Origin of the sequence: Acinetobacter sp. NS-4 (assembly GCF_037402435.1) — a bacterium.
Classification (GTDB): Bacteria; Pseudomonadota; Gammaproteobacteria; order Pseudomonadales; family Moraxellaceae; genus Acinetobacter.
In genome coordinates this window covers 57672-115342 of record NZ_JBBEUE010000010.1, presented here as the reverse complement: position 1 = coordinate 115342, position 57671 = coordinate 57672, and the positions used below count along the sequence as shown (strand labels likewise).

General features: G+C 42.4%; 48 protein-coding genes (1 of these 48 only partly in view). 21 read left to right on the top strand and 27 right to left on the bottom strand.

Annotated features, from left to right (window positions below; genetic code table 11):
• Together WAE57_RS09830 and WAE57_RS09825 are read left to right on the top strand one after the other, a co-directional pair.
• Nucleotides 1–95, top strand: partial view of an organic hydroperoxide resistance protein gene (locus WAE57_RS09830; protein WP_337710512.1) — the 3' portion only. The gene continues 331 nt to the left of window position 1, outside the view; the window shows 95 of its 426 coding nt (coding positions 332–426); its start codon lies beyond the left edge, outside the window; the stop codon is at nucleotides 93–95.
• 272 nt (nucleotides 96–367) lie between these two features.
• Entirely contained in the window at nucleotides 368–541 is a 174-nt protein-coding gene (locus WAE57_RS09825; protein WP_330848225.1) for a DUF4951 domain-containing protein, read from the top strand.
• Here the strand turns inward: WAE57_RS09825 and gspE are convergent.
• On the bottom strand, nucleotides 522–2009 hold the full coding sequence (gene gspE, locus WAE57_RS09820; protein WP_337710511.1) for a type II secretion system ATPase GspE: 1488 nt from the start codon (nucleotides 2007–2009) through the stop codon (nucleotides 522–524). The two genes, WAE57_RS09825 and gspE, sit on opposite strands and share 20 nt — an antisense overlap.
• 99 nt (nucleotides 2010–2108) lie before the next feature.
• On the opposite strand from gspE, the gene WAE57_RS09815 reads away from it, so the two are divergent.
• Nucleotides 2109–2930, top strand: a complete 822-nt coding sequence (locus WAE57_RS09815; protein ID WP_337710510.1) for a hypothetical protein — start codon at nucleotides 2109–2111, stop codon at nucleotides 2928–2930.
• Nucleotides 2931–2939: 9 nt separating this feature from the next.
• Nucleotides 2940–3866, top strand: a complete 927-nt coding sequence (locus tag WAE57_RS09810; RefSeq protein WP_337710509.1) for a mechanosensitive ion channel family protein — start codon at nucleotides 2940–2942, stop codon at nucleotides 3864–3866.
• 164 nt (nucleotides 3867–4030) lie between these two features.
• Here the strand turns inward: WAE57_RS09810 and WAE57_RS09805 are convergent, their stop codons facing one another.
• On the bottom strand, nucleotides 4031–6763 hold the full coding sequence (locus WAE57_RS09805; RefSeq protein WP_337710508.1) for a DUF2339 domain-containing protein: 2733 nt from the start codon (nucleotides 6761–6763) through the stop codon (nucleotides 4031–4033).
• A gap of 163 nt (nucleotides 6764–6926) precedes the next feature.
• Between WAE57_RS09805 and polA the strand changes: the two genes are divergently transcribed.
• Nucleotides 6927–9692, top strand: a complete 2766-nt coding sequence (polA, locus tag WAE57_RS09800; RefSeq protein WP_337710507.1) for a DNA polymerase I — start codon at nucleotides 6927–6929, stop codon at nucleotides 9690–9692.
• A gap of 229 nt (nucleotides 9693–9921) precedes the next feature.
• On the opposite strand, the gene WAE57_RS09795 is transcribed toward polA, so the two are convergent.
• The 5 genes from WAE57_RS09795 to ppx are packed head-to-tail and all read right to left on the bottom strand — an operon-like array spanning nucleotide 9922 to nucleotide 15059.
• Nucleotides 9922–10491, bottom strand: coding sequence for a YggT family protein (locus tag WAE57_RS09795; RefSeq protein ID WP_086175774.1), 570 nt, complete (start codon nucleotides 10489–10491; stop codon nucleotides 9922–9924).
• A 27-nt stretch (nucleotides 10492–10518) separates the two neighbouring features.
• Nucleotides 10519–11349, bottom strand: a complete 831-nt coding sequence (proC, locus tag WAE57_RS09790; protein ID WP_337710506.1) for a pyrroline-5-carboxylate reductase — start codon at nucleotides 11347–11349, stop codon at nucleotides 10519–10521.
• A gap of 28 nt (nucleotides 11350–11377) precedes the next feature.
• Nucleotides 11378–12727, bottom strand: a complete 1350-nt coding sequence (gene tilS / locus WAE57_RS09785) for a tRNA lysidine(34) synthetase TilS (protein WP_337710505.1) — start codon at nucleotides 12725–12727, stop codon at nucleotides 11378–11380.
• Entirely contained in the window at nucleotides 12664–13488 is an 825-nt protein-coding gene (locus WAE57_RS09780; protein ID WP_237787967.1) for an acetyl-CoA carboxylase carboxyltransferase subunit alpha, read from the bottom strand. The genes tilS and WAE57_RS09780 overlap by 64 nt, the downstream gene beginning before the upstream one ends.
• Before the next feature lie 50 nt (nucleotides 13489–13538).
• Complete coding sequence (gene ppx / locus WAE57_RS09775) at nucleotides 13539–15059, bottom strand: exopolyphosphatase (protein ID WP_237787968.1); 1521 nt, start codon at nucleotides 15057–15059, stop codon at nucleotides 13539–13541.
• Nucleotides 15060–15319: 260 nt separating this feature from the next.
• On the opposite strand from ppx, the gene trxA reads away from it, so the two are divergent.
• From trxA to WAE57_RS09760, 3 genes are all read left to right on the top strand, one after another.
• Entirely contained in the window at nucleotides 15320–15646 is a 327-nt protein-coding gene (gene trxA / locus WAE57_RS09770; protein ID WP_086175779.1) for a thioredoxin, read from the top strand.
• Between the two features lie 328 nt (nucleotides 15647–15974).
• The gene (gene rho, locus WAE57_RS09765; RefSeq protein WP_005007569.1) at nucleotides 15975–17243 is read left to right on the top strand and encodes a transcription termination factor Rho; all 1269 of its coding nucleotides are present in this window, start codon (nucleotides 15975–15977) and stop codon (nucleotides 17241–17243) included.
• 421 nt (nucleotides 17244–17664) lie between these two features.
• A complete protein-coding gene (locus tag WAE57_RS09760) occupies nucleotides 17665–17913 on the top strand; it encodes a hypothetical protein (RefSeq protein ID WP_337710502.1) in 249 nt (82 codons plus the stop codon).
• A gap of 170 nt (nucleotides 17914–18083) precedes the next feature.
• Here the strand turns inward: WAE57_RS09760 and WAE57_RS09755 are convergent, their stop codons facing one another.
• The 3 genes from WAE57_RS09755 to pheS all read right to left on the bottom strand — a co-directional run bounded on the left by WAE57_RS09755 (nucleotide 18084) and on the right by pheS (nucleotide 21883).
• Nucleotides 18084–18380: an integration host factor subunit alpha gene (locus WAE57_RS09755; RefSeq protein ID WP_004649746.1), complete on the bottom strand. Its 297-nt coding sequence runs from the start codon at nucleotides 18378–18380 to the stop codon at nucleotides 18084–18086.
• Nucleotides 18377–20758, bottom strand: coding sequence for a phenylalanine--tRNA ligase subunit beta (pheT, locus tag WAE57_RS09750; protein ID WP_337710474.1), 2382 nt, complete (start codon nucleotides 20756–20758; stop codon nucleotides 18377–18379). Before pheT ends, WAE57_RS09755 begins: the two co-directional genes overlap by 4 nt.
• Nucleotides 20759–20902: 144 nt before the next feature.
• Nucleotides 20903–21883: a phenylalanine--tRNA ligase subunit alpha gene (pheS, locus tag WAE57_RS09745; RefSeq protein WP_131267062.1), complete on the bottom strand. Its 981-nt coding sequence runs from the start codon at nucleotides 21881–21883 to the stop codon at nucleotides 20903–20905.
• 157 nt (nucleotides 21884–22040) lie between these two features.
• Between pheS and WAE57_RS09740 the strand changes: the two genes are divergently transcribed.
• A complete protein-coding gene (locus WAE57_RS09740; RefSeq protein WP_337710468.1) occupies nucleotides 22041–23087 on the top strand; it encodes a hypothetical protein in 1047 nt (348 codons plus the stop codon).
• A 170-nt stretch (nucleotides 23088–23257) separates the two neighbouring features.
• Here WAE57_RS09740 and WAE57_RS09735 read toward each other — a convergent pair whose 3' ends face one another.
• The 3 genes from WAE57_RS09735 to orn form a co-directional block, all read right to left on the bottom strand.
• Nucleotides 23258–23767, bottom strand: a complete 510-nt coding sequence (locus WAE57_RS09735; RefSeq protein WP_237787972.1) for a pyridoxamine 5'-phosphate oxidase family protein — start codon at nucleotides 23765–23767, stop codon at nucleotides 23258–23260.
• A 403-nt stretch (nucleotides 23768–24170) separates the two neighbouring features.
• Nucleotides 24171–24956, bottom strand: coding sequence for a tRNA threonylcarbamoyladenosine dehydratase (locus WAE57_RS09730; protein ID WP_237787973.1), 786 nt, complete (start codon nucleotides 24954–24956; stop codon nucleotides 24171–24173).
• 138 nt (nucleotides 24957–25094) lie between these two features.
• Nucleotides 25095–25652, bottom strand: a complete 558-nt coding sequence (gene orn, locus WAE57_RS09725) for an oligoribonuclease (protein ID WP_301433667.1) — start codon at nucleotides 25650–25652, stop codon at nucleotides 25095–25097.
• 125 nt (nucleotides 25653–25777) lie between these two features.
• Between orn and rsgA the strand changes: the two genes are divergently transcribed.
• The 4 genes from rsgA to secB all read left to right on the top strand — a co-directional run bounded on the left by rsgA (nucleotide 25778) and on the right by secB (nucleotide 28105).
• On the top strand, nucleotides 25778–26836 hold the full coding sequence (rsgA, locus tag WAE57_RS09720; protein WP_337710464.1) for a small ribosomal subunit biogenesis GTPase RsgA: 1059 nt from the start codon (nucleotides 25778–25780) through the stop codon (nucleotides 26834–26836).
• Nucleotides 26837–26930: 94 nt separating this feature from the next.
• Complete coding sequence (locus WAE57_RS09715; RefSeq protein ID WP_086175787.1) at nucleotides 26931–27338, top strand: rhodanese-like domain-containing protein; 408 nt, start codon at nucleotides 26931–26933, stop codon at nucleotides 27336–27338.
• An 18-nt stretch (nucleotides 27339–27356) separates the two neighbouring features.
• A complete protein-coding gene (gene grxC / locus WAE57_RS09710) occupies nucleotides 27357–27611 on the top strand; it encodes a glutaredoxin 3 (protein ID WP_086175788.1) in 255 nt (84 codons plus the stop codon).
• Nucleotides 27612–27649: 38 nt separating this feature from the next.
• A complete protein-coding gene (gene secB, locus WAE57_RS09705) occupies nucleotides 27650–28105 on the top strand; it encodes a protein-export chaperone SecB (RefSeq protein ID WP_086175789.1) in 456 nt (151 codons plus the stop codon).
• Between the two features lie 152 nt (nucleotides 28106–28257).
• Here secB and WAE57_RS09700 read toward each other — a convergent pair whose 3' ends face one another.
• From WAE57_RS09700 to WAE57_RS09665, 8 genes are all read right to left on the bottom strand, one after another.
• Nucleotides 28258–29064, bottom strand: a complete 807-nt coding sequence (locus tag WAE57_RS09700) for an enoyl-ACP reductase (protein ID WP_086198305.1) — start codon at nucleotides 29062–29064, stop codon at nucleotides 28258–28260.
• A 174-nt stretch (nucleotides 29065–29238) separates the two neighbouring features.
• Entirely contained in the window at nucleotides 29239–29973 is a 735-nt protein-coding gene (locus WAE57_RS09695) for a Bax inhibitor-1/YccA family protein (protein WP_337710458.1), read from the bottom strand.
• Between the two features lie 176 nt (nucleotides 29974–30149).
• The gene (locus tag WAE57_RS09690; RefSeq protein WP_337710456.1) at nucleotides 30150–30971 is read right to left on the bottom strand and encodes a TatD family hydrolase; all 822 of its coding nucleotides are present in this window, start codon (nucleotides 30969–30971) and stop codon (nucleotides 30150–30152) included.
• Complete coding sequence (locus WAE57_RS09685) at nucleotides 30971–31960, bottom strand: RsiV family protein (RefSeq protein WP_337710454.1); 990 nt, start codon at nucleotides 31958–31960, stop codon at nucleotides 30971–30973. The genes WAE57_RS09690 and WAE57_RS09685 overlap by 1 nt, the downstream gene beginning before the upstream one ends.
• Before the next feature lie 65 nt (nucleotides 31961–32025).
• Nucleotides 32026–32850 (bottom strand): hypothetical protein, encoded by an 825-nt coding sequence (locus tag WAE57_RS09680; protein WP_337710452.1) that lies wholly within the window; start codon nucleotides 32848–32850, stop codon nucleotides 32026–32028.
• Between the two features lie 392 nt (nucleotides 32851–33242).
• Entirely contained in the window at nucleotides 33243–34835 is a 1593-nt protein-coding gene (locus tag WAE57_RS09675; RefSeq protein WP_337710450.1) for a peptide chain release factor 3, read from the bottom strand.
• A 124-nt stretch (nucleotides 34836–34959) separates the two neighbouring features.
• Nucleotides 34960–37029, bottom strand: coding sequence for an EAL domain-containing protein (locus tag WAE57_RS09670; RefSeq protein WP_337710448.1), 2070 nt, complete (start codon nucleotides 37027–37029; stop codon nucleotides 34960–34962).
• 348 nt (nucleotides 37030–37377) lie between these two features.
• Nucleotides 37378–39576, bottom strand: a complete 2199-nt coding sequence (locus WAE57_RS09665; protein WP_337710446.1) for a carboxy terminal-processing peptidase — start codon at nucleotides 39574–39576, stop codon at nucleotides 37378–37380.
• A gap of 197 nt (nucleotides 39577–39773) precedes the next feature.
• Between WAE57_RS09665 and nagZ the strand changes: the two genes are divergently transcribed.
• Both nagZ and WAE57_RS09655 read left to right on the top strand, forming a co-directional pair.
• Nucleotides 39774–40796, top strand: coding sequence for a beta-N-acetylhexosaminidase (gene nagZ, locus WAE57_RS09660; protein WP_337710444.1), 1023 nt, complete (start codon nucleotides 39774–39776; stop codon nucleotides 40794–40796).
• 187 nt (nucleotides 40797–40983) lie between these two features.
• On the top strand, nucleotides 40984–41844 hold the full coding sequence (locus WAE57_RS09655) for a class I SAM-dependent methyltransferase (RefSeq protein ID WP_337710442.1): 861 nt from the start codon (nucleotides 40984–40986) through the stop codon (nucleotides 41842–41844).
• Between the two features lie 26 nt (nucleotides 41845–41870).
• Here WAE57_RS09655 and WAE57_RS09650 read toward each other — a convergent pair whose 3' ends face one another.
• Entirely contained in the window at nucleotides 41871–43202 is a 1332-nt protein-coding gene (locus WAE57_RS09650) for an alpha/beta hydrolase (protein WP_337710440.1), read from the bottom strand.
• Between the two features lie 304 nt (nucleotides 43203–43506).
• On the opposite strand from WAE57_RS09650, the gene WAE57_RS09645 reads away from it, so the two are divergent.
• The 5 genes from WAE57_RS09645 (at nucleotide 43507) to WAE57_RS09625 (ending at nucleotide 49707) form a co-directional block, all read left to right on the top strand.
• On the top strand, nucleotides 43507–44772 hold the full coding sequence (locus WAE57_RS09645) for a glutamate-5-semialdehyde dehydrogenase (protein WP_337710438.1): 1266 nt from the start codon (nucleotides 43507–43509) through the stop codon (nucleotides 44770–44772).
• 126 nt (nucleotides 44773–44898) lie between these two features.
• Nucleotides 44899–45300, top strand: a complete 402-nt coding sequence (locus WAE57_RS09640) for a hypothetical protein (protein WP_337710436.1) — start codon at nucleotides 44899–44901, stop codon at nucleotides 45298–45300.
• A 303-nt stretch (nucleotides 45301–45603) separates the two neighbouring features.
• A complete protein-coding gene (locus WAE57_RS09635) occupies nucleotides 45604–46827 on the top strand; it encodes an acetate kinase (RefSeq protein WP_086197489.1) in 1224 nt (407 codons plus the stop codon).
• A gap of 55 nt (nucleotides 46828–46882) precedes the next feature.
• A complete protein-coding gene (pta, locus tag WAE57_RS09630; RefSeq protein WP_337710433.1) occupies nucleotides 46883–49024 on the top strand; it encodes a phosphate acetyltransferase in 2142 nt (713 codons plus the stop codon).
• A gap of 158 nt (nucleotides 49025–49182) precedes the next feature.
• Nucleotides 49183–49707 carry a hypothetical protein gene (locus tag WAE57_RS09625; RefSeq protein ID WP_337710431.1) on the top strand — a complete coding sequence of 175 codons (525 nt, stop codon included), beginning with the start codon at nucleotides 49183–49185 and terminating at the stop codon, nucleotides 49705–49707.
• 160 nt (nucleotides 49708–49867) lie between these two features.
• Here WAE57_RS09625 and WAE57_RS09620 read toward each other — a convergent pair whose 3' ends face one another.
• Entirely contained in the window at nucleotides 49868–50479 is a 612-nt protein-coding gene (locus WAE57_RS09620; protein ID WP_337710430.1) for a class I SAM-dependent methyltransferase, read from the bottom strand.
• 645 nt (nucleotides 50480–51124) lie between these two features.
• Here WAE57_RS09620 and WAE57_RS09615 point away from each other — a divergent pair.
• On the top strand, nucleotides 51125–52648 hold the full coding sequence (locus WAE57_RS09615) for a fumarate hydratase (protein WP_337710429.1): 1524 nt from the start codon (nucleotides 51125–51127) through the stop codon (nucleotides 52646–52648).
• A gap of 54 nt (nucleotides 52649–52702) precedes the next feature.
• On the opposite strand, the gene WAE57_RS09610 is transcribed toward WAE57_RS09615, so the two are convergent.
• The 4 genes from WAE57_RS09610 to tig form a co-directional block, all read right to left on the bottom strand.
• Nucleotides 52703–53416 (bottom strand): DUF2846 domain-containing protein, encoded by a 714-nt coding sequence (locus tag WAE57_RS09610; protein WP_237787995.1) that lies wholly within the window; start codon nucleotides 53414–53416, stop codon nucleotides 52703–52705.
• Nucleotides 53417–53618: 202 nt separating this feature from the next.
• Nucleotides 53619–54929, bottom strand: coding sequence for an ATP-dependent protease ATP-binding subunit ClpX (clpX, locus tag WAE57_RS09605; RefSeq protein WP_237787996.1), 1311 nt, complete (start codon nucleotides 54927–54929; stop codon nucleotides 53619–53621).
• A gap of 27 nt (nucleotides 54930–54956) precedes the next feature.
• The gene (clpP, locus tag WAE57_RS09600) at nucleotides 54957–55562 is read right to left on the bottom strand and encodes an ATP-dependent Clp endopeptidase proteolytic subunit ClpP (protein WP_086198326.1); all 606 of its coding nucleotides are present in this window, start codon (nucleotides 55560–55562) and stop codon (nucleotides 54957–54959) included.
• A 326-nt stretch (nucleotides 55563–55888) separates the two neighbouring features.
• Entirely contained in the window at nucleotides 55889–57220 is a 1332-nt protein-coding gene (gene tig, locus WAE57_RS09595) for a trigger factor (protein ID WP_237787997.1), read from the bottom strand.
• Nucleotides 57221–57671: the final 451 nt, after the last annotated feature.

The following is a 57671-nucleotide window of genomic DNA, read 5'->3' as shown; positions in this document are numbered from 1 at the left end:
AAGCACAAAAACTGGTGGATGCTGCGAATATTGTTTGCCCTTATTCTAATGCGACACGCAATAATATTAATGTAACGTTGAATGTGATTACGTGATTCAAATACCAATCTATCCTAAAATAAATCAAGTAATTTTAGGATAGAGTCTATTGTTCACCCTCGATTCTCTCATCTACATAAGCTATATCTACTGATCTGATTCAACCAGAAAAGCAGGGTAAATCTCAGGTGAATCTAGCCATTCAGAGTATACCTCAAACTAACTGAAATTTAAAAAATTTTATTAAGAAATGCTTTGCTGAAAAAGTTTTAACAGCATCATTAACAGATATAAAAAGCTTAAAATCTAAGATATTTTTACTTTAGAGATGATTCGAACTTGGCAGAAGTTTTATGAAAATGAAACCCAAAGTAATCTGGGTAATCTGACTATCCTATTTCGTGCTCAACTGATAAAAAAATTGCTGAGCTTTACTAAGTTCAGCAATTTATCAAATCATAAACAGAAAACAGAGCTTGGTTTTAGTCCGCCGCTTCATTAGTAACACGCAGCACTTCTTCTAAAGTGGTTTTTCCTGCCAGTACTTTGCGTAAACCATCATCGCGAATTGAACCGGACTGTTTACGTGCATAGCTTTCCAGCTCATATTCGGCCGCATTGCCATGAATCAGACGGCGCATTGGTTCATCCACAGGTACAATTTCATAAATGGCGGTACGACCAATAAAACCGGTATGCGAACAATGATCACAGCCTTTAGGTTGCGGCAACTTCAGTTCAGCACCAACTTCTAAATGACGGAAAATTTCAGTTTCAAAAGCATCCGCCTCATGCCAGGTTGCACAGCGCGAGCATAAGGTACGTACCAAACGCTGCGCGATCACCCCAATTAAGGAACTAGCTAGCAAAAATGGTTCAATCCCCATATCTTTTAAACGGGTGACTGCACCAATTGCTGTATTGGTATGCAGAGTCGAAAGCACCAAGTGACCAGTTAAGGATGCTTGCACTGCAATCTCGGCCGTTTCCAGATCGCGAATCTCACCCACCATCACCACATCAGGATCCTGACGCAGCATGGCTTTTAAAGCACGGGCAAAGGTCATATCTACTTTGCTATTAACTTGAGTCTGCCCAATCCCTTCCAGTTGATACTCAATCGGATCTTCCGCAGTCAAAATATTTTGTGAGCCATCATTTAAATCTGACAAGGCAGCATAAAGTGTGGTGGTTTTACCCGAACCGGTAGGCCCGGTCACCAAAATAATGCCGTGTGGACGATGCACCAAATGAGTCAGTCGCTCATAATCAGCTTGCATCAAACCAAGATGAGTCATATTCAAACGTCCGGCTTGCTTGTCCAGCAAACGCATTACCACACGTTCACCATGCGATGATGGCAAGGTTGAAACACGGACATCCACCTCACGTCCTGCCAACCTTAAAGAGATGCGGCCATCTTGCGGAATACGTTTTTCGGCAATGTCCAGCTTGGCCATAACCTTAATCCGCGAGACCAAAAGTGGTGCCAGTTCACGACGTGGCTGCACAATCTCGCGCAGTTGACCATCAACACGTAACCGTACCGACAATTTTTTTTCAAAAGATTCAATATGAATATCCGAAGCACCGACCCGAATGGCTTCAGACAATAAGGCATTGATCAGTCGCACAATCGGTGCATCATCTTCCTGATCCATCAGGTCTTCAGCTTCCGGCACCGAATCTGCCAGACTGAGTAAATCCGGATGATCTTCCAGACCCGCTGCCACTTGTTGCGATTCACCGGTATCACCGGCAAAACTGGAACTGAGCAGCTGATGAAATTCCTGTTCAGAACACAACTGATGCTGTGCCGGATGGCCTAAATATCGGCGTGCTTCCTGAATAGCCAGCAACGGCGTATTTTCACGGCGCACAATAAAAGCCTGATCACCCTCGTATCGAAGCAACACGCCATGACGCTTGGCAAAACCATAAGGTATTTGTAATTGTTTAAGTATTTGCATCAAAGTTTATAATGATGAATAAATTGATTTGAGTGTACTCTAAGCATCTGGCAGCGTGAAGTCTGTTTTTACTGATTAAGCAATAAAGGAAATGTGCCGTTGTCTAAAAACAATGAATTGATTGAATCAGAACACCCCCATTTGAAATGGTGGGGTGAATATCACTTTGAATTAAATCAGCCCAAAGCCTGGCAATTTGGTTCATTGCTGTTTCGCCTGACCCGTGGTCTGCAAGAATGGCGTCTGGAATATCATCGTCCACAGGTGCAGTATGACTATGAACAAAAATGGCATGAAATTGAAGATCCCAATTTTGCCTTTCCGCAACCGGTGAAAATAGAACGTTACATGTTCAAGTCAACGCAGCATAAAATACAGCTGATGCCGCGTCTGGCTGATCGCTCGGTAGTGATTAAACCGGTCGATCCGATTTATATTCCGGCAGGACAGCGCGGTACGCTGTATATCAGCACCCCGTTATGGATTGCAGGCTTTGTCGAAAGCCAAAAAGACCCGCTGTTTGATATTCCGGTGATTCTGCCCAAAGACACCTGGTTCGGGCCCAATCATCGTATCGGTGAAATTTGTTATGCCACCGCGGTTGATGGCCGTACTGAACTACATCAGCTCAAGCCACGTGCTTTTCGTGCGGTTACACCGATTGAGTTTCATAATACCAGTCATCAGCAGTTACGCTTTGACCGCATGAATGTGCCGGTTTCTGCCCTACCGCTATTTTATAGTGAAAGTACCGGTCGTTTATGGACCTCACAGATTAAGGTACTGCATGAAGGTTTGGATAAACCTCCGCGCATTCGCATTGAAAACCGCACCCCTCCTCATGCGGGTGAAGTGATGTATGTCCATCCACCACGTGAACAGGCAAGTGCATTGTTCAACATGTTTGATTCATTTTTCTAGGGCGGCAATATGGCAGATTCGAATATCCCAAAAGAAATTACCAGCAGCCTCAAAAGTATTTTTACCAATATCAACACAGAACGCCTGACTGAAATTATCGTTGCCATCGTACTGTGTCTTATTGGCTTTTTAATTGCACGTTTTGTCTCCAACACCTTTATCCGCACTGTTGGCTCACGCTTTAATGCCCATCAAAGTCTGGTTTGGCGACGCGGGATTTTTTATTTCATCTTCCTGGTTTTTGTGATGGCGAGCTTAAAAGAAGCTGGCTTTAAACTGAGTGTATTTTTAGGTGCGGCCGGTATTTTAACTGTGGCGCTGGGTTTTGCTTCACAAACATCTGCTTCCAACCTCATCAGCGGTTTATTCCTGATTGGCGAAGGTTCTTTTGAAATTGGTGACACGGTACAAATGACCCTGATTCGCGGCCATACCATTGAAGGTGAAGTAATTTCTATTGACCTGCTCTCGGTGAAACTGCTGACACAAGACAATGTCTACGTCCGCGTACCGAATGAACAGCTGATTCGTGCACCGGTCTACAACCTGTCCAAATTCCCGATTCGGCGTATTCCGATTACCCTGGCCATCAACTTTCATGAAGATATCATCAAGGTTCGAGAAGTCTTGCTGGATGTTGCCAATAAGTATCCGCTGGTTTTAGCGGATCCGAAGCCAGCGGTGACGGTTACCGCCTTCCGCGAATCATCCATTGAACTGTTATTTGCCATCTGGTGTGATCGTGAAAACTTTTTAAAAGTTCGGGATGAGATGCAAGAACGCATTCGTAATGGCTTTGTGGCCAATCAAATTGAAATTCCAGTCCCGAAAATGGGCTTTGTTGATCGCCCTGCGAATGCTCAGCCTTTAAATAATGAAGATATTGATCAATATACCAATGCCAAAGAAGTGAAGCGTGAGGAGAGGTTAAAATAATAAAATCCCTCCTAACCTCCCTTTCTTGCACTTCATTTAAAGCGGCGCTTTAAATTTGCTCAGGGAGGAAAGTCCCTCTTTTTCAAAGAGGAATTTAGGGAGATTTTATTTATTTGCATCTAAAGAAAAGAAGTTACCTCTCCTTCTCTTGCGCCATATATGGCTCAGGGAGAAGGTCGAGATGAGGGATTCGTATTTTCCCCCTCAGGAATCGGTGCAATATAAGAAATAATCAGCATCACAAAACCTGCGCCTAAAAATGAAATCACCCGGGTTAAGGTGCCGATATGCGACAGGTCGAACAGTACCAATTTCAAGGTCACCATGACCAGAATACTGCCACCCAGAATCCACACTGAACGCAACTGTTTTCGGCTGGCAATACTCATGGTTATAAAAGCCAAACCGACCCAGAGTAAGGTCAGACTCAGTTGAACGGTCGCATTTCCCCATAAAGCCAGTTCATTAAAAGGCGTACCCAAATATATGTGTAATGCACGCAGCACAATATAACTGCTGAGCCAGAGCAGGCTAAGCACCATCAACACCGCGACAATCCCTTTATCGAGACCGGTTTTAATTTGCAAGGACAACATCCAGATAAAACCCGCCAGCATGGCAATACTGACCAGATCAAAAGGATTAATGATCGGCAAGATATAGCCCTGAAAAGCCTGCTGGGTAAACAGTTGTGAGCAGACGATCCAGGTGGCCATCAGCAGCAAACTGCTACGTGCCTGCCAGAATATTTTCCAGTCAGGATTATTCACTTGCCAATAACACCAGGCACAGAAACCTAAAGGCAAGATCACCACACTGATATAAGGCATGCTCGGCACAAAACTTAAACTGGCCATCGCCAGACTGGTCAGGGTGCCAAAACTGACCCACTCTTTTTCATTTCGCACGCCTAGCAGCGGACGCAGCCACAATACGGTTAATATCAAGCCTGATAAAGCAAAGCCAAAGCGGTCAAAAGCCGAATCCCAAACAATCATCCCGTGCTTGCTCTGATCAATCACAATAATCAGGGCAAAAACAAACACCGGAATCAGCCCCAGCCATTTTGGAAATAGCCAGGTCCAGGTGGCTTTGCAACGCAGTATGACTTCATTCATCAGCAGATATACGCTACTCGCAATCAATAGCGTCATCACCAGTTGATCCGCACTGTCTATTGCATCCAGCAATAAAACCAGCAACATGGTGGTGGCCGAGAGCATTTGCAAACAGTGAAAAGCGATGGTTGAATTACTTAATTGCTGTCTAAAGGATTCCCGACTATTCGCCACCAAGACCACAGCAAAATAACTTAGGCACAATCCCCAGTACATTTCACGTGGAAATTCATTCAGCTCGACCAGGTAATAAAAGCTGGATAAACCGGCCACAATCAGTAAGCCCATGGCAAGATAGCGACTGATCTCCGACTGGCGATACAAGGCATAGAAAAAAATCACCAATCCTTCTACCGCCCAGCCAATCACGCTCCATTGCTCGGTTAAAAGAATAGGCGGAATTAAGGCCAGAAAAATCAGCATTAAACTAAAATAGCTTTGTGAAATCAGCTGTACCGCCTGATTACGTCTAGACAGTTGATACAGGCCTGCATAAACAGCGGCAAAGGCCAAACTGCTACCCGCTTGCCACCACCTTTCTTCAAAATGGATTAAGTAAATAAAAATATAACCAACGATGGGTGCGGCAAAAATCAGGGCAATATCCAATACCGGTTTGAGTTTAAATTGAGCCAGATCTTCTTTGGCCATGAGCTGGCTAAAACGAAAACTCAGCCAGACAAAGATTGCCGTATGCACCCAGACCAATAAGGTTAAAGCATTCTTTTCCTGTTCTTCAGCCTGATAAAATGCATATCCCCCTCCGACAATGACCGTCATTAAAAAGGCGATTTGATTCAGGATTTTCCAAGGACGCAGGGTACTTAACACCACCACAGCTAGATTAATCACCACATAATAAGTCATCAATTCAGTGGCGGTTGCATTACGGACCGGCAAGGTAAAAGGCGCAATATAGGCGATGATCATTGCCATGAGTGCCAGTTCTACCGACTGCTGTTTTAGGCTTAAGATCAAAGTTAGACCCATGATGAGGGCAAAACACAATCCGGCGATGGCTAGCGTCGGGATCACCGCATTGTAATAGGCAAAGAATAGGGTCAAGAACAAGGCCGCTAAACCCAGACCTTCCAAAGCCAGGGCAAAACTGCGATTTTTAGTCTGTAGCCTATAACCCAGTACAGTTACAGCCCCACTCACCCCTGCAACGATGGCCAGTTTCGCAGCAAGACTGAGTTGCCAATGTTCGGTGGCAAAACGTAGCAATAACACCACCCCAATCACCAGCACCAGGATGGCCACTTTTAAAACCGGATTACCTTGAAAAATCCATTGCTGTAGCTGATCCATCAGTCCAGATGCAGGAGATGGCATTTGCGTCGTAGGTTGTTGTACAACTGGATTTTCAGCAGGCTGATAAACAATGGTTTCGGTGGGCTCGGTTTGTACTGAATGAAAGCGTGCCTGCACCTGATTTAATAAACCTTCTAAATGGCGTAGCCATCTGAGAAAGAAAAAAATCCAGATGGTAATGCCCAGACCAATCACAAAACCCCAATCCATGACACCGCCCACAATAGCGGTAATGGAAGCGAGATAGAGCGGTACTTTAGAGGTTTCCTGAACAGTCAGATCGGCATTTTCTGCAAGTTGCATTGCCGGTGTCTGGATGGCATCGACATATTGCATCAGGCTCATGGCAAAGGCCAAGCCACAGAGATAGGTCAATAGCTGTGCTTCCAGAAACCAGGCTCCAACACCCACAATAATCAATACCATCAGCCAAATCATCCGGATTTCGCTCTGCTCTTTCCGCATCTTATCTCGATCTCAGTCCCTGTTGATTTGATGATACAACAGCTCTGCCCTTGATTTTTAAGCATTCATCAGATATTCGGTAACATGCAACTTTGATCAGGTGTCTATGTTCAGGTGAAAAATCACGTACAATAAGGCCGATATTTGAATTAGGAATCTTTCAATGCCACCATTTGTTTTGGTCGATGGCTCATATTTTTTATTTCGTGCGTACCATGCACTGCCACCACTAACCACTTCTACGGGTTTACAGACCAACGCAATTCGTGGTGCCATTTCTGCTATTCAAAAATTGATGCGCCGTATCCAGCCTACACATATGGCAGTGATTTTCGATACGCCTGAACCGACGTTCCGTCATGCACTTTCACCAATTTATAAAGGTGACCGTCCGAGCATGCCGGATGAACTGTCGCAACAGATTCCCTATCTTCATAACCTGATTCGTGCTTTGGGCATTCCTTTACACACCCTTCCAGGCGCCGAAGCAGATGACGTCATCGGCACCCTGGCTAAACGTGCAGAAGCTAAAGGTTATCAAGTGCTGATTTCTACCGGCGATAAAGACATGGCTCAATTGGTCACCGACAAAGTGACTTTAGAAGACAGCTTTAAAGACAAGCCGATGGATGTCGATGGCGTGTTTGAGAAATTTGGCGTATGGCCAAACCAGATTATCGACTATTTGACCTTGATGGGCGATGCTTCGGACGGTATCCGTGGCGTACCGGGTGTGGGTGCGAAAACCGCTGCCAAACTGTTAACTGAATACGGTTCCATTGGTGGCATTTTAGAAAATGTCGATAAAATTAAAGGTAAAGTCGGTCAGAGCATTAAAGACAATGTTGAAGGCATTACCCTGGATCATCAGCTGGCCAGTATTGTCTGCGACCTGGAAATGGGTCTTTGTTATGAAGATCTGAAAATTTGCGATCCGAATGTGGAAGAACTGCGCCGACTCTATACCGAGCTTGAATTCCGTAACCAGTTACAGTCACTCGACCACCCCAACAATCCAAACAGTTCAGTTTATAAACAAACCTCTAAAGTGATTGAAAAATCTGCGCACTCAGAAGTCGTAATTGAAACTGAAGATGAGGCAGAGCTGACCAGTGTAGATGATCAACTCGGCAAAGCCACTTATCATACCGTTTTAACTCAGGCTGACTGGGATCAGCTTTTCCAGCGTTTAAGCAGCAGCAAACGTTTTGCCTTTGATACCGAAACAACAAGTCTGGATTATCGTGTGGCGGAAATGGTCGGCTTTTCACTGGCTTTTGATGCCAACGATGCCTATTACATTCCGCTGACCCACGACTATGAAAGTGCACCTGAGCAGCTGAATCGTGAAATCATCCTGGCGCAAATCAAACCAATTTTAGAAAATCCTGCGGTTGAAAAAATTGGCCATCATCTAAAATACGATGCCCATATCCTGCAAAATCATGGTATTGAACTGCAAGGCTGGTATTTCGATACCATGCTGGCATCTTACGTTTTAAATTCTGTGGCGACCCGTCACGGTATGGATGATGTTGCTCGTGTGTATCTGAGCCATTTGACCACCACCTTTGAACAGATTGCAGGCAAAGGTGTTAAACAGAAGACCTTTAACCAGATCGAGATTGAAACTGCGGCACATTATGCTGCGGAAGATGCACATGTGACTTATCGTCTATACGAGGTATTGTCGAAAAAGTTACAGGCCATCCCTGAGCTAAACAATATTTTGCATAATATTGAAATGCCGGTAGCCCGTGTGCTGACCATTATGGAAGAAAATGGCATTGAACTGGATCTGAAGTTTTTAGATCAATTGAGTGTGGATTTTTCCAATACCATTCAGAATCTGGAAAACCAGATTACCGAATTGGCAGGTCAGCCGTTTAATGTCAGTTCACCGAAACAGGTCGGTGAAATCCTGTTTGATAAACTGGGGCTCAAAGGCGGCAAGAAAACTTCGACCGGCCAATACAGCACCAGCGAAAGTATTCTGGAAAAAATCGACCACCCGATTACCGATTTAATTCTGCAATACCGTGGTCTGTCCAAACTGAAAAGCACCTATACCGATGGTCTGCAAAAACAGGCCAATAATGACAGTGGTCGTGTGCATACCAGCTATCATCAGGCTCTAACTGCAACCGGACGTTTGTCTTCAACCGATCCTAACCTGCAAAACATTCCTGTGCGTGAAGAAATTGGCCGTCAGATTCGTAAAGCCTTTATAGCGCCTGAAGGCCGGGTTTTACTGGCTGCCGATTATTCACAAATTGAATTGCGTTTAATGGCACATCTTTCCCAGGATGAAGCCTTGGTTGATGCCTTTAAGCATGGTCAGGATGTACATCGCCGTACCGCTGCCGAGGTTCTGGGTATTGCACTGGAAGATGTGACCAATGACCAGCGTCGTCAAGCTAAAGCTGTAAACTTCGGTTTACTCTATGGCATGTCTGAATTTGGTCTGATTCGTCAATTGGGCTTTACCCGGGAAGAATCACAAAACTATATCAAGCAATATTTCCATCGTTATCCGGGTATTTATGAGTATATGCAACGTACTCGTCAGGTAGCGCTGGAACAAGGTTTTGTGGAAACTATTTTAGGCCGTCGTCTGTATACGCCTGATATTGATGCGCGTAACATGATGGTACGTAAGGGCGCCGAACGTGCTGCCATCAATGCGCCATTGCAAGGAAGTGCAGCCGACATCATTAAACTGGCCATGGTTGAAGTGGATAAAATGTTGCCTAAAGACCAAGCCAAAATGTTACTGCAAGTACACGATGAATTGGTGTTTGAGGTAGATGCCGATATTGCCGATGAACTGGCACCGAAACTGGCTGAAGTGATGCAATCGGTGGTGAAACTTTCAGTACCATTAATTGTAGAAGTCGGTAAAGGCAATAACTGGGATGAGGCGCATTAAAGAAATAGAGATTTCCCTCTCCTTTTAGGAGATGAAGACTCTCGGAAATATATTTCGAGTCTGCAAGGGAGAGGTTAAATTTTATAATAGCCCTCTCTCTTGCGTAGCCGTGCTACTCATCTCCCAGAGGGAGAGGAACTGTCAATATTTTCCATAGCGCGTTTTAACAGACAATAAAAAAGGACTCGATGGAGTCCTTTTTTATTGTTTAGATTTTACTGTCTAAACTTTAAAGCCCAGTCAAAAGCACAATCGCGACTTCATTCATAATAATTTCAGCAATATACAATGCCAGAAATGCAATGATTGGCGACAGGTCAATCATGCCCATATTCGGTAAAATACGGCGGAACGGTGCCAATAATGGTTCTGCCAGTTCCTGAATTACTTCAATATAGGGTGAGCGAGATTGGGTAAACATCACCACCCAGCTTAAAATAATCGTTGCAAAAATTAAGTAACGACAGAAACGGATCAGGTCCTGAATCATGGTGACAAAGGTTAAAATCACCAGATGCACCGGACTGTTCGGCATGGCACCTGAAAGATACATCACCCCAAAAATTTTGAGTAAATATAAAATCACCACCAAGGCCAAGGCTGCCAAATTGACACGACCTTTTGCCACCGTGGGGAAAATACGCCCAAAAACATCGACAATTTTCGTTGCTTTCACCGTAGACATCACTACCGGATTATAAGCGTTCACTGCTGCAAGTTGCATGAGAAAACGGAAGAATACGAGCAAAATCGCTACGTTAATGATAATGCCAAAAATCAGCGCCGAGTTTGCACCCATACTGGAACTTTCCTAAATAAAAACGAGTTATTTGCTACTTTCACTTAGCTCTTGAGCAAGTTCTTGACTGCGCTTTTGGGCTGCAGCCAAAGCGGCCTGAATATTTTGAGAGATTTGCGCACGATCGAATACTTCAAGTGCAGCTTGAGTTGTGCCGTTTGGAGAAGTCACATTTTTACGCAATTCAGCTGGTGAATTTGCACTGGTAATCGCCATTTGTGCAGCACCCAAAGCTGTTTGCAGCGTCAAAGCAGTGGCCACTTTTTCATCCAATCCCAGGTTTTTACCTGCGCGAATCATGCTTTCCATCATATAGAAGAAATATGCCGGACCCGAACCAGACACCGCAGTGACTGCATCAATCTGTTCTTCAGAATTGACCCAAATGGTTAAACCTGTTGCCGCTAAAACCTGGCTGGCAAGTTCACGGTCTTGGGTATTCACAGCATCAGTCGCATATAAACCATGGGCTCCGGTTTGAACCAAAGCCGGTGTATTCGGCATCACCCGGACAATTCGATTTGTATCTAATAAATTGGCAATCGTGGCAATTTCAGCCCCCGCCACAATCGACATCACCAGTTTGCCTTCAAACAAACCTTTAAGCGGTTTTAATACACTCGCCAATACTTGCGGCTTCACTGCGAAAAGTACGATATCGGCATCACGAATGGCTGCAGCATTGTCATCGGTTACGTGTAGATCTTTTTCTGCTAATAAAGCACGTACTTTTTCTACCGGATCTGAAACTGTAATACGAGTTGGAGGCAAACCGCGCGAAATAAGTCCGCCAATCAAGGCTTGCGCCATATTGCCGCCGCCAATAAAACTAATATTACAATTTAAAGCTGCACTCATGAATCATACTCGACTTAGAATTTTTTAACTAAGAGATCAAATTTGGTTGCCAACCACCGACTTCACAATATTCAGAGTGAGCTAACCAAAACCCTTTCGGTGTAAAAACACCAAGCATAACATTATCTATGCTTAATATTTGAATTCTATGACGCTGCCAAGGAAAAATTTGTGCTTCCTGAATGGCTTTTTTTAACGGCCAGGCTCCCACCCGCCCATATAAATGGATTTTTTCTCCACCTTGACGCATCACCAGATCCAGTTTTTTACCGAGCAATAATGCTGACAAGCCTATTGCTGCAGTTTCAGGAAAATATTGACCTGAGAGGACGTCAACCTTTTGCCCCAATTCCAGCTGGATTGTTTGTTCTGAAATATGGCTTGCATTTTTTTCAGCCAGATATTCTTCAGCACTTAAACGGAAAAGTTTTTGCTGGTAACGCACATAATAAAACTGGTTCCAGTGCAATGCTGCTCGTGCATCCGACTTAGAATTAACCACTTCTTGCAACAAGCGTTCCACCATCTCGAAGCTGGGGCGATAGGTATCCTGCCCTTTCATCCATGCCGATAAAAGCTGTCTTTGCCGTGCTGTGGATAGTTGGGATAATTCTGTTAAATCCAGTTCAGTGGCCGATCCACAAGCAATTAAATCCTGCTGTAGCACATCCAGCAAAATGTCTTCTGCATCCTGCATTAAATAGCTAGTTCGGCTGAGTGCCTGCTGCATTTTCGGATAGCGATTTTGCAACATAGGCCACAGCTCATGACGACACCAGGCCCGATCATAATGGGTATCTAAATTGGTGGGATCTTCAATACTTTGCACATTGAGCTGTGCTGACCATTGGCCAATCTGCTCACGCGAAATATCCAGCAGCGGTCGCCAAATGGTGAATTGCTCACGGACATCAAGCTGTTTCATGGCAGCCAAGCCATGCACCCCCGCACCTGAGAGCAAGCGCAAGATTAAGGTTTCCGCCTGATCTTGCTGGTGATGGGCCAGTACCAAAATTTCATGGGGCTTTAAATGCTTGGAATAAGCCTGATAACGTGCGTTGCGTGCCTGATGTTCTAGGTTCCCCTCTTGCACTTCAACTGCTTCAACAATACAGGGTACATTCAGCACTGCACATTGATCAGACACAAACTGACCCCAATCTGCACTGATACTTTGCAATTGGTGATCAATATAAATGGCACGGATTTTTTTGGGAAATAAATCAGACATTAAATGCAGCAGCAGCATGGAATCCATGCCACCACTACATCCAATCAAGAAAGTGCTCTCTGGAGGAAAGCACTGAATTTGCTTTAAGACGCTAGACCGGAATTGTCGCTGCCAAACTTCATTAAACGCTGGTAACGTGCTTCGCATCTTTCATTCACATCCATCGATTGCAATTCTTCTAAAGCTTGTTGTAACACATCTTTAAGATTTTGCATCACTTGTTCAGGCTGTAAATGTGCACCTTCACCTTCATCCACTACATATTCAACAATACCCATTTTTTTTAGTTTTTCAGCAGTCAATGCCAAGGCTTCACTGGCTTGTTCAGCTTTTTCAGCTGTTTTCCACAAAATGGATGCACAACCTTCAGGAGAAATCACTGAATAAATACTGTGAGATAGCATGATTACACGGTCTGCTACACCAATACCGAGTGCACCGCCTGAACCACCTTCACCAAGTACGGTTGCAATTACCGGAACTTTCAGGCTTGAAAGTTGTGCAAGGCTAGTGGCAATGGCTTCTGCCTGACCGCGTTCTTCCGCACCTACACCTGGATATGCACCCATGGTATCAATGAAAGTAAATACCGGCAGGTTGAAACGTTCAGCCATGTCCAGCAAACGCTGCGATTTACGGTAGCCTTCAGGATTACTCATGCCGAAGTTGTGTTGCAATTTTTCACGAGTGCTGCGACCACGATGTTGCCCAACAATCATCACCGGCTGACCATTAAAACGTGCCAAGCCACCGATCATTGCACCATCGTCACCAAATACCCGATCTCCATGTAAAGCATCGAATTCAGTGAAGATTTCACCAACATAATCCAAGAATTGCGGACGTTCTGGGTGACGTGCAATTTGAACCGTTGTCCATGCTTTAGATTGAGCAGCTTTATTTTTCATAGGTCGACCATTATCCCTAAATTAACAATAACTTGTTAACCAATCACTTGTTAATAGATAAATTGTTCCGACTGAATATTCAATTCAATATCCCAATGCTTAAACTGCACCTGTTCATCATGCAAGTCTGCTACAAGCAAAGGCCATTGTTTGGCATCGCCAGAAACGCTGAGTTGCCATTGTTGCTCATTGATGACACTTAATTCAATGGCAGGAAGCATCTCATCACTACGACTATGATTCAGCAAAACGGCTAATCGTAGCAATAGACATAAGTACACAAGTTTGCTACCACCGACTTTTGAGACATCCACACGGGCATCGCCACGAAGTTTACGACGATGATGAGCGACCAAATGTGACAAATGATTTTGGTCAATTTGCGAGAAACCCGGAATATCGGAATGCTGCAATAAATAGGCCCCATGGCGATGGTAACCACTGTGGCTAATCGCCAGACCAATTTCATGCAGACATGCAGCTCGACGCAGTAAGTCACTGTCATCATTGGTTAAATTTAGAGATTTCGCGACACCATTAAACAATTGCTGCGCCGTATTGACTACACGTTCGGCCTGTTTGGCATCGGCGTTATAGCGTCCTACTAAGGCATGCACAGAACGGTCACGAACGTCTTCATGCTGGAAACGCCCCAGCAAGTCATACATGACCCCTTCACGTAGCGCGCCATCTGAATACACCAGTTTATTCAAACCCAGCACTTCAAATACAGCATATAAAATGGCAACGCCTGCTGGCAAAACTGCTCGACGGTCTTCTTTTAAACCATCAAATTCCATTTCAGTAACATGCTTATATTTAAGCAGCTTATCTTTTAGTTTTTCCAGGCCTTCACGGGTGAGCTCTTCTTTTTCATTGCTCCAGCCCATATTGACGGTAATTTGACGACAAGCCTTAATGGTTCCGCTGGAACCGACCACGGTATCCCAGCCTGCTGCTTTATAAGTATTGGCAATACCGGATATTTCCTTGCGTGCTGCAGTCACGGCTTTGTCAAAACTTTTCTGGTTGATCTCACCATCCATAAAATAGGCTTTGGTAAAGGCCACACAGCCCATTTGGACAGATTCAGTGTGAATCGGCTCGAAGGCTTCACCAATAATCAGTTCAGTTGATCCACCACCAATATCAATCACCAGGCGACGGCCACTATTGGCCATGGTATGTGATACGCCCAAATAAATCAGACGGGCCTCTTCACGACCGGCAATAATTTCTATCGGTTTGGGTAATATTTCTGCTGCTTTTTGAATGAACTCATGGCCGTTTTTGGCCTGACGCAGAGCATTGGTGGCTACAATACGCAACCGGTTGGGCTGTACAGAACTTAAACGCCCGACAAAGCGTGCCAGACAGGCTAGACCCCGTTGCTGCGCCGCCTCAGTCAAATTTTTATTTTCATCTAAACCAGCGGCCAATTGTACTTTTTCTGACATTGAAGCCACTTTTTTTACTTCGCCATGATCTACACGTGCTATGGCAAGATGGAAACTGTTCGACCCCATATCGATGGCAGCAAGTAACTCTTCATCAATCAAAAAATCAGACATTATTCAAACAAACCTATAAGAATTGTGCTTAGAGTAATTCACATGCATGCAATTTAAAAGCCATTTATCAATTCAACTGAAGCAGTTTTTATTTTTTACCGATGCAATAATTGCTGGATACGATGCTCAATATCGTGAGCATCAATTAGACAAACTTAAGATAATCACGGAAAATTTACATATCCCCCTACATAGTTAAACCAGGCTATGTAATACTTATAGATATAAAACTATCTTAAAATTTTATCTGGAGCATATCCATGTCTGGCAATATCGTAAACACAACTGATGCGAACTTCGAAGCTGACGTTTTACAATCTGACGTACCTGTACTTGTCGATTTCTGGGCAGGCTGGTGTGCGCCATGTAAAGCGATTGCACCTGTATTAGAAGTATTGTCTACAGAATTTGAAGGCAAAGTAAAAGTTGTTAAAGTTGACGTAACTGCTTGTGAAGCGACTGCAGTAAACTACAATATCCGTAACATTCCTGCACTATTGATGTTTAAGAATGGTGAAGTTGTAGCACAACAAGTCGGCGCTGCACCAAAATCTAAATTGACTGCTTTTATTGAAGAAAACATCTAATTTAAAGCAGAATGATTGAATCTAATACGCTATCTCCAAATAGCGTATTTTTTTCGTCTATAAATTGACAAAAGCTTGATTAGCTCTTATATTGCATGTTCAAGGAATAAAGGATTTTTAATCCGCCATTTTCTTACAAGACACAACACATAAGATCGCCGCTCGGCAACAGAAATTGTTTTTACACTTTTCTCTTCGAAACAATGTATCAGACCTCTGAATTGTTATTGTGCAAATACAATTGCGTTACTTTTATTGCGTGTAAGCGGCTAAATGTTGCTCCCTTTTCTCATCTATATCCCAGAATTTTGATTCTATCTGACCCCCTATGAATTTAACTGAACTCAAGAAAAAACCGATTGGCGAACTCATCAAGATTGCCGAGTTTATGGGCCTAGAAGGAATGGCTCGTAACCGCAAGCAAGACATCATTTTTGCCATCTTAAAACGCCATGCAATGAATGGCGAAGAGATTTTTGGTGATGGTGTTCTGGAAATTCTGTCTGATGGTTTTGGTTTCCTACGCTCTGCAGCAGGTTCTTATCTTGCAGGCCCAGATGACATTTATGTCAGCCCATCGCAAATTCGCCGTTTCAACTTACGCACTGGTGATACCATTACCGGCACAATTCGCCCACCTAAAGAAGGCGAACGCTATTTTGCACTTTTAAAAGTTAATCAAATTAACTACGACACGCCTGAAAACTCACGCAACAAAATCTTGTTTGAAAACTTAACCCCATTGTTCCCGACTGAACAATTGGTGATGGAACTTGGTAACGGTACCACTGAAGATTTGACTGCACGTGTAGTTGACCTAGTGGCTCCGATTGGTAAAGGTCAACGTTCGATAATTGTTGCTCCGCCCAAAGCCGGCAAAACAATGTTGTTACAAAACATCGCGCAATCGATTGTACGTAACAATCCTGAATGTTTCCTCATTGTGCTTCTGATTGATGAACGTCCAGAAGAAGTGACTGAAATGGAACGTACCGTTCGTGGTGAAGTGATTGCCTCAACCTTCGATGAATCCCCTGCTCGTCACGTACAAGTGGCTGAAATGGTGATTGAAAAAGCCAAACGCCTGGTTGAACACAAAAAAGACGTGGTCATTCTGCTTGACTCGATTACCCGTCTGGCACGTGCCTACAACACGGTGATTCCTTCTTCAGGTAAGGTATTAACCGGTGGTGTGGATGCTCATGCGTTAGAGCGTCCAAAACGTTTCTTTGGTGCTGCCCGTAATATTGAAGAAGGTGGTTCACTCACCATTATCTCTACTGCATTGATTGAGACAGGCAGTAAGATGGATGAAGTGATCTATGAAGAATTCAAGGGTACCGGTAACCAGGAAATTACGCTTGATCGTCGTATTGCAGAAAAACGTGTGTTCCCTGCAATGAACATCAAGAAATCCGGTACACGTCGTGAAGAACGTCTCATGAGTGAAGATAACTTACGTAAAGTTTGGATTCTACGTAAGCTGCTGCATACCCAAGATGAATTGGCAGCAATGGAATTCTTGCTAGACCGTATGAAAGAAACCAAAACCAATGATGATTTCTTTGATCAAATGAAGCGTAAAGCGACTAACTAAACTGGTTATTATTCTTTTTTTCTCTAAAAGGCTATCGTTAACGATAGCCTTTTTATTTGGTTGACTTTATTTACATAAAGCTACAATCAACCATTTTCTTTGTAAACTTTATATGCAAGTTAAAAACTCTTAAAAATATTAACTTTAAAAAACCATAATTTTTAGCGAGTTATTTAGTATTTATCCAATATAAACCCTCCTATTGATTGTTATTTTCTGTTAAAAAAATGCTCATTTTTTATCTTTTTTTGCATTTTTTAACGGTGCCCTAGTAGTAATTCAAAATGCGCAGTGATAGCATATTCGCAGACCAGTTAGACTGCCTCTGCATTGTTACTGCCTAACAGATTTTAGGAAGAATAAAAGCACTCAACAGGCTAACATAGGTTTTTTTTAATCTCATATTTTAGAGAGTGATGCCATGTTATTCAAAAAAATCGCTATTGCTGCTGCAGTTGCTACTACTTTAGCTTTCGTTGGTTGTGCTAAAAAAACTGAAGAAGCTCCTGCTGCTGATGCTGCTGCATCTGAAGCTACTGTAGCTGCATCTGAAGCTGATGCTGCTGCTTCTGCTGCTACTGTTGAAGCTGCTTCTGCTACTGAAGCTGCTGCTTCTGCTGTTGATGCAGCTCCTGCTGCTTCTGAAGCTGCCGCTTCTACTGCTCAATAATCTTTACGATTATTCAGTAAAAAAAGAGAGCCTTTGGCTCTCTTTTTTTATGACCAAAATAAAGGTCAATCAAAATACTGAATGAAAATATCTAATCTTCAAACAACACTCTTCCTTATCTGTTCAAAATAAAGAAACCTCTTAAAAACTTAAAACAAAAAAAAAGCAGATCAATCGATCTGCTCATTTCCTACGCGCTGACGGAATTTCTGTCCTGCGCGGAATGTGACTACACGGCGTGCTGAAATTGGAATTTCCTCGCCGGTTTTCGGATTTCGACCTGGACGCTGACGTTTATCACGCAACTCAAAGTTACCGAAACCCGAAAGTTTAACTTGTTCACCTGAGATTAGCGCTTGGCTAATCTCATCAAAGAACAACTCGACCATTTGTTTAGCTTCACGACGGTTTAAACTCGTGAGCTCACTTAAATGATCAGCCATTTCTGCTTTTGTTAGTGCTGTCATGAAGCCCTCAATGTCGCTTGGTAAGTGTTTTCCAACACTTGAAGGATATTATCCATACCTGATTTAATTTCAGCATCTTCCAATGTACGGCTTGGATGCTGCCAGAGAAGGGCAAATGCCAGTGAGCGTTTCCCTTCTTCTACCCCTTGTCCAGTATACACATCGAATAACCAAGTCGAGTCTAACAACTCTCCACCCGTTTGTCCGATAAGTTGCTGAATTTCACTAACATTAATCTTATCACTAATTAAAAGCGCAATATCACGTCGAACCGATGGAAAACGTGATAATTCTGTAAAATTAGATACATAAGTTTGCAAAACAGCCTTTTGATCAAGTTCAGCAACCCAAGTGATGCCCAAATCGAGCTCATCTTCCAAAGATGGATGTAAGCGACCGAGATAACCGACAGACTTACCATCAACTAAAATTTCAGCAGATTGTCCAGGATGTAACCAGCTACGCTCTGAACGCACATATTCAACTTTGACACGTCCTGCCGCTAAAATTTCTTCAACCTCACCTTTCAGGTCAAAGAAATCGATTGGCTGTGCTTTGCCATGCCAAGATTCAGCTGTTTTGGCACCGACTGCAATTAATGCCAAAGTCGGAATCTGTTTAAGATCATGAATGCTTTGTGCATCTTGATAATCAAAACGTAAACCGAGTTCAAAGAAACGCACACGGCTTTGCTGACGGTTGATATTGTATTGCACACATGGAATCAAGCTGGATAACAAAGTTGAACGCATTGCAGCCAATTCGCTTGAGATTGGATTGGCCAACATCAATGGATTTACCGCAGGATTCAATTGCTTTTCAAGTTTGGCATCGGCAAAGCTAAAGCTAATTGCTTCCTGATAACCTAAAGTCACCAAGGTTTGACGAAGTTGCGGCAATTCAAACTGATCTTGATATTTGGCAAGTTTCACATCAATTACAGGCAAACTGATCTGGATGTTGTCATAACCGTGAATACGGGCAACTTCTTCAATCAAGTCCTGATAAATGGCCATATCATAGCGATGTGATGGAGGAACGACAGTCCACTCACCTTGTGCTTTCACAGTCACCACACAACCTAGGCGTTGTAGTGCATCACTGATAAAGTCACTTTCAACTTTGTAACCGAGCAATTGATCGACTTGAGCCTGATTCAGCTCAATCGCTTCACGTTTTGGTAAAAGCTCAGTTTTTTCTGCAACCGTGATTGGACCAAATTCACCACCTGCAAGATCAGCAATCAGCTGTGATGCACGGTGCATGGCCATCATTGGCAATTCAAAGTCTACGCCACGTTCATAACGCTGTGAGGCATCGGTATGCAAACCAAAGCTACGTGCACGACCGGCAATGTTTAGCGGTGCAAAGAATGCTGATTCCAGGAAGATTTCAGTGGTTTCATCAGTAACAGAAGAAGACAAGCCACCCATGATGCCGGCAATCGCCAATGCCCTTTCATCATCAGCAATGACCATCACATTGTCTTGAAGTTCAACTTCTTGTTCATTCAGCAGCACCAGTTTTTCAGCAGCAGTCGCTTGACGGACATGAACTGAACCCTTAACTTTAGCACCATCAAAAGCATGTAGCGGCTGACCAAGCTCAATGAGCACATAGTTGGTAATATCCACCAAAATGCTGTGCTGACGGATACCTGAACGCGCTAAAGCACGTTCCATCCATTCCGGAGTCGCTGCTTTGGTATTGACGTTCTTGATCACACGACCTAAATAACGTGGGCAACCCTCAGTATCCACAACCACTTTTTTCTCATCAGCAATGGTCGCAGCCACTTCCTTGATTTCGGGTGCAGTTACTTGAAGTTGATTGATTACCCCAATTTCCCGGGCAATACCGCGGATACTGAAACAGTCACCACGGTTTGGCGTGATACTGATATCAATAACGTTGTCATCTAGATCTAAATATTCACGGATGTTGACGCCCACAGGTGCATCTGTAGGAAGTTCTAACAGGCCATCAATCTTGTCTTCTAGATCGATTTCAGACGCGCCGCACAGCATGCCTTGTGATTCTATACCACGAAGCTTGCCTTTCTTGATTTTGAAATCGCCCGGCAATACTGCACCAATGGTGGCTACAGGCGCTTTCATGCCTGCACGTACATTTGGTGCGCCGCAGACAATCTGTAAAGGCTCACCTGAACCAATATTGACTGTGGTCACACGTAAACGGTCTGCATCTGGATGCTGCTCTACAGTGAGCACTTCACCTACCACCACACCTGTAAATGGTTTTGCCGCTGGCGCCAGTTCATCAACCTCTAAACCAAGCATAGTAAGTTGATCTGATAAAGTTTCGCTATCAACCGCAGGGTTTACCCATGCGCGTAACCAATTTTCGCTAATTTTCATTTCTATAAAAACCTGTAAATCTAATTTCTTGAATTCCTCTCCCTCTCTTTTCTAAGGAGGAAGAACCCCGAGTCATACATGCAACCCCTCTCCTTTTTTAGGAGATGAGAAGCACTGCTTCGCAAGAGAGGTTAATAAATTCGTTTAAGCAAATTGGCGTAAGAAACGCACATCATTCTGGAAGAACATACGCAAATCATTCACACCGTAGCGAAGCATTGCAAAACGTTCTACACCTAGACCAAAAGCAAAACCTTTATATTTTTCAGGATCAATGCCGGCAGCTTGAAGTACATTTGGATGCACCATACCGCAACCCAAAACTTCTAACCAGCGACCGCGTTCATCCATAATATCCACTTCCGCACTTGGTTCAGTGAACGGGAAGTAAGATGGACGAAAACGAACGGTTAAGTCCTTTTCGAAGAATTCGTTCAGCAAGTTCACCAACAAACCTTTCAGTTCTGCAAAGCTGGTATTTTCCGCAATGTATAAGCCTTCAATTTGATGGAACATTGGCGAATGGGTTTGATCCGAATCACAGCGATAGACACGGCCCGGGCAGACAATGCGAATCGGCGGTTGTTGTGTTTCCATAGTACGAATCTGCACGCCCGAAGTATGGGTACGCAATAAATGATTCACATCAAAATAGAAGGTGTCATGCATGGCACGCGCAGGGTGATGACCTGGAATATTCAAGGCTTCAAAGTTGTGATAGTCATCTTCAACTTCAGGGCCGGTAGCCACAGTAAAACCGGCTTTGGTAAAGAATTGACAAATGCGTTCTTGCACTTGGGTTACAGGGTGAATGCTACCCACACTTTGACCACGACCTGGCAAGGTAATGTCGATCATTTCGCTAGCAAGTTTTTGTTCTAGTGCAGCTTTTTGTAATTCTGCCTGGCGTGTCGTTAATGCGCCAGTGATCGCTTCACGAACCGCATGAATTTTTGCCCCGAAAACTTTACGTTCTTCAGGATCCATTTTACCAAGCGCCTTCGATTGTTCCGCGAGCTGGCTTTTTTTCCCTGTAAATTGCACCCGTACTTGATCGAGTGTAGCAAGGTCTTGAGCTGCTGCAATCGCAGCGAGCGCTTCAGTGGTCAGGGCTTCCAGTGACATAGTAACTCTCAAAGCAACAATTTAAAAATATAATAAAACCCCATATTCTAACAGTTTTTGAACGTGTTGATGAAGTTCCCTGTAGAGGAAAAATTAGATTGGCATCCAGATTTAGAAAAAGTATAAGATAAAGCCAATATTTATGAGATAAATAACAATGGCGCTTGATCAAATTTGGAAACAGCAACTTACTTTGGTGACCTATGGCAATGAATATCTCAGCCAGAATTTGAGCTTTAATCATTGGGTACAACATGCCATTTTTAACCAGCATAATTTACGTTTCCGAGATCTGCTGTCACAACATTTACTCGCACAACATTTCCAGGTTTGGCTTGAAGGTCTAAAAAAACAGGGAACGCTTCGTATTAGCCTGCATAGTTCCAGTCTGTTAAGTGATGAACAGAATCCAAATGCCAATGTTGAACTGCTGGCCATTCCGCATTTTATTGTCAGCCATGAACACAATAAAAAGACTGCTTGGATTTTCGGCAAGGAATTGGCTGAATGGTATAACGCCGATAATGATTACGAAGTGCCCAAGCCACAGCAGGAACAATGTCGCCAGGAAACCTTCTGGCGTTTTGAGCTGAATTCAAAACTGGCCAAACGTATCGATGCCGATTTACAGCAGCCGAATTGGGATGACATTCAGATTTATACCAATAACGAATTATTTGACAGCAAGTTTGCCGATGGATTTATTGAACCTGCCAATCGTGATTTTCCATATTATGGAATGCCACAAACTGCAACGGAAAATGCCGATGGTTCCCCATTGTTCGAGAGTAAATATCTGCCTTTACTGCCAAGCGATTATCAGGCGGATTATGCGCATACCACACTGCATCGCCTGGAAGCTTTATCCGCTTATATTCAGCAAAAACAGCAACATCCCTATCATGTGGATGGCAGTGAACTGACACCAGAAGAGCAACTGAATCTACGCCATTTTTCGCAAAAACTGGATGATTTAACAGCAAAATTTATCGTCAAGGTAGCGAACCATTATCAGTCAGCAAAACTGAAAAAAGTTGAAGTGGCCAATCCACTGGATGGTGCAGCAGCAAGCACTCCACATACTACCTCACATGTAAAAAGCCATCCTGCACATGCTTCGCACAAGATCGGTACATCGAGCGTTATCAAACTGATTCTACTGACCATTGTGATTTGTCTTTTGGCTTATTATTTCGGACTTTAATTCTTATAAAGATGCTAAAAAATTCAGCTCAATAGATATAAAAAGAAGAACAGGTATTTTTATCTATACGTGTTCTTCTTAATCTCTTGTTCTTCATCACCCTAAAAATAAAATGAATGAAAATCCTAAACACTTAGCCTATCTTTTAAACAGCCTTAAATATAAGCAGATTATAAGTCGAGTTTTTTGTGATCCGCTTCGACTCCACCAGCATGGCCAGTAAGACTGCCTTTAAGCAGTTTAAATAGCTGAGTCACTTTATTGTCAGTCACGTTCCAATATTCTGCACTGACTGCTGCAGCCACCAAGATGCGTACACTCGGATCTTCCTTTCCTTCAAACCAGTTTTCAGCCCACGGGTTCCAGAGCTGATCAATCAAGGTTGGATCTGTGCTGATACGGGCATGTGCGCTAATCGAGACATAAATGCTGTCAGAGGGCTTGGCAAAAGATAATCCAATTTTATTACGACCGGAATTGACTGCATTCACCAGATCATTGCTATCACTCAAGATAAAATACAGATTGTGACTTTCACTCATCTGCTCAGTCTTCTCAGAATTCAGCATGGTCATGGGTTGTGAATGTAATTCCTGTGTTTCAGTCGTATGACTGATCATGGCATATCGTACTTCCTTGATCAGTTGCCATAATTTTTCGCGATTATGATTATCCGTCATTGCTCTTCTCCTGAAGCTAAACTTTAGAAATAAGAAATTATTTAATTTGTGCATTCACTTCTTTTTTAGAGTAGTGATATTTTTCGCTTTAGATATCTCACCTTACTCAACTTATACATTTGAATAATAAAAGATTGGCTTAAAGATCATAAGAAACAACGAAAAAGAATTTGCTTATAAAGAGAGTTAAGAAGTCGAATTTATCTTTAGATTTATTAAATGCTCATTAACGATAAATTTTACAGTTGCTCAAATACCTGAACTATTTTTAACTTGGTTAAATGTCTCTGCTTCAATTGTTTTAATTTTTATGAATAATAGCAGTAATAGTCTGCTGAAATTTAACAGGAGCATCCAAATGTATTTAATACTCAGCTTAAAGATCAACAGACTCGGGTTTACATCATGATTTTAATGCTTCCGTTTTTGCTTTTTTAACCGTCAGCTTTTTCAATACCTCTGACACCGCCACCATAGCAAAACTTGAAGTCACCACTACTGCTGAACCATAACCACCACAGCGCAGGCCGGCGCTGGCACAGACCTCTGCACCTGAAAATGGGTTATCGATAGAATAGACACAGCTAATACCAAATTTTTCTTTCGGCTTTTTGCAAATGCCTTTGGCACGTAACTGACTACGCAATTTGGCCAGCATCGGATCCTGTTCAGTTTTAGACAAGTCTGCGACACGAATTTTTAAGGGATCGAGCTTGCCGCCTGCCCCGCCCGATACAATCAAAGGAATTTTATTAAAACGACAATGCAGCATTAAGGCCAGTTTAGCTTTAACATCATCAATGCAATCTAGAACCACATCAGGTTTATTTGCTAACAGCTCTTTGACATTATCAGGCGTTAAATAGTCATCCACCAGATTGATCTTGATACGTGGATTAATCGAATAACAGCGCTCGGCCATCACTTCAATTTTTTCCCGTCCCAAGGTCGAAGTCATGGCCGGTAATTGACGGTTAATATTCGATGCGGCAACCACATCCATATCAATCAAGGTCAATTCAGCAATACCGGTACGTGCCAAGGCTTCAACCGCCCAGGAACCGACCCCACCAATGCCGATTACCATCACATGACTGTGTTCATACTGACGAAAGGCTTCATCTCCATAAATTTTCTCTACACCCGCAAAGCGGCGGTCATATTCATCATCTTCAAGGAGATCAGTCATTCGTCATCTGGCATCTAAAAAACACCGAGGCATTTTATCAAATTCCAGCTCAATCCGATAATCTATATCTTTCGCATCCTTCAGCAGTTGTGACAAAGATAAAAAAAGAGGCTTTCGCCTCTTTCTATCTACTTAAAATTAGTCTTTATTCATGATAAAGAAGTACTCACGATAATATTTGAGTTCAACAATCGAATCACGAATATCATCCATGGCTAAATGTGAGGCATTCTTTTTCAGGCCGCTCATAATTTCTGGACGCCAGCGTTTCGCCAGCTCTTTGACTGAAGATACGTCAAGATTACGGTAATGGAAGTATTGTTCCATTTCCGGCATTAAACGGTGCAAGAAACGGCGGTCTTGGCAAATCGAGTTACCGCACATCGGTGATGATTTTGGATTGACCCATTTTTTCAAAAATTCCAGCGTCTGCTGTTCTGCATCCTGAGCGGTCAATTTACTGCGACGTACCCGTTCAATCAGACCTGATTGTCCATGTTGACGCGTATTCCATTCATCCATCGCATTGAGCACGCGATCTGATTGATGAACAGCCAGCACCGGCCCTTCCGCCAGAATATTCAGGTTATCGTCAGTCACAATCGTTGCAACTTCAATAATTTGATCGTTATCCGTATCCAGACCTGTCATTTCCAGGTCAATCCAAATCAGGCGGGTATCAGGGGTGCTGCTCATAAATGTGCAATCTTATTAGGCTTAAAAACAGCTATAGTAGCAAATTTATTGCAACTTGGCTGTAACTCCTACCCTGCTTCATGCTATTTTTGCCTTACTTAATTCATGGTTTTTCTAGGATATGAATGGCTTTAATTCGTAAACGTCGTTTAACTGAACAGCAGCAACGCCGCATTCAGAAACAACATCAAACACGTCAAGAAGAACTCGACACTTCAAATGATCTGGAAGGCTTAGTGGTTCAACATTATGGCCGTCAACTTGAAGTGCAAGCCCTCTCAGCGCCCGAAACCCATCCCACCAAACCTATCGTTGCAGCAGGTGAACCCGAACCGTTCTGGAAACCGATTGAAATCGGCAGTGTATGGCGATGTCATACCCGAACCAATCTGGAAGCACTGGTCACAGGTGACCGGGTAAAATGGCAGGCCGATCCAAATACCGGACTCGGCATTATTACTGCCATTCATCCTCGCCAGTCGCTGCTGACCCGCCCTGACCGTTATCACAAGGTTAAACCGGTGGCTGCCAATGTCAGCCTGATCGTGATTGTGTTTGCTTCCTTTCCGGAAGTCGCTCCCAGCTTAATCGACCGTTACCTTGTGGCCTGTGCCGATGCCGACATTCCTGCTCTATTGGTACTAAATAAAGCAGATTTAATTCAGGAAAATGATCCGATTTTGGCCCTGATGCAAGAATATCAAGCTTTAGGCTATGAAGTGATTCAAACTCAATCTGATGGTGATTTAACTGAACTAGCGAAACGTTTAGCTGGTGAAACTGTTGCCTTTGTGGGCCAGTCCGGGGTCGGAAAAAGCTCGCTGATTAATGCCATGGTTCCCGATGCAGCGCAAAAAACCAATGTGATTTCAGAAAACTCGGCGCTGGGTCAGCACACCACCACCTCTACACGCTTGATTGCCTTTGGTGAAGGAGCTGCACTGATTGACTCACCGGGAATTCGTGAATTTGGCTTATGGCATTTAGACCTGGACAAGGTTCAACACGGTTTTCCTGACATTGAAAACCTGTTGGGACATTGCCAGTTCCGTAACTGTACCCATAAGCATGAAAAACAGTGTGCTTTACGCCAAGCCGCCGCAAGCGGTGAAATTTTGCAACGCCGTTTGGACAGTTATTTGCGTTTAATTGATGAAATTACAGAAGCACAGCAAAAAAATTAATTTTTCTTAACCCTTAGCACTTGAAGCGGTGATTTTGATCGCCATATTTATAGGCTATACTCTACGCAATTTTGAAATTGTAATTAGGTGACTTGTGGAACGTTGGTTCGAATTTATGGGGAATCACCCCTTCTTGTTTGGAACACTCGGGGTATTGATTGTTTTGTTCTTTATTTTAGAAGGACAACGCAATGGTCGTAAAATTTCACCACAATCTTTAGGTATTTTAGTGAAAGCTAAAAATGCCATGCTGATTGATTTACGTGATGCAAAAGATTTCCGTGAAGGTCATATCAGCGGCAGCCGTAATATTCCATATAGCCAGATTACAAGCCATGTTGAAGAGTTAAAATCTGCGGATCGACCATTGGTGTTCATTTGTAACCTGGGTCAAATTGCAGGTACCGCTTTACAGCAAGTGGGTCATGCCGACAGCTACCGTCTGGACGGTGGAATTAACAACTGGAAAGTACAAGGCTTACCGCTGATTAAAAGCAAATAATACGCTTGGAGATTTTGAATGGCTGAAGTAACAATTTACTCAACTACTGTATGCCCTTACTGCGTTCGCGCGAAACAACTTCTTGAGCGTAAAGGCGTTGCATATAAAGAAATTAATTTATCTAATGAAGCGCCTGAAGTACGTGTTGAACTGATGCAACGCACCAATCACCGTACTGTTCCACAAATTTTTATTAACGACCAATTCATCGGTGGTTTTGATCAACTTTATGCTTTAGAGCGTGAAGGAAAACTCAACGAATTATTGGCTTAACATTTTATTAAGTCACCCCTCATATTAAGGATTAAAAAATGAGTGAACAACAAGCTCAACCGCAATTAGCACTTGAACGTATTTATACTAAAGATATTTCTTTTGAAGTACCTGGGGCTCAAGTATTTACCAAAGAATGGCAGCCTGAATTAAACATCAACCTGTCTTCTTCTGCAGAAAAAATTGATGCGACCCATTATGAAGTTGCATTACAAGTGGTTGTTCAAGCGAATAACGCAGGTGAAACAGCATTCATCGTTGATGTAACCCAATCAGGAATTTTCTTGGTTGATAGCGTTGAAGAAGAACGTCTTCCTTATATTCTTGGTGCATACTGCCCAAATATCCTGTTCCCATTCTTACGTGAAGCTGTAAATGATATGGTAACGAAAGGAAGCTTCCCGCAATTGCTTCTTACACCAATTAACTTCGATGCCGAATTCGAAGCCAATATGCAACGTGCTCAAGCAGCTGCTGCTGAAGGTCAAGCTTAAGCAAGCTTTAGACTGCAATAAAAAAGACCGCAAAAGCGGTCTTTTTTATTGCCATATTTCCCCCTTCTCCCTTTGGGAGAAGGTCGGGATGAGGGAGAAAAAGCAATCCCTCACCCTAGCCCTCTCCCATGGGGAGAGGGAACTGAAAATGATTATTCCGCATCCGCCATCAAATCAGCGCTCATACCTACAGTATTGAAGCCAGCATCAACATACATGATTTCACCGGTAATACCATTTGCCCAAGGCGAGCATAAGAATAATGCAGCATTACCGACATCTTCAATGGTCACGTTACGTTTCAGTGGTGCAACTTTTTCATTCAGGTCTAACATTTTACGGAAAGACTTGATGCCTGAAGCTGCAAGAGTACGGATTGGACCTGCTGAAATAGCATTTACACGAATGCCTTCACTACCCAAGCTAGATGCCAAATAACGTACACCCGCTTCCAACGATGCCTTCGCCATACCCATGACATTGTAATTTGGCATCACACGTTCAGAACCTTGATAAGTCAAAGTCAGCAAGCAACCTTGGCGAACTTTTAACAAAGGTTTTGCAGCACGGGCCATCGCAACAAAGCTATAAGCACTGATGTCATGCGCAATATTAAAGCCTTCACGGTCAGTAATATCAGTAAAATCACCATCTAAAGTATGCGCTGGTGCAAAACCAATTGAATGAACTACGCCATCCAAACCGTCCCAATGTTTTGCCAATTCTGCAAAAGCCTGGTCAATTTCAGCATCTACAGCCACGTCACAAGGGAAAACCAGAGTTGAACCGAATTGTTCAGCAAAGTCATCAACACGTTTTTTTAATTTTTCATTCGGATAGGTAAATGCCAGTTCCGCACCTTCACGGTGTAGGGCTTGAGCAATACCAAATGCAATGGATAACTTACTTGCAATACCCGCGATGAGAAAACGCTTACCCGCCAATAGTCCTTGTGCCATGTGAATCTCACTCAAAATAATTTACAAGCATAATGCCAAGTCTGAAGCATTTGCGAAATTGCATAATGCGCCTTTTTTTAACATGTTGTGTAAAAATCATAAAAAATGCTCCGCCATTAGGAGAGCATTTTTGAATTGATCACGCTATTTAATTAGCTGTGATTGTTAAGCGGATTAATCATCCCCTTGTAACAACCCCAGCAAGCGCAGGAATGAATAATACATCCACACCAAAGTCGCCAATAAGGCAATACCACACAGCCATTCCATCGCTTTCGGTGCATACTGTGCAGCGGCAGATTCAATCAGGTCAAAATCGAGAATCAGGTTTAGGGAAGCAATGACCGCAACAAAAGCGGCAAAGCCAATTCCGAGCCAGTTGCTTTCAAAAATATAAGGAATACTGGAACCAAAAGCCAAACTCATCACCATTTGCACCACAAATACCATGGCAATAGCAATAGAAGCTGACATCACCACAGCTTTAAATTTTTCTGTGGCACGAATAATTTGAAAACGGTATAACCCAAACATCACCAAGGTAGTGATAAAGGTCGCAAGCAAGGCCTGCAAAGGTACTCCAGGAAATTTCAGCTGAAACAATACCGAAATCCCGCCTAAAAATGCACCTTCAAACAGCGCATAAGGAATGGCCAATACCGGTGCAGTATTCGGTTTAAAGGTGGTGATGATTGCTAGGATAAATCCGCCAATTGCCCCCACGATTGCAGCGGAATAGGCAATGGAGATATTCAGGGTCAAGAAGCTATATAAAAATAACGATAAACCGACCACAGCAGCAATCACGGTTAATAACACCGACTTTTGGATAGCGCCTTGCACCGTCATGGTCTGGTTAAAATCACTCTGGGTTTCTACCCGGGTTAAAATAGGATTATTACTTTGCATAATTCACTCATTATTGTCATGTAGATTTTTAAGTAGTATAGACAGCATTTAAGAACAGAAAATGAATCTGTGCAACATTGCATAAAATATCGGTCACATAGCACGACTGACTCTAGGCAAATTATGCAGTTAAAAAACCAATATTGAGCGATAAAATCTGGTTTTACAATATTTTTTTAAGATCTCAGCCTTAAGGCATCTAAGGAGTTCTGCCAGAGTTGGGCCGCAAGCATGGCCTGATCCAGATTTAGCGATTGTGCCAACCCATCCAGCACATAAGGTAAATTGACTGGCGTATTGCGGGTGCGAAGTTCAGTAGAATTTTGGCAACATAAGGGCGTCATATCCGGACAATCGGTTTCCAGAACCAGATGCTCAGCACCAATGGCCTGAACCACGGCATGTAATTTTTTGGCATTGGGATTGGTAATTTGTCCGGTCACCCCAATTTTAAAACCCAGTTTAATAAAGGCCTTGGCTTCCTCTATTCCGCCACTAAAAGCATGCGCAATCCCGCCCCCTTTAAATTGATGCTGTTTTAATATAGCCAATGTTTCGGCATGCGATTTTCGGATATGCAATAACACCGGTTTATCAAACTGTTGCGCCAATTCCAGTTGTGCTGCAAAAAAATCTTTTTGCTTCTGAAACATGTCTGGCTGCTTGTGCTGTTTTAAAAAGGTATCTAAACCAATTTCTCCAATCGCGACACAATCTTCAGTTTTTAAAAGTTGTTCCAGATCGGCCAGATGTGATGTTTGATGCTGTTCAATATAAAAGGGATGCAATCCCGGAGCTAAGTAACTTTGCGGAGCATCAGCCAATTGATTTAAGAACTGGTGACTTTGCAATAAATCCTGAAACCGCGACTGGATAAAACCAATCAAAATCAGGCGTTCGATCCCCACCGCTTTGGCCGCATGCGCCAGTTGTTCCCGATCTGCATCGAAATCAGGAACATCAAAATGGGTGTGAGTATCAAACAGTGAACAAGACATTAAGATTGGGCTTTAGTGTCACTGGCTGCACTTACAGCTGCTTGATTTTTTACTTCAGCTTGAGGCAGATAGGCTTTCTTCAGTACCGTTTGCAGCTGGTCATAAGGAATAGTTAAACGTGGCAATCCCACCACATAAGGTCCAATTTCATATTCCCCATATTGCAAAATCAAGCCTTGAGTCGATAAATAGAAATTATCCGACAAGCTAAATTTCCATGCCTGTTCGTATTCATCGACACTGTTTGCCAGCTTGGACTCAATCACCCAGTTTTTAAACACTTCATGGGCTTTCTGTTCCAGTACAGCTTTCTGGTTTGGCGCCAAAATATCATCCAATTTAACGAGTTTTTTCTTCTTCAGGTCAAAATTATAATAATACTGTGAGGATGAACCATGTGCCCCGCCCAGATAGCTGTTCGAATTTAGCACTACGGTTGCCAAAGGCTGTCCAGCATTTAGAATCTTCGGTTTAATCATCAGACTAATCTGATGATTGGCACTTAAGGCCTTCAGCTCTTTATCCAGCGATAAAAATGTATACAGATAAGGGGCAACCTGTTTTTCCAGTTTTTGTTTCGGTGTTTCAATAGCTGCCGATGCCGCTGGTTCATCTGCCTGAGCTGGATTTGAATCTTTCGAATTTCCGCTCGCAGTGGTCGCATGCTGGTTTGCATTCAACGATTTCGGCGAAATATCTACAGTATGATCCAGCTGTTTTAAAATCTGCTGATCGATAAATTCATCAATAAAAGTCTGGTTAGTGGAAAGACGCTCGATGCTTATTTCAGGACAGCTATTCCCATCACATTCAGGCAAATCTAAACTTAACTTTTCAGTATCTCCGGCCAATTTTAAAACTTCCGGTTGAGCGGTTTGGGCAGGTTTTGTGTGTTCTTCTTTAGGCTCAGCTTGTTTAGGTTGGCATGCACTCAATGCAATTGCTGTAGCAACAAGGCTTAGGGTAAATATTGTTTTATTTTTTAGCATCATCTGACCTATAACTTAAATCTGGTAAATGGACGTTCACTCGATGTCGTATGGATTACGGCTTACTAAAACATATGCTGATAAGCATCAGCTTTCAATATCTGTTGGGTTTGTGCTTTGGTTAAATAAATATCCAACTGAGCGCCATCTTTAACAATTTCATGGGTACGATAATGTAAACCAACGCCTTCTTGATCAAAGAACCAGTCTGCCTGTCCCCAATACAGCTTTTTCGGGGCTTTTTGTTTTACTTCAGCCTTTTGCTGTTTTAACCATTTTTGATAAGCCTGTTGCACAATGTCATTCATGGCCGTTTGCTGCTTAGGTTCCAGAATATCCAGTAAAGTCACTGCTTTCTGTGTTTTACGATCAGCCACAAAGAAATAATAGCGTTCTTTCACTTTTACTTCTTCTTGTTTTGTATCGACTCCTAGCTGCATCAATACGTACTGATTACGCTGATAGGCAATACGGGTATACATTGCCAGTTCATAGGGCTTATTTTTGGAAAATTCGGCTTGCCAAGCATCAGACTTTTTCACATAGGCATTAATGGCCTGTTGCAAGCTCATATCCTGCTTTAGACCAATTTGATCTTGAATGACCTTGGCCTGGCTCTTGGCAATCCAGTCATTTAACCAGGCATCTTCGGTATGAACCGTTTGAATATTCAGGTCAATACAATTCTTGGTTTCACAAAAAGGCAAGGCAATTTTTGCCTCTTGCTCCTGAATATTTAAATATGGCAACACCTCGGCCTGCTCGGTTTTAAATATCGATGCAGACGACTGTTCCTGCTCTTGTTGTTTCGATTCTTGTTTTGAAGCACCACAGGCACTGAGCATCAGAGCAATGGCGATTATGGATGCAGCCCTTATTTTCCCGTTCATGCTGACCACTCTTTTTTCTCAAGTCATTCATCTATGTTAATGATTCTAATGGGGTCTGTTAACATTTCATCTATGTTTGCGACGACACATATTTTTTACTGATATGAGGCACGAAGCAGGAAATTTAGTCATTCTAAATAACTGCTTCGTAACGACATAGCAGCAAAAAATATGCTAGTCCCTTGCGCTAAAAACAAAGCAGTGCTTCGCTTTTGCTCATGTGGCTAAAATTTTCTCAGATTTCGTTACGAAACTTAAAAATAGTCTCGCTATTCTTTGCGTTTCATGCCTTATCTGCTTAATTTTAGCCCACAGCGCAAACTATTTATGAAGGGTTAATAGCCCCCTAATTAAAACAGCTTCATAAAGAAGCTGTTTTATTTTTGCTTATTTTAGTGTTCGCGTGTGGCACGGAACTGGATATCCGGATAACGCTCTTGCATCAATTGCAAATTCACACGACTTGGTGCCAGATAAGTCAAATGACCACCGCCATCTAGCGATAATTGATCATGTGCCTTTTTCTTAAATTCATTGAATTTCTTTTCATCATCACATGAAACCCAACGCACAGTATTAATGTTCACAGGCTCGTAAACACAATCAACTTTGTATTCTTCTTTCAAACGATACGCCACCACATCAAACTGTAGCACACCGACTGCACCTACAATCAGATCATTGTTGATTTGCGGCATAAACACCTGAGTTGCACCTTCTTCTGAAAGTTCTTTTAAACCCTTTTGCAGCTGTTTAGATTTCAAAGGATCTTTCAAACGCACACGACGGAACATTTCCGGCGCGAAGTGTGGAATACCGGTGAAGTGCAGATTTTCACCGGAAGTAAAGGTATCGCCAATCTGGATGGTGCCATGGTTATGTAAACCAATGATATCCCCCGGCCAAGCTTCTTCTAGCTGTTCACGCTCACCCGCCAAGAAAGTCAAGGCATCACTAATCCGTACATCTTTACCCAGACGGACATGATTCATTTTTAAGCCTTTTTCATACTTACCCGAACAGATACGCATGAATGCAATACGGTCACGGTGTTTTGGATCCATATTGGCCTGAATTTTGAAAACAAAACCGGTAAAGCCTTCTTCATTCGCCTCTACAGCACGTTCATGAGTAGGATGCGCTTTAGGTTTTGGTGCCCATTGAATAAAGGCATTTAACACATGATCGACTGCGAAGTTACCCAATGCGGTACCGAATAGTACCGGTGTTTGACGGCCTGCCAGGAATTCTTCAGGGTCTAATGGATCATTGGCCATTTGCACCAATTCCAAAGATTCTTCAAAGGCAGCAAAAGCCAGCTCACCCACTTTTTCACGCAAGTCTGGATAGTCATAGCCATCACGAATTTCAATATCGGTAATGGTTGAGCCAAAACCGGCTTTGTAAACGTAGAATTTTTCTTCGAGGATGTTATATACGCCAGCAAAATCACGACCTGTCCCCAGTGGCCAGGTAATGGGTACACAGCGGATTTTCAGGACATTTTCAATTTCATCAAGCAATTCTAATGGTTCACGGATTTCACGGTCCATTTTGTTGACGAAAGAAATAATCGGAGTGTCGCGCATACGACACACCTCCATTAATTTAATGGTTCGTTCTTCGACCCCTTTTGCACCGTCAATCACCATCAATGCAGAGTCAACCGCAGTTAAAGTACGGTAAGTATCTTCAGAGAAATCTTCATGCCCCGGGGTGTCGAGCAAGTTGATCACATGATTTTTATAAGGAAACTGCATAACTGAAGTGGTAATGGAAATACCGCGTTCTTTTTCCATTTCCATCCAGTCAGACGTTGCAGCACGATCTGACTTTCGGCTTTTGACCATCCCTGCAACCTGAATTGCCTTACCCCATAACAACAGTTTTTCTGTCATGGTGGTTTTACCAGCATCGGGGTGGGAAATAATCGCGAACGTCCGTCGCTGTGCGACCTGCGCCGCTAATTCGTCTTTAAAACTCATGAAAGATACCTACTGCAGAATGGCAGTGAAAAAGATCAGAACTGATCAATATAAAAAATTGGCCATATTGTAGCAGATCATAAAACTTTTGAAATGAACTAAACTTGTTCGGTTCGCACCAATCTTAAGTAAATAATGCCTTGTCCATCTTTTCCAAACGGTTCACATCCATCGGCATTCCCAACAGAAAGCCCTGCAATTGCTGACAGCCTAAACGGGTCAATATGTCTGCCTGTAAAGGTGTTTCAACCCCTTCTGCAGTAACCACCAGACCCAGTTTTATAGCCAGCTGAATAATACTTTCTAAAATCATTTCATCTTTTGAACCAACTGCCAGATCACGGATAAATTCCCGATCTATTTTCAATTCATCTACAGGTAAGTTCTTCAAATATAAAAAGCTGGAATGACCTGTTCCAAAGTCATCAATCGCCAGTTTAATGCCCATCTGACGCAGCTGTTCAAAACACCGAATTGTAGAATCCACATGATGCATGGCGGTCGATTCGGTAATTTCGATGGCTAAATGATTGGGATTAATCTGATATTGAGCAAATAATTTTTCTAGTGTTGTAAACAGATGTTTATGTTCAAATTGTACGGCGGATAAATTCACTGCGACTGGAAAATAGTTTGAATTGGTCTGTTCCCAGATTTGAATTTGCTTACAGGCTTGTTCAAGCGCCCAATAGCCCATTTGAATAATCAGTCCGGTTTTTTCAGCTCCCCCGATAAACATGTTTGGCGTCAACATTCCCAAACTTGGATGATTCCAGCGGATCAGGGCTTCTACGCCGCAAATTGCATAATCCCGGGTGGTAAATTTGGGCTGGTAAAATAGAACAAATTGTTGTTCTTCAACGGCTTTATATAGATCATTGATCAATTTGGTCTGACTTTTGGTCTCCTGCTGATCAGCACTGTAACTAAACAGGGAATAGGTGTTTCTCCCTTGATATTTCGACGTCAACATGGCTGCATCGGCATTAATCAGCAGATCTTGCAAATTATTGCCATGATCTGGGTACAGGGCGATACCAATACTGCTAGAAATGTTGATCTCTTTACCGGCGATCAAAAAGCTGTCCTGAATTTGCCCCAACAGCTGTTCTGCTTTTGCAATGGCATGTTCAAGGGTGGCCTGTTCCAGCACCATCAAAAACTCATCTCCACCTAAACGAAGCAGTTTTTCATTTGGTTTCAGCTTGTGCTGAATACGGCTGGCCAGTTGCACCAGCAACTGATCACCGATATGATGCCCAAATACATCATTAACCGCTTTAAAACGATCTAAGTCGATATAGAGAAAGGCAATTTTATCATTCCTGTAACGATGGTCGGTAAATAAAAAATGTGAATATTCCGCCAGGAATAAACGATTGGGTAATTGGGTTAAATTGTCCTGCACGGCCTGATTGGCCAATTCACGATTGGCTTTAGAGAGCTGTATATTCCGGACTTCGAGTCTTTGTTCCAATATAGCGACACAAAATGCTGCGAGAAAAATTAAACTGGTGACTAAAATAACACTTAATAAAATTAATCCTTGCCCGGTTTGATAATGTGTAACCATCCGATCTGCAGCAATGGCATGAAAAACAATTGCCCCCATACCAACATAGTGTATCGCGACAATGGTCAGCGCCATCATACCTACCAAAGAAATCTTGATCAGCAGCTTTTTCTGTACTGCATTTTTATATTTAAAAATGAGCCAGAACGTTAAACCTGAACCAGCGATTGCAAGTAAAACGGAAAAAATCGTCAGCAGAGGATCATAATAAATTTGGTGCTGATTGAGGACCAGTGCCATCAGGCCGGTATAGTGCATTCCGGCAATACCCATTCCCATCAGTACCGCCCCTAAGACAAGCCGGCCAAAGGGTAAGGTTTCCCGCGTGGTCAGCCAAATCGCAAAGGTCGATGCAATAAACGCAATAAGATACGAAACAAAAGTAAGACCATAATCTAAAGAGTAATCTACCGGCAAATGACAAGCGAGCATACCGGTGAAGTGCATACACCAAATTGCAGCTCCGAGCGTGAGACCACTAATGATGAGAAGCATTTTTTCATATTTCTGACCCAAGCCACGGAATAATAATTGTTCGAATGAAACTGTAAAATAACAGGCCAAAATAGTAATAATTATTGAAACAATTACCAGGCTAAAATCATAATGCATATGAACCATATGAAGTTCCGTATAGGTTATCTTTCTTGTTTTAATCCACGTGATTAGTACTCTTTATACTGTCTAAAAATTTTCATCTTCAAAAGAGTGGTTATAAAAACAATCAATTAAAACAAGAATCTAATACTATTCTATTTTGGTCAAGTGTTAATTGCTCTATTCATTTTTATTTCTAATTTATTCATTTTGCAAAATAAACATCGTTCAACATTTTATCATTATTCCTACACCGTTCATATTTTTAAAAGTAGCGCTAAACATGAATTCCCCCATTCGCTCATGCATAAATAAAAAACCAGTCAGATCAACTGACTGGTTTTTTAAATAGATAAAAGCTAAATAATCATTCTATCTGGCAGAAGCCTTAGCTGACTGTAATTTCGCATAATCCAATAAAATATTGGCAGACTCTGTCACAAATGTTTCTTCTTCAGCTAATGCAGGTCGTTGAGTTGCCTTCATTTTTGCACGAGATTCAATCAGGGCATCTACAGAAGCCTGATAACTTTCCCAATTGGTATAAGGCTTTTGACCCGTCATGCTACGGCGTTGATTTTCCGCCTCTAAAGTTTTCTGCTCAAGTGTATTCAACTCGGCTTTACGCTGATCAATATCCAGTACCACACGCTTTTGCTCATCGGTTTTTTTCGCAATGGCTTTACGCTGCTCCAGATATTTAAATTGCGGATCAGCAACGACGCGTTGCTGCGACATTTGTGCCAGATTTTGCACATATGGCTGTACCGAACCTTCACGCTTAAATGGTGCTGTTGGAATGGTATCCCATTTCAAGGCATTCTTGGCTTTACGCTCACCAAACTCTTCGTTGTAGATATCGACCAGTTTGATGTCAGGTACTACCCCTTTATTTTGTGTACTTCCCCCAGTCACGCGGTAGAACTTACGCTGGGTCAAGGTTGCCTGACCATAGGCCAAGGTATCAAGCTGAACCTGAGCAGTTCCCTTACCGGTGGTGGTACTGCCAATCACAATCCCGCGCTCATAATCCTGAATAGCGGCAGAATAAATCTCACTGGCGGATGCCGAAGCCAGATTAATCATGACGGCCAATGGACCGGCATAGGTTTGTGCACCACCGTCATCGTCTTCAAACACACTGACATTGCCGTTACCATCGCGAATTTGCACCACTGGACCCGACTTGATGACTTGTCCTAACATACGCGCAACTTCTTCAAGCGAACCACCCGGGTTATTACGCAAATCGATAATAATCCCTTCTACTTTCTTGGCTGCCAGACTTTTTAGGGCATTGTTGGTATCTTCAGAAACAGAACGATAATCCGTACCGGCACGACGCGCACGATAGTTCAAATAAAATGACGGAATTTCAATCACACCAAAAGTATGATTTTTACCATCGCGCTTGATCTCTACGGTACGTGAACGAACTCCGGCATCTTCTTCTTGAATCACATCACGCACCAGACTAACTGTACGTGCCTGCCCCATAGATGCGCCTGCACCCAATAAACGTAAGCTTACCTTGGTTCCGCGCTTGCCACGTATCAGACCCACTACTTCATTGCTAGCCCAACCGATCACATCCACCATTTTATCGCCATCTTGGGCTACGCCAATAATGCGGTCTCCAGGTTTGATCTGACCTGATTTACTGGCTGGCCCACCTTCCACAATAGTTTCAATTTTGGTGTAATCTTCATTGCCGCGTTCAGGACGAATCGACACCCCAATCCCTTCTAATTGCAGGGTGGTTTGACGGTTCAGTTCCATGGCATCGACTGGCGGGAAATAGTTGCTATGCGGATCATAGGTCAACATCATCGCATTTAACGTCTTGTCGAGCACATCATCACTTTTTACACGGCTGACACGCTCAAGCTGACGGGTATAACGCTTGGTCAGGGTTTGAACTGGAGTTAAATCTTCCGGACTTGCCAGATCCTGACCATTGGCCAGAGTTGGATCATCTTTTAAGGCTTTTTGCTTCGCAGACTCTTCTTCTTTACTAATATTCAAGTTAATCAGCTGCGATACCAACATTTTCTGCCAATGGGCACGTTGTTCTGCTGCAGACTTGAAATAAGGTGATTTTTCACGATCAGTATCAATATAAACATTGCTTTGTTTCAAGTTTTGCGGTTTTTTCAACTCAGCCAGCATGAACTCATAAAACTGTTTTAAGCGTTCACGGTATTGGGCATGAATTAAATATGGACCCGATAAATCCCCGGCTTTTAATGCGGCACCGAAATTTGCACCATAATTTTTCTTATATTGTTCCACTTCAGGTGCTAAAAATAATGTGTGGTCTGCATCCAGGCTATCTAGATAAAAATCAAGGATACGATTGGAAGTCGCCGTATCTAAACGCTGATTTAAATAATGCTGACGGTCAACCAGAGTTGCCAATTGGCGTGAAACCAACGCCTGTTCCTGCGTGGGTTGAATCGATTGAGAAACTGCCTCTGTATTATTAGCTGCAATTGCCTCGTTCATTACATGAGAAAAGAAAAATCCTCCAGTCGCGATTGCAACTGCACAAGCTAATGTCTGAAGTTTCATAAATAATTCGTACTTCCTTGGTCTTGGACCAATATTGCATCGTCGTTTTTTAACATGAATTGAGTATATTCAAAATCTTAAACAACTTAATATGTATGTCGTGTAGTTTTATCATATTCTGTACTGTCAAAATGTAGCAAATCATTGCAGAATTCGGGTATTGTTTTTCTTTATAAAATTCCAACACGGACACCGATATGATTGGCGCATTGATGCTAGACATCGCTGGCACAGAACTTACTCAAGAAGATATTGAACTATTACGGGCACCGCAAGTAGGCGGCATGATTTTATTTTCACGAAATATACAATCACCTGAGCAGGTTCGTGCCTTAACCGATCATATGCGTCGCATCAGACCTGACATTTTAATCGCTGTGGATCAGGAAGGCGGCCGGGTACAGCGCTTGAAACAGGGCTTTACCTTACTGCCTGCGATGGGCCGTTTGGGTGAGCTTTATTCAACTGACCCGGAAAAAGCCGTTGATTTGGCCGAGCAATGCGGCTGGCTGATGGCTACTGAAGTACTTGCCGTTGGAATTGACTTCAGTTTCGCACCGGTACTAGACTTGAATGATGTCAGTGATGTGATTGGCGATCGCGGTTTTGCCAAAAACATTGATGATATTGTCCCTATTGCCAGTGCTTTCATCAAAGGGATGAAACGTGCAGGCATGGCCAATACCGGTAAACATTTTCCGGGTCACGGTTCGGTCAAGGCAGACTCCCATGTTGCAGCACCCGTAGATTCACGTACTTATGATGAAATTTATAATAAGGATATGCAAACGTTTATCCAGCTCATGCCACAGTTGGATGCCTTGATGCCTGCACATGTGATTTATGATCAGGTCGATCCGAACCCTGCTGGTTTCTCACCTTATTGGATTCAAAAAGTTCTGCGTCAAGAACTGAACTTTGACGGCGTGCTATTCTCTGATGACTTAACCATGCAGGCAGCATGTGTTGCCGGTGGTGCCGATGCACGCATTCAGGCTGCACTCAAAGCCGGATGTGATATGGGCCTGGTTTGTAATGACCGCTCAGCAGCATGTACCGCACTCGAAGGGATTAGCGATTTACCTTTACCCAATCAACAGCGTCTGCAGCGTATGCGCGGTAAAATTCCAGAAATCACGGTTGGGCAAACGCTGAACTTGGGGGCAGAATGGCAAAAAGTTCGCGATAGCATCGAAAACTTTAAAAAATCATTTAATTAATGCGACAAAAGGAACACGACAAGGTGTTCCTTTTTCTTTATGATAAATAAAAATAAAATGCACTTACTTCATTCAGCTCATTGTGCTTTGCGTCAAAACTAAAAATAAGCTGAGCTGGCAATGTAAGAAACTCAACCAATAAACAACCAACGTTAAAAACTAAAAAAACAGATAAGGTCAGGATGACATGACACAACAGCTTTCAGAACATCGACATATTTCATTTACTGCCCATTACACCGGATACATCTGGTACACCATGGGAATTTCTCACCCCGTTTTTGCGACCTCTAAAGGGAAAATGTTAGCCAAACTGGTGCATCCCTTAGAAAGCTGGGCTGAAAAATTTGTCGGCGGCAGTATGCGTACGACCTTAAAACAACGCCACCGCATGATTGATCAGCATCTCACGCAACTGATTGAACAGCACCCGGATTTGCAGGTACTTGAAATTGCCAGCGGGCTTTCCCCACGCGGCTGGAATTTCCGGCAGAAGTTTCCCCATATTGATTATCGTGAACTTGATTTACCCGATATGGCGAAAGTAAAAACCAAAGCCCTGAAACAGATTGATGCCAATAGCCCGGAAGTTTTATCAGTCGATTTATTCACTGCTGATTTTGCACAGGCTTTTCAGGTCTTTGACCCGAATCGGCCCTTGGTAGTCATTAGCGAAGGCCTGATTAATTACTTTAACAAAGACATGTTATTGCAATTACTCAAAGCAATTCATCATTATGGGCAGAACTTTAAAGAACTGCATTACCTTACCGATATCTATCCAGAACCGGTGAAAAATAAACTGGCCAATTTTATTTGGGCATGCAGTAAATTATTGAAATGGATGTCTAAGAGCGCATTTAGTTTCCATTTTATTGATCCGCAGCAAGCACAGGAATTTTTCCAGCAAGCAGGTTTTGAACAGGTCAGTATTGTACAACCGCAACAGTATTTTCAAAATCCAGCCGTGCCTTTCACCTCGAACGAGGAACATCTGGGTGATCTGGTCTGGATGATTCATGCAAGCAAAAAAAACAGCGTTATATAACGCTGTTTTTTTGATCTTGCCCCACATTAACTGACCGATTCCAATACTGTCATCACTTCTTTTTGTCGTTGTACATAACGCAATAAACGCTCTGCCACATCAAAACTGCCATGCTTGAATAAGGCACGAACTCGTGTTGAATTGACTTCAAAAATTAAGCATTCAATTTTAAATTGACCTTCTTCATCTTCCAGGTGTAGAGCCAAATCACGTGGATATTGTGCAGCTTTTTCTGTTAAGCCTTCGGTAAACTCAAGCAAAACGCCAAAGAAATTTAGATCCACTATATGAGTAGGCAGTTTTAACGGTGAATGACGATGAGTTAATACGGTCATCGGTTTTTGTACAGCAATACGTTCTTCGCCACGGCGCTCTAGAGTCAGTAACTGAGCACGTGTCATCGGGATAATCCCTTCTACATTTTGAATAGGCTGACCCTGCAAGAAGGTGGCAAACAGACTCATGGTTTCTTTACGACGCTGTAATTGCGGCACATGATCAGCATTGGCAATCATGGCGAATTCCATATCTGGACATTGCAAGGCAAAATTGGCATTTTCATGTGGCAAGGTAAAACTGTCATATTGCCCACATGCAACCAGTACTTTACATTGCGGAATAGGTACATCAGTTAAACGCAATAATCGGCTACAGTTGATTTCATAACGATCTTGCTCAGTTGCCGTAAATTCAGCCATCTGTCTGAAGAACAGACGCTTTGCAGTCGGTGACATGCGGGTTTGATCAATTTTGGCGTGATTGACCAGATACAGAATCACCGCCTGACCAAACTCATCCATGCGCTGTTCATTCATTAAATGTAAAGATTCTTCCAGCAGCATGCGCCAGCTTTTACGGGTTTTTTGCATCACGCCCATCAAAATCATTCGGTCAATCAGTTCAGGGCGTTGATGTGCCAAACCTGAAGCCACTACCGAGCCTAGAGACATCCCCATGACCGAAACTTTGGGAAGTTTTTCTACATCCAGCCATTCACCGAGCATACGTGCCAAGTCCGGCAATTCTAGAGTTCCCGCAGAAACACCGCTATCACGATTGGCAATTTGCTGATTGGCCCCCATGGAAGGCAAATCAATCAAGATAATTGGTCCTGCACTCAGCAGCTGTTCAACGCAATATTTATAAGAATTAAAATTTTGAAATGCCCCACCCACAATGACAACTGGCGTGTTGTGGATAGTTTCAGGTTGAGCAATTGCCATATACTCAATTTTCCAACCATTAATCCATGTCGTTCGTGCCGGTTCTTTAAAACTGTTCCTATGGTAAAGATCAAAAAAACCAAAATCTGCGTTTGATTCTTCTACTTCCGAGTCCATTTGGATCATGGAATTCATATCCCTTCCTCCATTCTTGCCTTATTGTTATTTTGCAAGAAAATAAATTTAGAATTTCTGCGTCATCCTGCTTCCATTCTTCGCTGTAATTATCGGACGTCACTGTCCTTATATCCTTTCATAATATACAGAGGATGAATACTCAAGCAACTGATTCTATGACCACTTATCTAAATTTATCCAGAAAAGGATTTCAAAATATTAACAGCCTGAAAGTTTCAGGGACTTTTTTCGGGTCAGATGCTTCATTGTCGGGTTCCAGACTGTTACTATCAAAGTGTAATTTCTAAGTGATCAAACCGCTATGCAAGATTCAATTGAACAATATATGCAAACGGTAGGACAACAGGCACGCCAGGCTTCTCGCGTGTTGGCAAGCGCTTCTACCCAAACCAAAAACAATGCCTTATCTGCAATTTACACTGCATTACAAGACAGTGAAGCTGCAATTCTGGCTGCCAACCAAATAGATATGACCAAAGGTCGTAACAACAATTTGGACAGTGCATTGCTTGATCGTTTAGAACTTACCCCCAGCCGCTTTAAAGGCATGCTGCATGGCTTAAAAGATGTGATGAATCTGGTCGACCCGATTGGAGAAATTACCGACCTTGCTTACCGACCTTCAGGCATTCAGCTAGGGAAAATGCGGGTTCCTTTAGGTGTGGTCGGCATGATTTACGAATCACGTCCCAATGTCACACTGGAAGCGGCTTCTCTGGCACTCAAGTCTGGCAATGCCATTATTTTGCGTGGTGGTTCTGAAGCACTGGAGTCCAACAAAGCCATTGCCGAAGCGATTCAGCATGGTTTAAAGGCTTCAGGTTTACCAGAAACTTCGGTGCAAGTGATTAACACGACAGACCGTGCCGCAGTCGGACACCTGATTACCATGTCTGAATATGTGGATGTGATTGTTCCACGTGGAGGCAAAGGCCTGATTGAACGTGTGAGCAACGAAGCCCGTATTCCGGTCATTAAGCATTTAGATGGCAATTGTCATGTCTTTGTTGAGGCACAAGCCGACTTGCAAAAAGCCCTGCCGATTGCACTGAATGCCAAAACCCATCGTTATGGCGTATGTAATGCCATGGAAACCTTGCTGGTGGATGAGAAAATTGCAGAAGATTTCTTGCCAAGCATTGCTGAACTGTATGCGGAAAAGCAGGTAGAACTGCGTGGCTGCCGTGAAACCCAGCGCATTCTCGGTTCAAACGTCAAACCGGCCAGCGAAGAAGATTGGTACACTGAATATTTAGGTCCAATTTTGGCAGTTAAAGTGGTGAGCGGAATTGATGAAGCCATTGATCATATTAACAAATATGGCTCACACCATACCGATGCCATCATTACCGAGAACTTTAGTCTTGCGCGTCAGTTCTTGGCCCGTGTCGACTCAAGCTCAGTGATGATCAATGCCTCTACCCGTTTTGCCGACGGTTTTGAATATGGTCTGGGTGCTGAAATCGGCATTTCCACCGACAAGATTCATGCGCGTGGCCCAGTCGGCCTGGAAGGTCTGACTTCGCAAAAATGGGTGGTATTTGGGGATGGTCAAATTCGCCAATAATTCCTCTATTTAAAGTATCTTTAAGTGTTCAGTTTCAACCCTGAAGCTGGACACAGCGACTACACTATCCCTGCCCTAAATTTTGTAACATGATAAAAAAACTGAAAAAGATAAAAGGGAAATCACATGTTTTATTATTTGATCATTTGTACCTTTTTACTGGCATTACTGGTTTCTTTTACAGTGATGAAAATTTTTTCCAATTCGATTAATCAAATTCTTGCCCGAATTATTAACGATCCCATTCATAGTGCCTGGGCCAAATACACCAAATTTGCCGGCATGGTGGTCGGAACATCTTCAGGCATTCGTATTTACGATATGGAAAAATATATCACGCCGCTGACGTATACCGAGAATGACAAGAAAATTGTGATTGAACTGACTCAAGAGCGCTGGGTACTGGAAATTTACCGGACAATTATTGAAACCTTGCAAGGTCTGGCCTGGATGATGCTGGTGTTTTTTATGGTGGCATTACTGGCTTATGTGATTGTACGCTGGTCAGAAATAAAGTATCAAAAGTAAATATTAAAACAACGCTTATGCCCTGCTCAAAATTGATTTCTCATGTTAGGGTTAAAGGCGTACAGGAAGGAGCGTTTATGCTTGAGTACTATTTCATTAATAAATGAAAACCATCAACCAATAAATTCTATTTATTATTATTTCACTGGTCGATAGTGCTTAAGTCTAATCTCCTAAAGTCTATCTAGGACAGAAAATCAACACATGATACAACATGCAGACTGATCTGAATTGCATTGAAATGTACTGCATAAAGATCACTTTAGGGACGACTTATTTCAATTAAAATTCGGGTATTAAAACGTGTCTACATCAGTATTAGTTATTAACTGCGGCTCATCTTCTATTAAATATGCACTCGTTTCAGAACGTCGTGAAGATCGTATTTTTGGTTTAGCAGAAAATTTAGGTTCTGCTGAAGCACGCATTAAGGGTGTCACTGTTGGTGGCGCGCCACTCGAACTGTCTATTCCACATGCCGATCATGAAAAGGCTTTGGAAACCATTTTAGAACGTCTTTCTCATTATAATCCTCAAGCGATTGGGCACCGTGTCGTACATGGTGGCACATTGACCAAAGCTGAGTTATTAACACCAGAAATCATTGATCGTATTCGTGAAGCGACGCCACTTGCCCCGCTTCACAACCCTGCTCACCTTGTAGGAATTGACGCGACCATGCGTTTGTTCCCGGACCTTCCACAAGTGGCAGTATTCGATACAGCATTCCACCAAACCATGCCAGCGCATGCTTACCGTTATGCTGTACCAAAATTCTTATATACAGAGCACAACGTGCGTCGTTATGGCTTCCACGGTACCAGCCATGCTTACGTGTCTGAACGCGGTTCAGAATTGGCAGGCAGCTTAAAACAAGGTGGCTGGTTAACTGCACATTTAGGCAATGGTAGCTCGACCTGTGCCATCTGGAATGGTCAAAGTGTAGATACGTCAATGGGCCTGACCCCGCTTGAAGGCATTGTGATGGGTACCCGTAGCGGTGATGTCGATCCAAGTTTGCACAGCTTCCTGGCTGCCAACTTGGGCTGGGATGTGTATAAAATTGACAGAATGCTGAACAAAGAAAGTGGTTTGCTCGGTCTATCAGACAATCTTTCAAATGACATGCGTACCTTGATTGAAGCATCAGAACAAGGCAATGAAGATGCAACGCTGGCCATTGAAGTATTCTGCTACCGTTTGGCTAAATCTCTGGCTGCTTTAAGCTGTGGCCTGCCACGTCTTGATGGTCTGTTCTTTACCGGCGGTATTGGCGAAAACTCGGCTTATATCCGTGAAAAGACCATGGCTTACTTACCTCACTTCGGTTTCAACTTAAGCAAAGAACAAAACAATAATTTAAAACGCGGTACAGAAGGTCGTATTGATGCTGGCACAGGTCCTCAAATCTGGGTCATTCCAACCGATGAAGAAGGCCGTATTGCCAAAGAAACAGCACACGTTGTAGAAGGCGAGGTAAATCAGTCAGCTGCAAAAAAGCCTGAATGTGAGACTACGATTGCTTAAGCAATCGTAGCCTACTTATGCTTTCAATAAATCCCTTTATGATTTAGAAAAAATTATGAAAACAATACTTTTGGTTCCTACAGAAATTGGTGTTGGCTTAACGTCTGCATGTCTTGGTTTAATTTATGCATTGGAATGCCAAGGTGTAAAAGCAGGTTTTCTAAAGCCTTTCTCTCAAGAATTACAGCCTGAAGCAGATCGCACCACTGCACTGTATCGTCACCTGTTCAAGCATGAAACCGTTGAACCGATTTCCTATGCGGCCCTGACTGAACGTTTAAAAAATGATGAAAATGACGAGCTGCTTGAAGATGCAGTACGTTTACACCGTGAAATTTCCAAACATCACGATGTCATTATTGTAGAAGGCGTGCTACCAAACGGACGTGATCCTTTTGCGACAGAACTCAATGCCACTCTGGCGAAAGCGCTTGATGCCAAAGTGATTATTGTCAGCAATGCCGACATTAACAATGCGGCAAAAACCGCGGCAAAAGTTGACAATCAATTACGCTTCTTTGGTGGTGCGACTTGCGAGCGTACTGCAGGCGTATTGTTCATGCGTACCAAAGGCTTGCCGGAAGATTCTGCACAGATTCCTGTGACGCTTGATCCAAACCTGCGTTTAATTAGCGATACCAACCGATTTGTGAGTGCAATTCAAAGCACGCACCCAATGATTGGTAAAGACTGTATGCCAGTCATTGGCTTAGTTCCATTTAGCAACACTTTAAGTGTGCCACGCATGTCTGACTTGGCTGTGCATATTTCTGCAGAATGGATTAACCAAGGTGAAGCAGCACAACGCCGTGTATTACACAGCAGCTTAATTGCATCAAATATTGAACACGAAATGCATAAATTCGTGGCAGGTGAACTCATCATCAGCGGTTCTGATCGTGTTGATGTCTTGCTTGCAAGTAGCTTGGCAAGCAGTAATGGCATTCCACTGGCAGGTTTGGTTTTAACTGAACATCAGGCACCAAGCACTCAAGCTTTAGAATTCTGTCAAACAGCAATCAAAAATGGCTTGCCAATTTTACACACCAAATTGAGCACTTTTGACACAGCACAACAATTGCTGAATTTAAGCAATGAAATTCCGGTAGATGATACCGAGCGTGCTGAGCAGGTGACCCGTTTCGTGGCCAGCCACATCAATGCAGACTGGTTAACGCAGTTAATCAGCGATACACATAAACCACGTTTATCTCCTTCTGCATTCCGTCATGAACTGGTGCAAAAATCAATTGCAGCGAAAAAGCGCATTGTTCTTCCTGAAGGGGATGAACCACGTACCATTCAGGCCGCAGCAATTTGTCAATCTCGTGGAATTGCCCACTGTATTCTGCTGGCAAAACCTGAAGCTGTGGTTGAAGTAGCAAAAGCACGTGGAATTGAATTACCGCATGATCTGGAAATTCTTGACCCAGACCTGATTCGCGAGAATTATGTCGGAAAAATGGTTGATTTACGTAAAGGCAAACTCAACGAGTTACAAGCGCGTGAACAGCTACAAGATACGGTAGTTTTAGGCACCATGATGCTGGCTCTTGATCAGGTGGATGGCTTGGTGTCAGGTGCAGTGCACACGACAGCCAATACGGTTCGTCCTGCATTCCAGTTAATCAAGACCGCACCGGATTACTCACTGGTATCTTCTGTGTTCTTCATGCTGCTACCAGATGAAGTCTATGTTTACGGTGACTGTGCAATTAACCCGGATCCGGATGCTGAGCAACTGGCTGAAATTGCAATTCAGTCTGCCGACTCTGCCAAAGCATTTGGCATTGACCCGCGCATTGCCATGATTTCTTATTCAACCGGTACTTCTGGTGCAGGTGCCGATGTAGAAAAAGTGGCGAAAGCGACTAAAATTGCCAAGCAACGCCGTCCTGACCTGCTCATTGATGGTCCATTACAATATGACGCAGCATCAGTTGAAAGCGTAGGTCAGTCTAAAGCACCAGGCTCACCAGTTGCAGGTCGTGCGAATGTATTTATTTTCCCTGACTTAAACACAGGTAACACTACCTATAAAGCAGTTCAACGTTCAGCGAATGTAGTGAGTGTGGGACCAATGCTGCAAGGTTTAAATAAGCCGGTGAATGACTTGTCACGTGGTGCATTGGTCGATGACATCGTGTTCACGATTGCATTGACTGCCATTCAGGCAGAGCAACAAGCGGCTCAATAATTCGTAAATTTAAGTTTTCCAAACCATCTGATTGAAAAATTGGGTGGTTTTTTTATGTTGATTTCGTATAACAGCCATTATGTTAAATAGCGGGATGTAGATAACTTTTTCATGAGATATATTCTAAGATTGACCAATCGAAAATATAGAAAAATATTATGACCGAAAAGCTTTTAGAATTTTTGGGTACAAGTAATCATGACAAGGAATTGATCGATTTTTTGTTAAGTAATCAATTAATTACAGAACATAATCTTTATATTCCTTTATTAGATGAGGACAATGAACCTTTAGATGAAGACACCTTATATATCGCTAATGAAGAAAAAGGTATTTGTTTACTATTTCGAGATGAAGCAAGTTGCTTAGATCATCTTAGTGATACACCAATGTTAGGTAAAAACTTATTTTTTTATACAATCTTTTTCTATAATCAAAATGTTGAAGGATTTAATAGATATAGAAAACCACTTCCCCAAGGACTTGACTTTGATATGTCTAAGGCTGAAATTCATGATCTTCTGGGAAATCCAGATGATGTAAGAGAAAGCCTATACTCTGAAAAATGGTACAATTTAGACTGTGGATATTCAATCTACGTAAAATATAGTGTCCACCATGATGGCATTCGCTATATATCAACAACGACATCTAATTATAAAGTTCCACTAAAATTAACATAATACACGTTATACGAAATGCTCTTTTTTATTTTATAAAAATCATTCACTTAACCAAAATTAGAAAGCCCAACTCATGCTAATTGGGCTTTCTAAGATAAATAATCATGTTCCACGCTCAATATTCAATCATTGTTCCACATTTTTATTGAGCATGACTTAATCAAAACTTTTGCGCCAACCACACCGTATGTCCGGCACAGTCCTGATCTTCCGCGACCATCTTTACCACTTCAAAACCATGATCTTTCAATAATTGGCGATATTCATCTTGCGACAAACTGGCATGATACAGTACATCACCAAACAGATCTCCAAGAGCCTCTCCATGACTTGGCCCACTGGTGAACATCAAAGCTGCTCCTGTTTCAGCTAACTTTGAAAACTGAGCAAACATCTTGCGCTGATCATCTTGAGTCAAATGAAAAAAACTGTCCCACGCTAAAATACCGTGAAACTTTTGCCCTAAATCCAGTTGACGCATGTCTGCCTGAATCCAGTGCTGTTCAGGAAAGTTGTACTTTGCCATTTCAATCATGCCCTCGGAACTATCCACCCCTACTACGGCATGACCTTGTTCAATCAGATATGCCGCAACCGGTTTTCCCGAGCCACAGCCTAAATCCAGTATTTGAGCATATTCAGGCATCAGCGAAAGAAAATGATTGAGCCAGGCTTTTTCATACAGAAACTGACCGCGTAATTCCGTCCATGCACGTGCATGTTTCTTATAAATTTTAATAATATTTTTCGCAAACTCAGATTGATCTTTCATAAGCGGTTTTTTCTAAATGTGCCTTTCAATAGTATAAGCAGATTTAGATCGGGATTTAAAGATTTGAAGATTTGAAGATTTGAAGATTTGAAGATTTGAAGATTTGAAGATTTGAAGATTTGAAGATTTGAAGATTTGAAGATTTGAAGATTTAGAAGGTTTTTATTTTGAGAAAATTTAAAATACAAAAAGAAGATAAAGCCTATGCCTAATCTTCTTGCTGACCAAACCCCTATCATTGCACCATATAAAGAAAAATCAATGACGGGAACAATTGCAAGAAGTCTGTATTTATCAGATGAGATTTGATGCACTTATGATGTAAAAATTTTAGGACAAATTTATGACAATTTGGCCTCACTTACCCCTACTAAGAAAACAGAAAAATTAAATTTTATTTTTCAAAAACTTAAATCAATAAGAAAATTAAAACCATGTCAATCAATATTTTAAATGTCATTTTACCCGGAACAAGGATTACCCTTATCATCTCTATGACAAAAATCACTCAAAAAACGACCATTCATTTGTGCTGAAATTTACCATTAAACTTTCGGCCAAAAAGCATTCAAAATGCCCACAAAACCTGCTTTTTATCTTATAATTTAGCCCGCTAGCTAACAGCCCGCTCAAGAGATATTTGATATGACAACTATTATCAAGCAAGATGACTTGATCACATCGGTAAAAGATGCGCTTCAGTTCATTTCTTACTATCATCCACAAGACTTCATCCAAGCGATGAGCCGTGCCTATGATCGTGAAGAAAACAAAGCCGCAAAAGACGCCATCGCACAAATTTTAATTAACTCTCGTATGTGTGCAGAAGGCCACCGTCCTATCTGTCAAGATACGGGTATTGTGAACGTATTTCTTGAAGTGGGCTTAGACGTTAAATTTGATTTAACCATGAGCCTGGATGATGCAATCAATGAAGGTGTGCGTCAAGGTTACCTGGAAAGCTCTAACGTACTTCGCGCATCAGTTTTAGCTGATCCTGCTTTTGGCCGTAAAAATACCAAAGACAATACTCCTGCGGTAATCCACTACAAACTCGTACCGGGTAACAAAGTTGACATTACTGTTGCTGCTAAGGGTGGCGGTTCAGAAAACAAATCTAAACTTGCGATGTTGAACCCATCTGATTCAATCGTGGATTGGGTACTGAAAACTGTTCCAACCATGGGTGCAGGCTGGTGTCCTCCTGGTATGCTCGGTATCGGTATTGGCGGTACTGCTGAAAAAGCCATGATGCTTGCGAAAGAAGCATTGATGGAAGAAATCAACATGGACGAATTGCTTCGTCGTGGCCCTCAAAGCCAGATGGAAGAACTTCGTATTGAAATCTTCGAAAAAGTAAATGCTTTGGGTATTGGTGCGCAAGGTCTTGGCGGCTTAACCACTGTTCTTGATATTAAAATCAAAGATTACCCATGCCATGCTGCGGGTAAACCCGTTGGTATGATTCCGAACTGTGCTGCAACTCGTCATGCACACTTCCAGTTAGACGGTTCAGGTGTTGCGCATATTCAAGCACCTAAACTTGATGACTACCCTGCTGTAACTTGGGATTCTTCATCTTCTAAACGTGTTGACCTGGACAACATTACTCAAGAAGAAATGAACTCTTGGAAACCAGGTGATACTTTATTGCTTAACGGTACCATCTATACCGGTCGTGACGCTGCGCACAAACGTATGGTTGATATGTTGAATAATGGTGAAGAACTTCCTGTAGACCTTAAAGGCAAGTTCATTTACTACGTTGGCCCTGTAGATCCAGTGGGCGATGAAGTGGTTGGCCCTGCTGGTCCGACGACTGCAACACGTATGGACAAATTTACTCGTCAAGTACTTGAAGCAACTGGCCTGTATGGCATGATTGGTAAAGCTGATCGTGGTCCTGCTGCTGTTGAAGCAATCAAAGACAACAAAGCAACTTACTTGATGGCTGTGGGTGGTGCTGCTTACCTGGTATCTAAAGCAGTACGTGAAGCTGAAGTTGTGGCTTTTGCTGACTTGGGTATGGAAGCAATCTACAAATTCAAAGTTGAAGATATGCCTGTATCTGTAGCGGTTGATGTCAATGGTACATCTATTCACGCAACAGCACCAAAAATCTGGCAAGCGAAAATTGGTAAAATTCCAGTAGTTGATGCTGCGAACTAAGATTCCAAGCTAAAAAAAGCACCCTTAATGGGTGCTTTTTTTATATTAAGACGATTACCACGTCAGTGGATTCCAAATCTTAAACGGCTGGGTCAGTTGCACATCTTCCGCTGGATCATATTTTGCAGGTTTCAGTTTTTGCGCTTTCTTGCGCTGCTTCCCGGTATTTTGATCTAGAGCAACAAAGTTATAACTTTCGGACTTCAGTTGAGTATAGGCAATTTCATTTAAGCCGGATTTTTCGGGTACCAAGATTAAAGGTCCAGAAACTTCACGACGAGTACTTAAGTTTTCTTCATCATACTTAATGAAATAAGACTGTCCTGCTTGCACAGTAAAATCCAGATATTTTGGCTTTTGGAAATGCTGCACACCCAAAGGCCGACTGGTAGATATGCGATAGGTTCCGACAGGTAGTTCAACCCAATAATAGTGATTATTTAATAAGCTTGGGATACGTTCACTATTAATAAATAAACTCGATGCCACAATTTCCTGACGGTTCCATTTGCTGTCAGGACGATATAGATACACTATGGCTGCCTGATCATTTTGCGCCTGTACCGGCTGAAAGCGCTGTCCTAATTTTTGATTGACCCAAGCACCAATGGTAAACATACCAAAACGATATTGTTCCAGCATACCCGGCTCATGTTCGGTATCTACAGGTTTTAAGGTTGATGTAGCCTGAGTGTGCTCCATAGCAGATTTGCCATGACATCCCAATAAAATAAAGCTTGCACAGACTGCAATACAGACTCCACGCATGATTTTCCCTCACTGCGTATTTTTTATTTTTGTACTCAATTGAAAATTCATTCTTCGCTTATTGATCGCGACATTGATCTGAGTTAGTTGATCTTATTTAGGCGTCCACGCCTAATCATTGAGATTAACATTGCGTTTTATTTTTGGAAATAAAAAACGTGCGAAAACACCAGTTTTCCGCACGTTTCTGACGAATAGCGAGTTAAGCAGATTTAGAATTTACCACTTTTAAATCTACTTTAGAGGCATTTTCAGTCTCTGATTTGGGCTGACGCTCTGCTTTTAATACCGGTTTGGCTTCACCAGAAATCACTGCATCACTCACAATTACCGTCCCGATATCGCTACGGCTTGGTAAATCATACATGGTTTCAAGTAACGAGTTTTCCAGAATTGAACGCAGGCCACGCGCACCCGTATTACGCTCCAATGCTTTTTTGGCAACGGCACGCAGTGCTGAATCTTCAAATACCAGATCCACATTTTCCATATCAAATAAGTATTGATATTGACGGGTTAAGGCATTTTTAGGTTCAGTCAGAATCTGCATCAAGGCTTCTTCATCCAGCTCATCCAAAGTTGCAATGACCGGTAAACGGCCAATAAATTCTGGAATCAAACCAAATTTCACCAAGTCGGTCGCCTCAACTTGACGGAACAAATCAGACAGTTTTTGAGTATCGTCTTTGTTCTTCACTTCTGCCGTGAAACCAATACCGCCTTTTTCCTGACGCTGTTGCACGATTTTCTCTAAACCTGAGAAAGCACCGCCACAGATAAACAGGATATTTGAGGTATCAATTTGAATGAACTCTTGTTGCGGGTGCTTACGACCACCTTGAGGTGGAATTGAAGCAACCGTACCTTCAATCATTTTCAGTAAAGCTTGCTGAACACCCTCACCCGATACATCACGGGTAATCGACGGGTTTTCAGACTTGCGGGTAATCTTATCGATCTCGTCGATATAGATAATACCCTTTTGCGCTTTCTCTACATCATAGTCGGCTTTTTGCAAAAGCTTCTGTACGATGTTTTCAACATCTTCCCCTACATAACCGGCTTCGGTCAGTGTAGTGGCGTCTGCCATGGCAAATGGAACATCCAACAAACGCGCTAAAGTTTGTGCCAGTAAAGTTTTACCTGAACCTGTTGGCCCGACCAAAAGAATATTACTTTTTGCGAGTTCAACAGCATCTTCAGGCTTATGGCCTGAATGAGTGACTTTTAGGCGTTTGTAATGGTTATATACCGCAACTGAAAGCGTTTTCTTAGCAACATCCTGACCAATCACATATTGATCAAGTGCAGCACGAATTTCGTGTGGCTTTGGCAAAGGCTTACTTGCCCAATCACCAGATTCAACTTGCTGACTGGTTTGGACTAAATCTAAGCATACGTCCACACACTCATTACAGATGTAAGCGTCCTCACCTGCAATCAGTTTCCCGACTTCAGACTGCGTTTTACCGCAAAATGAACAATGCTTTTGTCCTTGAGGATGGTCGGACATATTCACTCCAATATAAAAATCTGAAAATTATGGACGTTTACTTAACACTTCATCCACGAGACCGTACTCTTTAGCAGCTTGGGCTGTCATAAAGTTGTCACGGTCAGTATCTCTGGCAACAGTTTCATAGTCTTGACCACTATGCTCTGCCATTAAACGGTTTAAACGTTCTTTAATGAATAGAATTTCACGTGCGTGAATTTCAATATCTGATGCTTGACCACGGAAACCACCAAGCGGCTGGTGAATCATCACACGTGCATTTTCCAAGCAATAACGTTTACCCTTAGCACCTGCATTCAGCAGGAAAGCACCCATCGATGCTGCCTGCCCCATACAATAAGTCACCACATCAGGTTTAATAAACTGCATGGTGTCATAAATGGCCATACCCGCAGTCACTGAACCACCTGGTGAATTAATATAGAGATGTATATCTTTATCTGGGTTCTCTGCTTCTAAAAACAACATTTGCGCAACAATTAAATTTGCCATGTTGTCTTCAACTTCACCGGTCAAAAAGATAACGCGTTCACGCAAAAGACGTGAAAAAATATCGAAAGAACGCTCACCACGAGAAGACTGTTCTACCACCACTGGTACTAAAGCGTTATCAATTGTTGGAACATACATACGTTATTTATTCCTAAATTCTTGTTACTCAACTCATAGTCACAATATGAGGGATAATTGCCGAAAATGCAAAATATTCCCAATTAAATAACAGATATTTTTTATATAAGCATTGTGAATTTAGTAGAGGTTCAACAGGGTTTGTTGACAATTCGTCTATGTTTGCGACTACGAGTATTTTTTAGGCGATACAAGGCGTGAAATACGAAATTTAGTCATTCTAAACGAGTAGTTCACAACGCAAGCCATTTATGAAATGTCAACAGACCCTATAAGTCTGTAAATAAAAAAAGGCGCATGATGCGCCTTTTTTTAATCAGCTAAACTTAGCCTTGTTGACGAGCTTGTTGCTCTTTCAATAAGTCTTCGTAGCTTACTTTAGTGTCAGTCACTTTAGCAGATGCCAAGATGTGATCAACAACTTGATCTTCTAGAACAACAGCTTCGATTTGAGCACGTTGCTGTTTGTCATTTTTGAAGTATTCAATCACTTCAGTTGGATCTTCATAAGAAGAAGCCATGTCTTCGATGTAAGCCTCAACGCGAGCTGCATCTACTTCGATTTTAGATTCAGCCAATACTTTGCTTACAAGCACGCCTAATTTAACTGCTTTTTCAGCTTGTTCTTTGAACAATTCATCTGGAAGCATGCTTGAATCGAATGCTTTAGCGCCTTGAGCACCAAACTGTTGAGTGAACTGTTGGATCATTTGTTGACGTTGACGGTCAATTTCTTGAGACAACATAGCTTCAGGAATTTGAACTTCGTTTGCAGCTACAAGCGCATCAAAAGTTGCACCTTTTACCTGGTTACGAAGACCATTTTTCACTTCACGTTCCATGTTTTTACGAACGTCAGCTTTTAATTTTTCAACGCCTTCTTCTTCAGTTAGACCGAAGATTTTAAGGAATTCAGCATCAATTTCTGGAAGTTTTTGTTTTTCAACTAATTTCACAGTGATTTTGAATTGAGCAGCTTTACCCGCCAAGTTTTCAGCTTGGTAGTCAGCAGGGAAAGTAACATCAATTACTTTCTCTTCGCCTTTCTTCATACCAACGATGCCGTCTTCGAAGCCAGGGATCATACGACCTGAACCTAAAACAAGTTTGAAGTCTTCAGCAGCGCCGCCTTCAAATTTCTCGCCGTCCACAGTACCTTCGAAATCGAAAGTCACTTGCATGTCTTTTTTAGCCATGCCTTTAGTTTCAGTCCAAGAAGCACGTTGCTTTTGAAGGTTTTCGATCATTTGATCAACGTCTTTGTCGTTCACTTCAGTTGCTTTACGCTCAACTGCCAGACCGTCAAATTTAACTTCAACTTCTGGATAAACTTCTACAGTTGCTTCATAAACAAGAGCGTCTTCTTTGTTTTCAACTTTTTCAATGTTTGGCATGCCAACAGCATTGATTTTCTCTTGTTGAATTGCTTCAAATACTGTGTCACGAATTACATCGTTCACAACTTCTTGATAAATGCTTGCGCCATATTCACGACGTACCACATTTAAAGGCACCTTACCTGGACGGAAGCCGTTGATCTTCACAGTTTTAGCAGTGCGTTTTAAACGAGCTTCAAATTGCTCGTTCACACGGCTCGTCGGTACAGATACATTTAAACGACGGGCAACGCCCGAAACCGCTTCAGAAGTTACTTGCATGGCTTCCTCGATATAGAAATAGTAATTGCAATTTTGAAAGTGCCACATTATATGACAACATTGAAAGATATACAAAACAGGATGGCTTAACCATGTAATTTTACGCTTTTTAGATAAAATTCTGGCTTTATTGTTCTTTCATCCCATCTTTTTAAAGATAACACCTTGCCGAATTTGTTCGTATTGCATTTGTGTGGTCTATTCTTCTCATTATTTTACCCGCTTCTCTTTTGGATGCTTATTCATAAATAGGGTTTTGTCCCCTATTTCTGCAACATCTCTCTATAAATACGACATCAGCTTAAATTATTTATCATGTTTTAAAAAATACGCTTTTCACGAGATGAAATATGCGTGGGTAAAATGCAAGAATTTGTTCTATCTCTGCGTTAAAAATGTTAAAAATTGATATCAATATTCACAATTAATAACACTCTCTTGATCGTTTTAA

Coding starts and splice junctions, on each gene's coding strand:
- WAE57_RS09825 (WP_330848225.1), top strand. CDS start 368: ATGATTCGAACTTGGCAGAAGTTTTATGAAAATGAAACCCAAAGTAAT.
- gspE (WP_337710511.1), bottom strand. CDS start 2,009: ATGCAAATACTTAAACAATTACAAATACCTTATGGTTTTGCCAAGCGT.
- WAE57_RS09810 (WP_337710509.1), top strand. CDS start 2,940: ATGGCAGATTCGAATATCCCAAAAGAAATTACCAGCAGCCTCAAAAGT.
- WAE57_RS09805 (WP_337710508.1), bottom strand. CDS start 6,763: ATGCGGAAAGAGCAGAGCGAAATCCGGATGATTTGGCTGATGGTATTG.
- polA (WP_337710507.1), top strand. CDS start 6,927: ATGCCACCATTTGTTTTGGTCGATGGCTCATATTTTTTATTTCGTGCG.
- WAE57_RS09795 (WP_086175774.1), bottom strand. CDS start 10,491: ATGGGTGCAAACTCGGCGCTGATTTTTGGCATTATCATTAACGTAGCG.
- proC (WP_337710506.1), bottom strand. CDS start 11,349: ATGAGTGCAGCTTTAAATTGTAATATTAGTTTTATTGGCGGCGGCAAT.
- tilS (WP_337710505.1), bottom strand. CDS start 12,727: ATGCGAAGCACGTTACCAGCGTTTAATGAAGTTTGGCAGCGACAATTC.
- WAE57_RS09780 (WP_237787967.1), bottom strand. CDS start 13,488: ATGAAAAATAAAGCTGCTCAATCTAAAGCATGGACAACGGTTCAAATT.
- ppx (WP_237787968.1), bottom strand. CDS start 15,059: ATGTCTGATTTTTTGATTGATGAAGAGTTACTTGCTGCCATCGATATG.
- trxA (WP_086175779.1), top strand. CDS start 15,320: ATGTCTGGCAATATCGTAAACACAACTGATGCGAACTTCGAAGCTGAC.
- rho (WP_005007569.1), top strand. CDS start 15,975: ATGAATTTAACTGAACTCAAGAAAAAACCGATTGGCGAACTCATCAAG.
- WAE57_RS09760 (WP_337710502.1), top strand. CDS start 17,665: ATGTTATTCAAAAAAATCGCTATTGCTGCTGCAGTTGCTACTACTTTA.
- WAE57_RS09755 (WP_004649746.1), bottom strand. CDS start 18,380: ATGACAGCACTAACAAAAGCAGAAATGGCTGATCATTTAAGTGAGCTC.
- pheT (WP_337710474.1), bottom strand. CDS start 20,758: ATGAAAATTAGCGAAAATTGGTTACGCGCATGGGTAAACCCTGCGGTT.
- pheS (WP_131267062.1), bottom strand. CDS start 21,883: ATGTCACTGGAAGCCCTGACCACTGAAGCGCTCGCTGCGATTGCAGCA.
- WAE57_RS09740 (WP_337710468.1), top strand. CDS start 22,041: ATGGCGCTTGATCAAATTTGGAAACAGCAACTTACTTTGGTGACCTAT.
- WAE57_RS09735 (WP_237787972.1), bottom strand. CDS start 23,767: ATGACGGATAATCATAATCGCGAAAAATTATGGCAACTGATCAAGGAA.
- WAE57_RS09730 (WP_237787973.1), bottom strand. CDS start 24,956: ATGACTGATCTCCTTGAAGATGATGAATATGACCGCCGCTTTGCGGGT.
- orn (WP_301433667.1), bottom strand. CDS start 25,652: ATGAGCAGCACCCCTGATACCCGCCTGATTTGGATTGACCTGGAAATG.
- rsgA (WP_337710464.1), top strand. CDS start 25,778: ATGGCTTTAATTCGTAAACGTCGTTTAACTGAACAGCAGCAACGCCGC.
- grxC (WP_086175788.1), top strand. CDS start 27,357: ATGGCTGAAGTAACAATTTACTCAACTACTGTATGCCCTTACTGCGTT.
- secB (WP_086175789.1), top strand. CDS start 27,650: ATGAGTGAACAACAAGCTCAACCGCAATTAGCACTTGAACGTATTTAT.
- WAE57_RS09700 (WP_086198305.1), bottom strand. CDS start 29,064: ATGGCACAAGGACTATTGGCGGGTAAGCGTTTTCTCATCGCGGGTATT.
- WAE57_RS09695 (WP_337710458.1), bottom strand. CDS start 29,973: ATGCAAAGTAATAATCCTATTTTAACCCGGGTAGAAACCCAGAGTGAT.
- WAE57_RS09690 (WP_337710456.1), bottom strand. CDS start 30,971: ATGTCTTGTTCACTGTTTGATACTCACACCCATTTTGATGTTCCTGAT.
- WAE57_RS09685 (WP_337710454.1), bottom strand. CDS start 31,960: ATGCTAAAAAATAAAACAATATTTACCCTAAGCCTTGTTGCTACAGCA.
- WAE57_RS09680 (WP_337710452.1), bottom strand. CDS start 32,850: ATGAACGGGAAAATAAGGGCTGCATCCATAATCGCCATTGCTCTGATG.
- WAE57_RS09675 (WP_337710450.1), bottom strand. CDS start 34,835: ATGAGTTTTAAAGACGAATTAGCGGCGCAGGTCGCACAGCGACGGACG.
- WAE57_RS09670 (WP_337710448.1), bottom strand. CDS start 37,029: ATGGTTCATATGCATTATGATTTTAGCCTGGTAATTGTTTCAATAATT.
- WAE57_RS09665 (WP_337710446.1), bottom strand. CDS start 39,576: ATGAAACTTCAGACATTAGCTTGTGCAGTTGCAATCGCGACTGGAGGA.
- nagZ (WP_337710444.1), top strand. CDS start 39,774: ATGATTGGCGCATTGATGCTAGACATCGCTGGCACAGAACTTACTCAA.
- WAE57_RS09655 (WP_337710442.1), top strand. CDS start 40,984: ATGACACAACAGCTTTCAGAACATCGACATATTTCATTTACTGCCCAT.
- WAE57_RS09650 (WP_337710440.1), bottom strand. CDS start 43,202: ATGAATTCCATGATCCAAATGGACTCGGAAGTAGAAGAATCAAACGCA.
- WAE57_RS09645 (WP_337710438.1), top strand. CDS start 43,507: ATGCAAGATTCAATTGAACAATATATGCAAACGGTAGGACAACAGGCA.
- WAE57_RS09640 (WP_337710436.1), top strand. CDS start 44,899: ATGTTTTATTATTTGATCATTTGTACCTTTTTACTGGCATTACTGGTT.
- pta (WP_337710433.1), top strand. CDS start 46,883: ATGAAAACAATACTTTTGGTTCCTACAGAAATTGGTGTTGGCTTAACG.
- WAE57_RS09625 (WP_337710431.1), top strand. CDS start 49,183: ATGACCGAAAAGCTTTTAGAATTTTTGGGTACAAGTAATCATGACAAG.
- WAE57_RS09620 (WP_337710430.1), bottom strand. CDS start 50,479: ATGAAAGATCAATCTGAGTTTGCGAAAAATATTATTAAAATTTATAAG.
- WAE57_RS09615 (WP_337710429.1), top strand. CDS start 51,125: ATGACAACTATTATCAAGCAAGATGACTTGATCACATCGGTAAAAGAT.
- WAE57_RS09610 (WP_237787995.1), bottom strand. CDS start 53,416: ATGCGTGGAGTCTGTATTGCAGTCTGTGCAAGCTTTATTTTATTGGGA.
- clpX (WP_237787996.1), bottom strand. CDS start 54,929: ATGTCCGACCATCCTCAAGGACAAAAGCATTGTTCATTTTGCGGTAAA.
- clpP (WP_086198326.1), bottom strand. CDS start 55,562: ATGTATGTTCCAACAATTGATAACGCTTTAGTACCAGTGGTGGTAGAA.
- tig (WP_237787997.1), bottom strand. CDS start 57,220: ATGCAAGTAACTTCTGAAGCGGTTTCGGGCGTTGCCCGTCGTTTAAAT.